The 52,660-nt window shown below is 66.9% G+C and carries 59 protein-coding genes and 1 pseudogene (1 of these 60 only partly in view); 30 read left to right on the top strand and 30 right to left on the bottom strand.

Annotated elements, in window-relative coordinates:
- Both ACSQ3Y_RS28485 and ACSQ3Y_RS28480 read right to left on the bottom strand, forming a co-directional pair.
- Window positions 1-1,008, bottom strand: the 5' portion of a protein-coding gene (locus ACSQ3Y_RS28485) for a translocation/assembly module TamB domain-containing protein (protein WP_436179597.1). The gene continues 3,456 nt to the left of window position 1, outside the view; only the first 1,008 of its 4,464 coding nucleotides appear in the window; it begins with the start codon at window positions 1,006-1,008; the stop codon falls past the left edge of the window.
- Between the two features lie 59 nt (window positions 1,009-1,067).
- The gene (locus ACSQ3Y_RS28480; protein WP_436180184.1) at window positions 1,068-2,960 is read right to left on the bottom strand and encodes an autotransporter assembly complex protein TamA; all 1,893 of its coding nucleotides are present in this window, start codon (window positions 2,958-2,960) and stop codon (window positions 1,068-1,070) included.
- 426 nt (window positions 2,961-3,386) lie between these two features.
- Here ACSQ3Y_RS28480 and ACSQ3Y_RS28475 point away from each other — a divergent pair, with 426 nt between their 5' ends.
- Together ACSQ3Y_RS28475 and ACSQ3Y_RS28470 are read left to right on the top strand one after the other, a co-directional pair.
- A complete protein-coding gene (locus ACSQ3Y_RS28475) occupies window positions 3,387-4,505 on the top strand; it encodes an AAA family ATPase (RefSeq protein WP_436179596.1) in 1,119 nt (372 codons plus the stop codon).
- Window positions 4,502-5,200 (top strand): DUF4276 family protein, encoded by a 699-nt coding sequence (locus ACSQ3Y_RS28470; protein ID WP_436179595.1) that lies wholly within the window; start codon window positions 4,502-4,504, stop codon window positions 5,198-5,200. The genes ACSQ3Y_RS28475 and ACSQ3Y_RS28470 overlap by 4 nt, the downstream gene beginning before the upstream one ends.
- A gap of 52 nt (window positions 5,201-5,252) precedes the next feature.
- On the opposite strand, the gene ACSQ3Y_RS28465 is transcribed toward ACSQ3Y_RS28470, so the two are convergent.
- The gene (locus tag ACSQ3Y_RS28465; protein WP_436179594.1) at window positions 5,253-5,459 is read right to left on the bottom strand and encodes a hypothetical protein; all 207 of its coding nucleotides are present in this window, start codon (window positions 5,457-5,459) and stop codon (window positions 5,253-5,255) included.
- Between the two features lie 146 nt (window positions 5,460-5,605).
- The gene (locus ACSQ3Y_RS28460; protein ID WP_436179593.1) at window positions 5,606-6,142 is read right to left on the bottom strand and encodes a hypothetical protein; all 537 of its coding nucleotides are present in this window, start codon (window positions 6,140-6,142) and stop codon (window positions 5,606-5,608) included.
- A 508-nt stretch (window positions 6,143-6,650) separates the two neighbouring features.
- Here ACSQ3Y_RS28460 and ACSQ3Y_RS28455 point away from each other — a divergent pair.
- Both ACSQ3Y_RS28455 and ACSQ3Y_RS28450 read left to right on the top strand, forming a co-directional pair.
- Window positions 6,651-7,136, top strand: coding sequence for a DUF4279 domain-containing protein (locus ACSQ3Y_RS28455; RefSeq protein WP_436179592.1), 486 nt, complete (start codon window positions 6,651-6,653; stop codon window positions 7,134-7,136).
- A 194-nt stretch (window positions 7,137-7,330) separates the two neighbouring features.
- A complete protein-coding gene (locus ACSQ3Y_RS28450; protein ID WP_436179591.1) occupies window positions 7,331-7,762 on the top strand; it encodes a hypothetical protein in 432 nt (143 codons plus the stop codon).
- Between the two features lie 99 nt (window positions 7,763-7,861).
- On the opposite strand, the gene ACSQ3Y_RS28445 is transcribed toward ACSQ3Y_RS28450, so the two are convergent.
- The 8 genes from ACSQ3Y_RS28445 to ACSQ3Y_RS28410 all read right to left on the bottom strand — a co-directional run bounded on the left by ACSQ3Y_RS28445 (window position 7,862) and on the right by ACSQ3Y_RS28410 (window position 12,403).
- On the bottom strand, window positions 7,862-8,104 hold the full coding sequence (locus ACSQ3Y_RS28445) for a cytoplasmic protein (protein ID WP_436179590.1): 243 nt from the start codon (window positions 8,102-8,104) through the stop codon (window positions 7,862-7,864).
- A gap of 4 nt (window positions 8,105-8,108) precedes the next feature.
- On the bottom strand, window positions 8,109-8,399 hold the full coding sequence (locus ACSQ3Y_RS28440) for a hypothetical protein (RefSeq protein ID WP_436179589.1): 291 nt from the start codon (window positions 8,397-8,399) through the stop codon (window positions 8,109-8,111).
- A 96-nt stretch (window positions 8,400-8,495) separates the two neighbouring features.
- Window positions 8,496-8,738, bottom strand: coding sequence for a hypothetical protein (locus ACSQ3Y_RS28435; RefSeq protein ID WP_436179588.1), 243 nt, complete (start codon window positions 8,736-8,738; stop codon window positions 8,496-8,498).
- Window positions 8,739-8,744: 6 nt separating this feature from the next.
- Window positions 8,745-9,383: a hypothetical protein gene (locus ACSQ3Y_RS28430; RefSeq protein WP_436179587.1), complete on the bottom strand. Its 639-nt coding sequence runs from the start codon at window positions 9,381-9,383 to the stop codon at window positions 8,745-8,747.
- A gap of 26 nt (window positions 9,384-9,409) precedes the next feature.
- Entirely contained in the window at window positions 9,410-10,597 is a 1,188-nt protein-coding gene (locus tag ACSQ3Y_RS28425; RefSeq protein WP_436179586.1) for a vWA domain-containing protein, read from the bottom strand.
- Window positions 10,598-10,624: 27 nt separating this feature from the next.
- The gene (locus ACSQ3Y_RS28420) at window positions 10,625-11,239 is read right to left on the bottom strand and encodes a GNAT family N-acetyltransferase (RefSeq protein WP_436179585.1); all 615 of its coding nucleotides are present in this window, start codon (window positions 11,237-11,239) and stop codon (window positions 10,625-10,627) included.
- Window positions 11,236-11,538 carry a hypothetical protein gene (locus ACSQ3Y_RS28415; RefSeq protein WP_235514419.1) on the bottom strand — a complete coding sequence of 101 codons (303 nt, stop codon included), beginning with the start codon at window positions 11,536-11,538 and terminating at the stop codon, window positions 11,236-11,238. Before ACSQ3Y_RS28415 ends, ACSQ3Y_RS28420 begins: the two co-directional genes overlap by 4 nt.
- A gap of 10 nt (window positions 11,539-11,548) precedes the next feature.
- Window positions 11,549-12,403: an AAA family ATPase gene (locus ACSQ3Y_RS28410; RefSeq protein WP_436179584.1), complete on the bottom strand. Its 855-nt coding sequence runs from the start codon at window positions 12,401-12,403 to the stop codon at window positions 11,549-11,551.
- A 109-nt stretch (window positions 12,404-12,512) separates the two neighbouring features.
- Between ACSQ3Y_RS28410 and ACSQ3Y_RS28405 the strand changes: the two genes are divergently transcribed.
- Window positions 12,513-13,178 (top strand): c-type cytochrome, encoded by a 666-nt coding sequence (locus ACSQ3Y_RS28405; RefSeq protein WP_436179583.1) that lies wholly within the window; start codon window positions 12,513-12,515, stop codon window positions 13,176-13,178.
- A 183-nt stretch (window positions 13,179-13,361) separates the two neighbouring features.
- Here ACSQ3Y_RS28405 and ACSQ3Y_RS28400 read toward each other — a convergent pair whose 3' ends face one another.
- Window positions 13,362-13,796, bottom strand: coding sequence for a DUF1841 family protein (locus ACSQ3Y_RS28400; RefSeq protein WP_057201807.1), 435 nt, complete (start codon window positions 13,794-13,796; stop codon window positions 13,362-13,364).
- Window positions 13,797-13,876: 80 nt separating this feature from the next.
- The gene (locus tag ACSQ3Y_RS28395; RefSeq protein WP_057201808.1) at window positions 13,877-14,167 is read right to left on the bottom strand and encodes a hypothetical protein; all 291 of its coding nucleotides are present in this window, start codon (window positions 14,165-14,167) and stop codon (window positions 13,877-13,879) included.
- Between the two features lie 278 nt (window positions 14,168-14,445).
- Between ACSQ3Y_RS28395 and ACSQ3Y_RS28390 the strand changes: the two genes are divergently transcribed.
- Window positions 14,446-14,676 (top strand): hypothetical protein, encoded by a 231-nt coding sequence (locus ACSQ3Y_RS28390; RefSeq protein WP_057201809.1) that lies wholly within the window; start codon window positions 14,446-14,448, stop codon window positions 14,674-14,676.
- Between the two features lie 12 nt (window positions 14,677-14,688).
- Here the strand turns inward: ACSQ3Y_RS28390 and ACSQ3Y_RS28385 are convergent, their stop codons facing one another.
- Both ACSQ3Y_RS28385 and ACSQ3Y_RS28380 read right to left on the bottom strand, forming a co-directional pair.
- A complete protein-coding gene (locus ACSQ3Y_RS28385; RefSeq protein ID WP_436179582.1) occupies window positions 14,689-17,853 on the bottom strand; it encodes a VIT domain-containing protein in 3,165 nt (1,054 codons plus the stop codon).
- 109 nt (window positions 17,854-17,962) lie between these two features.
- Window positions 17,963-18,763 (bottom strand): IclR family transcriptional regulator, encoded by an 801-nt coding sequence (locus tag ACSQ3Y_RS28380; RefSeq protein ID WP_057201811.1) that lies wholly within the window; start codon window positions 18,761-18,763, stop codon window positions 17,963-17,965.
- 122 nt (window positions 18,764-18,885) lie between these two features.
- Between ACSQ3Y_RS28380 and ACSQ3Y_RS28375 the strand changes: the two genes are divergently transcribed.
- The 6 genes from ACSQ3Y_RS28375 to ACSQ3Y_RS28350 all read left to right on the top strand — a co-directional run bounded on the left by ACSQ3Y_RS28375 (window position 18,886) and on the right by ACSQ3Y_RS28350 (window position 24,510).
- Window positions 18,886-19,581, top strand: coding sequence for a 3-oxoacid CoA-transferase subunit A (locus ACSQ3Y_RS28375; protein WP_057201812.1), 696 nt, complete (start codon window positions 18,886-18,888; stop codon window positions 19,579-19,581).
- Between the two features lie 192 nt (window positions 19,582-19,773).
- Window positions 19,774-20,430, top strand: coding sequence for a 3-oxoacid CoA-transferase subunit B (locus ACSQ3Y_RS28370; RefSeq protein WP_436179581.1), 657 nt, complete (start codon window positions 19,774-19,776; stop codon window positions 20,428-20,430).
- A 51-nt stretch (window positions 20,431-20,481) separates the two neighbouring features.
- The gene (gene pcaF / locus ACSQ3Y_RS28365) at window positions 20,482-21,687 is read left to right on the top strand and encodes a 3-oxoadipyl-CoA thiolase (RefSeq protein WP_436179580.1); all 1,206 of its coding nucleotides are present in this window, start codon (window positions 20,482-20,484) and stop codon (window positions 21,685-21,687) included.
- Window positions 21,688-21,704: 17 nt separating this feature from the next.
- The gene (gene pcaD / locus ACSQ3Y_RS28360) at window positions 21,705-22,505 is read left to right on the top strand and encodes a 3-oxoadipate enol-lactonase (RefSeq protein ID WP_436179579.1); all 801 of its coding nucleotides are present in this window, start codon (window positions 21,705-21,707) and stop codon (window positions 22,503-22,505) included.
- A 105-nt stretch (window positions 22,506-22,610) separates the two neighbouring features.
- Window positions 22,611-23,339: an SDR family oxidoreductase gene (locus ACSQ3Y_RS28355; RefSeq protein WP_322596167.1), complete on the top strand. Its 729-nt coding sequence runs from the start codon at window positions 22,611-22,613 to the stop codon at window positions 23,337-23,339.
- Between the two features lie 169 nt (window positions 23,340-23,508).
- Window positions 23,509-24,510, top strand: coding sequence for a Bug family tripartite tricarboxylate transporter substrate binding protein (locus tag ACSQ3Y_RS28350; RefSeq protein WP_436179578.1), 1,002 nt, complete (start codon window positions 23,509-23,511; stop codon window positions 24,508-24,510).
- A gap of 61 nt (window positions 24,511-24,571) precedes the next feature.
- On the opposite strand, the gene ACSQ3Y_RS28345 is transcribed toward ACSQ3Y_RS28350, so the two are convergent.
- Window positions 24,572-25,183, bottom strand: a complete 612-nt coding sequence (locus tag ACSQ3Y_RS28345; RefSeq protein WP_436179577.1) for a short chain dehydrogenase — start codon at window positions 25,181-25,183, stop codon at window positions 24,572-24,574.
- Between the two features lie 123 nt (window positions 25,184-25,306).
- On the opposite strand from ACSQ3Y_RS28345, the gene ACSQ3Y_RS28340 reads away from it, so the two are divergent.
- Entirely contained in the window at window positions 25,307-26,194 is an 888-nt protein-coding gene (locus ACSQ3Y_RS28340) for a LysR family transcriptional regulator (RefSeq protein ID WP_436179576.1), read from the top strand.
- Here ACSQ3Y_RS28340 and ACSQ3Y_RS28335 read toward each other — a convergent pair.
- From ACSQ3Y_RS28335 to kefC, 8 genes and pseudogenes are all read right to left on the bottom strand, one after another.
- A complete protein-coding gene (locus ACSQ3Y_RS28335) occupies window positions 26,191-26,640 on the bottom strand; it encodes a surface-adhesin E family protein (protein ID WP_436179575.1) in 450 nt (149 codons plus the stop codon). The two genes, ACSQ3Y_RS28340 and ACSQ3Y_RS28335, sit on opposite strands and share 4 nt — an antisense overlap.
- 386 nt (window positions 26,641-27,026) lie before the next feature.
- Entirely contained in the window at window positions 27,027-27,647 is a 621-nt protein-coding gene (locus ACSQ3Y_RS28330) for a Pr6Pr family membrane protein (protein ID WP_436179574.1), read from the bottom strand.
- Between the two features lie 46 nt (window positions 27,648-27,693).
- The gene (locus tag ACSQ3Y_RS28325) at window positions 27,694-28,335 is read right to left on the bottom strand and encodes a trimeric intracellular cation channel family protein (protein WP_436179573.1); all 642 of its coding nucleotides are present in this window, start codon (window positions 28,333-28,335) and stop codon (window positions 27,694-27,696) included.
- 25 nt (window positions 28,336-28,360) lie between these two features.
- Window positions 28,361-28,723 carry a hypothetical protein gene (locus tag ACSQ3Y_RS28320; RefSeq protein WP_436179572.1) on the bottom strand — a complete coding sequence of 121 codons (363 nt, stop codon included), beginning with the start codon at window positions 28,721-28,723 and terminating at the stop codon, window positions 28,361-28,363.
- Entirely contained in the window at window positions 28,720-29,556 is an 837-nt protein-coding gene (locus tag ACSQ3Y_RS28315; protein ID WP_436179571.1) for a hypothetical protein, read from the bottom strand. The genes ACSQ3Y_RS28320 and ACSQ3Y_RS28315 overlap by 4 nt, the downstream gene beginning before the upstream one ends.
- Window positions 29,553-30,686 (bottom strand): PepSY-associated TM helix domain-containing protein, encoded by a 1,134-nt coding sequence (locus ACSQ3Y_RS28310; protein WP_436179570.1) that lies wholly within the window; start codon window positions 30,684-30,686, stop codon window positions 29,553-29,555. Before ACSQ3Y_RS28310 ends, ACSQ3Y_RS28315 begins: the two co-directional genes overlap by 4 nt.
- Window positions 30,687-30,698: 12 nt before the next feature.
- Window positions 30,699-32,855, bottom strand: coding sequence for a TonB-dependent siderophore receptor (locus ACSQ3Y_RS28305; RefSeq protein ID WP_436179569.1), 2,157 nt, complete (start codon window positions 32,853-32,855; stop codon window positions 30,699-30,701).
- Between the two features lie 254 nt (window positions 32,856-33,109).
- A pseudogene (gene kefC / locus ACSQ3Y_RS28300) lies at window positions 33,110-34,983 on the bottom strand (glutathione-regulated potassium-efflux system protein KefC).
- A 176-nt stretch (window positions 34,984-35,159) separates the two neighbouring features.
- Between kefC and ACSQ3Y_RS28295 the strand changes: the two are divergent.
- From ACSQ3Y_RS28295 to ACSQ3Y_RS28280, 4 genes are all read left to right on the top strand, one after another.
- The gene (locus ACSQ3Y_RS28295) at window positions 35,160-35,798 is read left to right on the top strand and encodes a LysE family transporter (RefSeq protein ID WP_428003601.1); all 639 of its coding nucleotides are present in this window, start codon (window positions 35,160-35,162) and stop codon (window positions 35,796-35,798) included.
- Between the two features lie 113 nt (window positions 35,799-35,911).
- Window positions 35,912-36,529 carry a ParA family protein gene (locus ACSQ3Y_RS28290; protein ID WP_057267936.1) on the top strand — a complete coding sequence of 206 codons (618 nt, stop codon included), beginning with the start codon at window positions 35,912-35,914 and terminating at the stop codon, window positions 36,527-36,529.
- 75 nt (window positions 36,530-36,604) lie between these two features.
- The gene (locus ACSQ3Y_RS28285; RefSeq protein ID WP_057202490.1) at window positions 36,605-37,069 is read left to right on the top strand and encodes a MaoC family dehydratase; all 465 of its coding nucleotides are present in this window, start codon (window positions 36,605-36,607) and stop codon (window positions 37,067-37,069) included.
- A 62-nt stretch (window positions 37,070-37,131) separates the two neighbouring features.
- Window positions 37,132-38,073: a LysR family transcriptional regulator gene (locus tag ACSQ3Y_RS28280; RefSeq protein ID WP_436179568.1), complete on the top strand. Its 942-nt coding sequence runs from the start codon at window positions 37,132-37,134 to the stop codon at window positions 38,071-38,073.
- Here the strand turns inward: ACSQ3Y_RS28280 and ACSQ3Y_RS28275 are convergent.
- Together ACSQ3Y_RS28275 and ACSQ3Y_RS28270 are read right to left on the bottom strand one after the other, a co-directional pair.
- Entirely contained in the window at window positions 38,061-38,579 is a 519-nt protein-coding gene (locus tag ACSQ3Y_RS28275) for a tRNA (cytidine(34)-2'-O)-methyltransferase (protein ID WP_057201831.1), read from the bottom strand. The two genes, ACSQ3Y_RS28280 and ACSQ3Y_RS28275, sit on opposite strands and share 13 nt — an antisense overlap.
- Window positions 38,580-38,631: 52 nt before the next feature.
- Window positions 38,632-39,396, bottom strand: a complete 765-nt coding sequence (locus ACSQ3Y_RS28270) for a phosphoribosyltransferase family protein (RefSeq protein ID WP_428003602.1) — start codon at window positions 39,394-39,396, stop codon at window positions 38,632-38,634.
- A gap of 55 nt (window positions 39,397-39,451) precedes the next feature.
- Between ACSQ3Y_RS28270 and ACSQ3Y_RS28265 the strand changes: the two genes are divergently transcribed.
- From ACSQ3Y_RS28265 to ACSQ3Y_RS28230, 8 genes are all read left to right on the top strand, one after another.
- Window positions 39,452-40,360, top strand: a complete 909-nt coding sequence (locus ACSQ3Y_RS28265) for a class I SAM-dependent methyltransferase (RefSeq protein WP_057202492.1) — start codon at window positions 39,452-39,454, stop codon at window positions 40,358-40,360.
- Between the two features lie 149 nt (window positions 40,361-40,509).
- A complete protein-coding gene (locus ACSQ3Y_RS28260) occupies window positions 40,510-40,986 on the top strand; it encodes a DUF2244 domain-containing protein (RefSeq protein ID WP_057201833.1) in 477 nt (158 codons plus the stop codon).
- Between the two features lie 60 nt (window positions 40,987-41,046).
- Window positions 41,047-42,216: a cytochrome c oxidase subunit II gene (gene coxB, locus ACSQ3Y_RS28255; RefSeq protein ID WP_436179567.1), complete on the top strand. Its 1,170-nt coding sequence runs from the start codon at window positions 41,047-41,049 to the stop codon at window positions 42,214-42,216.
- Window positions 42,217-42,246: 30 nt separating this feature from the next.
- Window positions 42,247-43,881 carry a cytochrome c oxidase subunit I gene (gene ctaD / locus ACSQ3Y_RS28250; RefSeq protein WP_305742594.1) on the top strand — a complete coding sequence of 545 codons (1,635 nt, stop codon included), beginning with the start codon at window positions 42,247-42,249 and terminating at the stop codon, window positions 43,879-43,881.
- Between the two features lie 11 nt (window positions 43,882-43,892).
- Window positions 43,893-44,006, top strand: coding sequence for a cytochrome oxidase small assembly protein (locus tag ACSQ3Y_RS28245; protein WP_218885856.1), 114 nt, complete (start codon window positions 43,893-43,895; stop codon window positions 44,004-44,006).
- A 24-nt stretch (window positions 44,007-44,030) separates the two neighbouring features.
- Entirely contained in the window at window positions 44,031-44,663 is a 633-nt protein-coding gene (locus ACSQ3Y_RS28240) for a cytochrome c oxidase assembly protein (RefSeq protein WP_305742595.1), read from the top strand.
- Window positions 44,660-44,899, top strand: coding sequence for a DUF2970 domain-containing protein (locus ACSQ3Y_RS28235; RefSeq protein WP_305742596.1), 240 nt, complete (start codon window positions 44,660-44,662; stop codon window positions 44,897-44,899). The genes ACSQ3Y_RS28240 and ACSQ3Y_RS28235 overlap by 4 nt, the downstream gene beginning before the upstream one ends.
- Before the next feature lie 62 nt (window positions 44,900-44,961).
- The gene (locus ACSQ3Y_RS28230; RefSeq protein ID WP_179683597.1) at window positions 44,962-45,843 is read left to right on the top strand and encodes a cytochrome c oxidase subunit 3; all 882 of its coding nucleotides are present in this window, start codon (window positions 44,962-44,964) and stop codon (window positions 45,841-45,843) included.
- Window positions 45,844-45,907: 64 nt separating this feature from the next.
- On the opposite strand, the gene ACSQ3Y_RS28225 is transcribed toward ACSQ3Y_RS28230, so the two are convergent.
- Window positions 45,908-46,141, bottom strand: coding sequence for a twin transmembrane helix small protein (locus tag ACSQ3Y_RS28225; protein WP_305742597.1), 234 nt, complete (start codon window positions 46,139-46,141; stop codon window positions 45,908-45,910).
- A 15-nt stretch (window positions 46,142-46,156) separates the two neighbouring features.
- On the opposite strand from ACSQ3Y_RS28225, the gene ACSQ3Y_RS28220 reads away from it, so the two are divergent.
- From ACSQ3Y_RS28220 to ACSQ3Y_RS28200, 5 genes are read left to right on the top strand one after another with little or no spacing between them, the layout of a single operon-like run.
- Window positions 46,157-46,924, top strand: coding sequence for an SURF1 family protein (locus ACSQ3Y_RS28220; RefSeq protein WP_436179566.1), 768 nt, complete (start codon window positions 46,157-46,159; stop codon window positions 46,922-46,924).
- Window positions 46,866-47,618 (top strand): hypothetical protein, encoded by a 753-nt coding sequence (locus ACSQ3Y_RS28215; RefSeq protein WP_436179565.1) that lies wholly within the window; start codon window positions 46,866-46,868, stop codon window positions 47,616-47,618. The genes ACSQ3Y_RS28220 and ACSQ3Y_RS28215 overlap by 59 nt, the downstream gene beginning before the upstream one ends.
- On the top strand, window positions 47,615-48,805 hold the full coding sequence (locus tag ACSQ3Y_RS28210; RefSeq protein WP_436179564.1) for a COX15/CtaA family protein: 1,191 nt from the start codon (window positions 47,615-47,617) through the stop codon (window positions 48,803-48,805). Before ACSQ3Y_RS28215 ends, ACSQ3Y_RS28210 begins: the two co-directional genes overlap by 4 nt.
- Window positions 48,802-49,701, top strand: coding sequence for a heme o synthase (gene cyoE, locus ACSQ3Y_RS28205; protein ID WP_436179563.1), 900 nt, complete (start codon window positions 48,802-48,804; stop codon window positions 49,699-49,701). Before ACSQ3Y_RS28210 ends, cyoE begins: the two co-directional genes overlap by 4 nt.
- Window positions 49,702-49,712: 11 nt before the next feature.
- Window positions 49,713-50,321, top strand: a complete 609-nt coding sequence (locus tag ACSQ3Y_RS28200) for an SCO family protein (RefSeq protein ID WP_436179562.1) — start codon at window positions 49,713-49,715, stop codon at window positions 50,319-50,321.
- Between the two features lie 66 nt (window positions 50,322-50,387).
- On the opposite strand, the gene ACSQ3Y_RS28195 is transcribed toward ACSQ3Y_RS28200, so the two are convergent.
- A complete protein-coding gene (locus ACSQ3Y_RS28195; RefSeq protein ID WP_436179561.1) occupies window positions 50,388-51,452 on the bottom strand; it encodes a Bug family tripartite tricarboxylate transporter substrate binding protein in 1,065 nt (354 codons plus the stop codon).
- A gap of 129 nt (window positions 51,453-51,581) precedes the next feature.
- Entirely contained in the window at window positions 51,582-52,523 is a 942-nt protein-coding gene (gene rpoH, locus ACSQ3Y_RS28190) for an RNA polymerase sigma factor RpoH (protein WP_057201846.1), read from the bottom strand.
- Window positions 52,524-52,660 lie beyond the last annotated feature (137 nt).

Here is a 52,660-nt window from a genome sequence, read left to right as displayed (position 1 = left end):
CGGCTGGGGCACCCAGGGGAGGATGGTGGCCTGCACGTCGGCCTGCATGGGTTCGGTGGGGGCGCTTGCCTTGGCGGGAGTTGCGGGCGCGTTCTTGCGCGGTGCAGCGACGGGTGCCGGTGCCGACGAGGCCGCGACCTGGGCCGCCACCGCCACCGGCTGCAGCCGCGCGGCCAGCTCCAACTGCGCCGCCGCCGTGGCCAGCGTGCCCTGCACGGTGGCGTGCGCGCCCACCTGCAGCGGGTTGCCGCCGCCCGGGGGCGTGGTCTGCACCGTGCCGTCCACCGTGGCGTCGATGGCCATGGGGGCCTGGGCCTGCAGCTTCACGCGGGCGCTGTAGCGGCCCTGGGCCAGCTCCACGTTGTCGACCTTCAGGTGGTGTTCGGTGCCGTCGTAGCGGTAGTCGCCGGCCAGGTTCTGGGCCTGCACGGCGGGCTTGCCGGCCAGGCTGGTCTGCTGCTCGGGCGAGCCCGCCCACTCCAGGCTGTCCACCTTGAAGGGCACGGCCACCTGCACCGGCAGCACCAGCTGCTCCAGCGGTTTCAGGGGTTCGGTGCTGCTGGGCGCCGTGGCCTGGGGGGTGATGCGCACGCGCGCGGCATGCACCTCGCCCAGCTCCACCTTGCGGCTGAGCAGCGGGGCCAGTTGCCAGCCGATGCGCGCTCCGTCTACCTCCACCACCATGGCCGGGCTGCTCCAGCGTAGCCAGCCAATGTTGCCGCCCGCGCGCAGCGATCCGCTCACGTCGCGGCTCTCCAGCTTCTGGTCCGCCGGCAAATACTGCGCGGCCCGCGCCAGCGCCATGGCCAGCGATGTGTTGCTGCCCGCCCACCACCATGCGCCCCCGCCCACGGCCAGCACCAGCGCCAGCAGGCCGAGCACTAGCCAGGCCAGCAGCCGTAGCCAGCTGCGGCGCCGGCGCGGCGGTGGCGGCGGAGCCGACGACCCGGCGCTGAAATCGGGCGAGCGGTTGGCAGTGGCAGAGGAAGGCGGGTTGCGTGCGGACATCAATCAATCGGTCAGAGGATCAGGCGGGCGGTGAGGGGTAAAAAAAGACGAGGGTCCGGTCAGAAGCTGAAGCCCAGCCGCAAGTGCAGCCGCAGCTCCTTGGCCTGCACGCCATAGGCCAGGTCGGCCTGCAGCGGGCCCACCGGGCTGCGCCAGCGCACGCCGGCACCCACGCCCACGCGCGGGTCCAGGTCGCCCACCTTGTCGGCCACGGCGCCGGCATCCACGAACAAGGTGCTCTCCCAGTCCGTCATGCTGCCCTTGTAGACGATGGGGCGCTGCCACTCCAGGCTGCCCACGGCCATGTAGCGCCCGCCGTAGAGCTGGCCGTTGTCGGTGCGCGCACCGATCTTGCGGTAGCCATAGCCGCGCACCGTGGTGTCGCCACCGGTCAAAAAGAGCTGCGTCACCGGCAACTGCGCGCCCTCGCGCGCAAACACCGCGCCGCCCTCGGCCCGCACCGCCAGCCGCGCCGTGCGCGCGGCGCCGTCGTCGGCTACCACCCGGCCCGCCGGGATGAAGGTCTGCCAGCGCAGCAGCGTGCGCACAAAGGGGTCGCGCTCGGGCGTGAGCGTGGTGCCCACGCCCAGCTCGGCCGCAATGCCGTGGCCGCGCGTGGGGGCGGTGTTGTTGTTGAAGTAGCGGCCCGTCCACCCGTAGTTCACGCTCAGCGCCGTGCCCGAGGGCGGGGCGTTCAGCCCCTGGCTCTTGGCATAGTCGTACTGCAAAAAGTAATTGCGGTCGATGTTCTTGGTGCTCTTGCTGCGCCCGCCGCGCAGCCGGGCGCTGTTGGTCTCGTAGTCACCCGTGTCCTCGCGCTGCACCTGGCCGCCGGCAAACCAGCGCCAGCCGTTCTCGCCGGGCAGGTCGGTCCACTCGGTGCTGAGCAGCTTGTTCTTGCGGTCAAGCGACAGCTTGCTCACCGCGCGCCAGCCCAGCAAGGGCATCTGGTTGTGGATGTGGTCGATGGTCAGGCGCGGTCCACTGTCGGTCGACAGGCCGGCACCAAACACCACCTTCTGCAACTGCGCCTCGCGCACCTGGGCCACCACGGGCACGGCCAGCGGGTCGGTGCCCTCGGTGTCCAGCGTCAAAAACACCGCGTCGTAGTACCCGCTGCTGGCCAGGCGCAGCTGCGCGTCCAGCAGCTCCGTCTCGTCGTAAATGGCGCCCGTGGGCAGGCGCGCCAGGCGGCGCGCGCCATCGGGGTCGTAGCGCTGGTTGCCGTCCACGCGCAGCGGGCCAAAGCGGTACAGCGGGCCCGTGTCGTAAGCCACGCTCAGGTTGGCCTCGTGCTTGTCGGCATCCACCTCGGCACGGCTGTTGGTGATGCGCGCCGTGGGGTAGCGGCGCACCTGCAGCTGGCGCAGGCCATCGTTCTTGGCACCGTCCCACGCCGACTGGGTGAAGGCCTTGCCCGGCGGCAGCCCCCAGCCGTTCTGCACCCGCCGCAGCTGCCGCGCGCGGCCCTCGCCGTCCTGCGCGTTGCTCACTGCCTCGGCAAAGGTGATGTCGGCCTTGGCAATGTGCGTCTGCGGCCCCGGGTCCACCGTGATCACCACCGTGCGCGGTGCCAGTTTCGCGTCGGGCGTCTCGGTCAGCTCGACCTTGATGGTGGGCGCAAAGTAGCCCAGCGTGCCCAGCAGCTCGCGCGCATTGGCATCGGCCGCGCCCAGCAGGCGCTGCAGCTCGCTGGCCTGCAGGTCGGGCAACTGGCGAAAGCGCTGCAGCTCCAGGTGCCGCTCCAGCGTCTCGCGCACCGAATCCGGCCCGCGCACCTCCACCGCAAACGAAGGGCTGCCGTCCGAGTCCGCCTCGATAGGGCTCGACGCCGCATCGCGCGGCGCCTCTTCACCCCCGCGCCCGGGCAGCAGGCTGCAGCCCTGCAGCAGCAGCGACGAGGCGGCACTGAAAAGCAGCAACGCCGACCATCGGGCCGGCGTTGAACGCATGGAGAACAGGGCAGTGTGCGAGAGGGGGCTACGGGACACGGCAGGCGGCTTTGGTTGGGATGGACGGGGGCATGGTACGGCACGGCGCACACACGGCAGGCACAGGCGGCACCAGGGGTGCGAGCGGTGTGCCAGGGGACCTGCCAGCAATGCCACACTATCGCCGCAAAAAGCGCGTTTCCTTGTAAGACAGATTCCCGCGCGGTATCAGGGTGTGTATCGGAGCGAGGCCGTAAGATACGAGTGAGAGAGTGCCTTTTTTGGGGACATTCCTCCCGCCGAGAGGCATTGATAATCTGTTTCAGACCGGTGCGACCCGAGTGGTCAAATGTGCCCCCAGGCGATACCGAAAGCGACCCACAATGTTCACTCCATCCTTGAATGATGCGCCTGTTGCAGGCTGCAGCGCACCCGACGGATTTCACAATGCCTGAGCTGGACTGGATTACCGTTAAAGGCTTCAAAAGCATCGCTTCCATCGAGAAGCTCAAGCTTGGCGCGATCAACGTTGTCATCGGGGCCAACGGTTCGGGCAAGTCGAATTTCATAGGAGTGTTCTCGTTTCTCCATGCATTGAAAGCGGGCCACCTCGTTGAATACACAGGCCGCGCCGGAGGCGCCAATCGGGTCCTGCATTTCGGTTCCAAGAAGACCAAGATGCTGTCGATCCGCGTATCGTTTGAAAATGAACGCAATCAGTACAGCGTCTCCCTGCTGCCGACGAACACGGACGAGCTTGCTCCTCTCAACGAAACTGTCTACTTTTGGAACAAAAGCTATCCGCAGCCTTACAGCGATTCACTGGCGCGTGTTGGCCCTGAGGCGGGAATCAGCTCAAAAAAATTGACAAAGATTGGCGCGTACGTTCGCAGCCACTTCGACCGTTGGCGGCTTTATCACTTTCATGACACCAGCGGCACATCGCCGATGAAGCAAACGGCTGACCTCAATGACAACGCTTATTTGCGCCCCGATGGTTCCAACCTTGCTCCGTTCCTTTACTACCTAAAGGAAAAGCATGAGGACTCGTATGAGCTGATTCGCAAGAGCGTGCAGCGCGTGGCGCCGTTCTTTGCAGACTTCCAACTGGGCGCGCAAAGGCTGAACCCGGACAAGATTCGCCTTGAATGGCGGCACGTCGGCACCGAGGACTACTTTGACGCCTCCAGTTTCTCGGACGGCACGCTGCGGTTCATCGCGCTGGCAACCCTTTTCCTGCAGCCGCAGGCCTATCGACCATCCGTCATCCTGGTCGATGAGCCAGAGCTTGGCCTTCACCCTTTTGCACTCACCATGCTCGCCGCCCTGGTCAAGCAATCGGCTACGACGACACAAGTCATCCTTTCCACGCAGTCGCCTCTCTTGCTGGATCATTTCGATCCCGCGGATGTGTTGGTCGCAGATCGGGTGGATGGCGGAACGACCTTGTCCAGGCTGGATGTGGACAGGCTCGAAAGCTGGCTCGAGGAGTACAGCCTTGGCCAGCTTTGGGAGAAGAATGAACTTGGTGGCCGGCCATCTTCCGAGCAGGCCCGTGTGCGATGACTCGACTTCTAATCCATGTCGAGGGCGAAACAGAAGAGTCCTTCGTCAATGAGTTACTGGCACCGCATCTTTATGGGCATGGCTTTACCCGCGTAAGTGCCAGGCTCGTGGGAAACGCGCGGATGCGCGAACGCCGTGGAGGCATTCGGGCTTGGCAAGCAGTTAAGAAAGACATAGTGCGCCACTTGCAGGAGGATGCCGGAGCTGCATCTGCCACGTTTGTCGATTTCTATGCTTTGCCTGCAGGAGGTCAAGGGGCTTGGCCGGGCCGCAGCGCCGCAAGCGCCGCTCCATTTGCGGAAAAGTCAGGTCTGGTTGAGCAAAAAATTCTCGAAGACGTGAACGAGGATTTCGGTGTGGGAGTCGCAGGGCGGTTTTTTCCTTATGTCGTCATGCATGAATTCGAAGGTCTGCTGTTCAGCAATCCAAAAGCTTTTTGTGACGGCATCGCAAGGCCAGACCTTGTGTCCCATTTCCAAAATATCAGGGACCAGTTTGGATCTCCCGAGGAGATAAACGATTCACCCGATACAGCACCATCGAAGCGTATCATTGCGGCCGTTCCGGGCTACCAGAAGCCGCTCTATGGCACTCTGGCAGCGCTTGAGATTGGACTCGCTGACATGCGTGGCGCATGCCCTTTGTTCAATTCCTGGGTAACCAAGCTTGAGGCTTGGGGTGGGAGTCAAGCCTAGGGTAAGGCGGCCGTGCCCGGGCTCATTGCGAAGCACCGTCGCTGGACGAAGCTCAGTCGCTCGCAGCAACCAGCTGCGGCGGAATCGTCCTGACAATGGCATCGGGCCCCTCCACATCCCACAGGAAAACGCAGCAGCCACAGCCGTTCATCTCGGACACGAAGCCCAGGTGCGCGCTGTTTTTCTCCAGCCAAGATTCGGCCATTTCGACTTCACCAGGGTTGTCGACCAGGGCGCAAATGCTGGCTCGGCGTGTCATGTGGCGTGTGTCAGGAGAATGTTCGTTCTGTGGCGCAGGGCGCGCTCATGACCTGAACTTGACGCAGGTGTGGTGCGCGACATGGTGGGCATCGTACCCGCAGCGGTTGGCGAGCGCGATCAATGATTGGCAGGCTGGTGGCCCCCTCAAATCACCACCCACAGCGCCACCCCCACCACCGCGCCCACCAGCAAGGCGGGAGCGGCCACCGACCAGTCCTGTGTGGACGGCACACTGGCCCCGAAGGCCGATGCGGCCAGCCAGGCATGCAGCCCGTACGCCACGCCCGACCCGGCCCCCGGCATGAAGGTGGTGGCCCACCAAAAGCTCAGCGGCGCCAGCGCAACCGGTGCCAGCGCAATCGGCAGCGACCGAAAGTACCCCGCCTGGAACCGTACCGACCCCAAGCGCCAGCCCATGGGCGTGCGCTGCGGCACCAGGGTGGGCATGGTGGGCCGGGCCCCCAGCAGCGCCGCGACCACCCAGTGCATGGCCTCATGCAAGGCAGTGCCCGGCAGCACCGCCAGGCAGTACGTCCACATGCCGATGTGCACGCACAGGCGCTGGAAGACGAGGATGCCGGCAAGCACCAGCCAGTCCCTTGAATCCAGGGCCTGGGCGCGCACGGTGGCCCAGGCCAGGGGGTGGGTGATAGCTTCGGTGATCCATGCGGGGTCGTCCATGGGAAATCAATTTTTCATTCGTTGAAAAGGTGGGTGAGAGGGCGCGCCAAGAGCCTGGCACCCATGGCCATTGTCACGATGAAATGGGGGGCGCGTGTCGGAGAGCATGCCTTGTGGGTGCCGAGATTGGTGCCCCGGGGGGCGCGGGCCCGACGCGAGCCCATGCTGCGCGGTGAGCTTCGCGGCGCGCGCGGCCGGGCCGGGCGCCCGCATCGCGGCCCAGCCGGGCACGCGCGTCCTTCCCTGCGCATGCGCACGACCTGTCGGCCCGCGCCCAGATCGCGAGCGTCGCCTGCGACCTGGACTGGCCCCTGCCCCCGTGGCCCTCTACCGCCACCAGGACGTGCCCGACTCGCCCAGCATGGAGACCTTCGTGCGCACGCTCAAGGGGGCTGTGAAGGGAACGGTTTGAGGCGGGGTGAGGTGCCGGTGGGCAGTGCGGTTGCTGATACCCTGGCGGCACTGCCCCCGGGGGCTCGCGCATCACACCCAAGTCAGAAGGAATCAGATGGCCCGTATCTCCACCACGGTCCGGCGGCGCGTGGAACGCGGCGTGCGGCGCCGGGACAAAATTCTTGCCGACCCTGCTTACCGGGGGACACCCCGCCTCTATCGCTTCGATGCATCGCTGCGCATTGCCGGTATCGGCCAGCAACACGATGCCATGCAGCTCAGGACGGGCATCGAGCTCACCCGTGCTGTCCGCAAGGGCGAGCCACGGTTTGCCGGAAAGCGATGGCAAGAGGATATATGGCGCCTGGACTCGCCATTGGGCGGCGTTGCCTCTCTGGACGCACACCTGCAATGGCTCTGGCAGACCATCGCGCCGCACCAGGACTATTTTCGACAGCTCATCGCGCTGTCATCCAGTGCCGAGTTGGTTCTTGGGTGCTTCTCTGAAAGCCCGTATCCGTACCTCACGGTGGAGAGTGATTCCCTGCACCTTCTTCGGGAGTTGAACCTGGGGGTTTCCTTCAACTTCACGTGCGTGTAGGCAGGGCGCAGCACCTGAGCGGCGTGGCGCAGCGCAGTGGGCATGGCCTCACCTAAAAGGTCTGCGTGGGGCCCACCCTGGCCACTGCTACGATGACGGCTACAGCCCGGACGCGGGTATACAAGGGCCTCGCAAGGTTCTCCAGCCGACTGGCATGGGTAGCACTCTCTACAGAACGTCTGGCGTCAAAAAACATGCACTCCTGGCACGATTTTCATATCACTGGCTACGCTGTCGATGGCAAACGCCGCGAGCTGGTCTTTGATCTGGAGTGGCCCTATGACCCAAGCGCCGAACCAAAGCGGGCGAAGCTTGGGTTTTCCGGGGTCGAGTGCTACTTCCTGGAGCACGACCTGGGCGGCAACATCGTGTACTCGTTCGAAGAGCGGCCGCTGCGGGAGTTTTTGACGGAGTGGACTGATCGCTTCGAGGCCGAATGCCAATGGGGCTGGCCCAAATTCTGGCGCCCGGTCCCTCATCCGAAGCGCCCAGTGGAAGTCGAACGAGAAGAATCGCTTCAGACGCTTTCTTCCATGCAGCTAAGGTGCATCGAGTTATCCAGCTCCTATGGATTGAGCGGGTGGATTCTGGCTGAGGGAAGCCACCATTCATCCATGGATGTCTGACCACGCACCGCGCCGGCTCGCATCTCACTTTCAAGATATGGTCTATGGCGATTCAACGGCGAGTGTCTTCCGTGGCTGCGATGGGCCTGAAGCGAAGCTTCACACCGAACCGAAGGCCCTGGCATGGGTGGCTTGCAGCCACGCTGCATCTGGCGGCCCATTGAAGCCCACTACGGCATCGACGCCGCACTGGGGGCAGATGGCCGTCTGGTCCTGGTTGTCGCCATCGCACCATTCCCTGATGGCGCCAGGCGCGAACGTCCCAACGCAGTAGTAGCAAGCAGCCACCTCACTGCCGAGAAGCGCATCGCGGTGCAGCGACGATCCGCACGTTCTGCCCATGGTGTCAACCAATCCAGATGGTGGTGGGCCGGGGCACAAGAGAGATCGTGGCCTGAAGTGCTTCAATGGTCATTTCTATTCGGGTGCTTATGTATTCGTGCACCGGATTTGGCGATGCGGTCGAGACCCAGTTCTGGAGGGCTTGCAATTCATCGCAGACAGCGGGTATGTCATCTTGATCGAGGGGGACTCCCGATGAAAACAATGGGATCCATTGCGCACCGATTTTCTCTGCACCTTGCAGCCAAACTGCATTGAACACATCCTCCGTCGAGAGCGGATATGTTGATGCCACGGTGGCGCCGTCGGTCTCACGCTCGATGATCAGTCATATAGACAAACGAAGGCACCTTCAGTTTGCGGCTGCAGCACGCCTGACTCCGTTGCGGCGCTACCTGAGCAGCTTCACGGCCACCCAGGCCATGCAAGCACCCAGCGCTGCCCAGATGAGGTGGTACACGACAAGGCCGGCGGGCGTGCCCAATGCGGCCCCCAGTGCCTGCGCCATGGCGCCCCGCACCAACGACTGCGTGGGCGGCGGTGCGGCCAGGGTGACGGCCCCCCAGGCGCTGAAGAGGAACACGCCGCCCCCGACAACCAGGAAGAACCACGCCAGCCATCTTGTCTCCCGCATACCTTCTCATTCCTTGGAGTGATGGGCTGCCCATGGGGTGCCATGGGGCACGCCATCGAGAGGCTTTTGCCTTCGGAAAAATATCCCTCGGATGGCGATGAAGGCCCCGAGCAGAACCAGCAGCACCCATGATAGGGCCGGTCCCCAGCCGTTCTGGATGGCCGCGTACCTGCGGGCTTTTTCTTCGTAGCCGAACCAGGTCTTCTCCGCGTTGGTCAGCTCGTAGCACAGGCCGCCGCCGCCCATCGATGCCGGCGCCATCAGCAGCGACTCCTGTTGGCTGCGCAGGTGCTCGGCGTACTGGTCGTTCAATCGGACATCGTTCTCGTCAAGGCAGTTGGATGTGGACGACCAGCCCAGGGCGCAACTGCACCGGTGCACCACCCCGTCCGCGCTGCGTACCCTGGTTGCATACTGCGACCTCTTGCTCGGCCACGTGTCGTAGCGCGCCAGAAGCCGCCCGTCCACCCGGGTGAGCTGGTCCTTGGGGGGAATCTCCACCAAGCTGGACTGCACCCCAAAAACGACAAAAAACATCATCAGCACGAATGGAACGCACTGGATGCCGCCCACAAGGGGGGCCACCAACCAGCCCATCCAGCCCAGAACTTCCCGGGCTCTTATCCTTCTTCTGACCACCTGCACGTGTTGCGGCTCCCTCCACCAATCCCTCACTTCGACAACAACCGCATAGTCTCTTCCAACCCCTTCAACGACAACGGAAACATCCGATTCCCGATCAGCTGCTGCACGATGCTGATGCTCTGGCGGTACTGCCATACGCCCTGGGGCTCGGGGTTGATCCAGGCGAACTTGGGGAAGGCGTGGGTCAGGCGCTGGATCCACTCGGCGCCGGGTTCTTCGTTGTTGTACTCCACGCTGCCGCCGGGCTGCAAAATCTCATACGGGCTCATGGTGGCGTCGCCCACGAAGATGAGTTTGTAGTCCTTGTTGTACTTGCGGATGATGTCCCAGGTGGGGAACTTCTCGGCAAAGCGGCGGCGGTTGTTCTTCCACATGAAGTCGTACACGCAGTTGTGGAAGTAATAAAACTCCAGGTGCTTGAACTCCGTCTTCACGGCGCTGAACAGCTCTTCCACGCGCTGGATGTGTTCGTCCATGGTGCCGCCCACGTCCATCAGCAGCAGCACCTTCACGTTGTTGTGGCGCTCGGGCACCATCTTGATGTCCAGGTAGCCGGCGTTGGCCGCAGTGCTGCGGATGGTGTCGGGCAGGTCCAGCTCCAGGTCGTTGCCCTCGCGCGCAAACTTGCGCAGGCGGCGCAGCGCGACCTTGATGTTGCGCGTGCCCAGTTCCTGCTGGTCGTCGTAGTCCTTGTAGGCGCGCTGCTCCCACACTTTCACGGCGCTCTTGTTCTTGCCGGCGCCGCCAATGCGCACGCCCTGGGGGTTGTAGCCGCCGTGTCCAAAGGGGCTGGTGCCGCCGGTGCCGATCCACTTGTTGCCGCCTTCGTGGCGCTCTTTCTGCTCTTCGAGGCGCTTCTTGAGCGTCTCCATCAGCTCGTCCCAGCCCATCTTTTCGATGGCGGCCTTTTGCTCTGGGGTCAGCTCGTTTTCCAGGATCTTGCGCAGCCAGTCGGCGGGCACTTCCTTGGTGAAGTCGGCCAGCATTTCCACGCCCTTGAAGTAGGCGCCGAAGGCACGGTCGAACTTGTCGTAGTGTTTCTCGTCCTTGACCAGCGTCAGGCGCGAGAGGTTGTAAAAATCGTCCAGGCTCCACGAGTCGTCGGAGCGCGGGCCCACCACGCCGGCCTCCAGTGCCTCCAGCAGGGTGAGGTATTCCTTGACCGACACGGGCAGCTTGGCCGCGCGCAGGGTGTAGAAAAAGTCGATGAGCATGGTGGGGTGCCTCCTCGGGCAACAGGGTCAGGCGGTGGCGTCGCGGCGTGCGCGCAGGTACAGAAGCTGGGCGCGGGCCTCGGGCCACTCGCCGGCGCGCATGCTGTACATCACCGTGTCGCGGATGGTGCCGTCGCGGCGCAGCGCGTGGCCGCGCAGCACGCCGTCCTTGTGCGCACCCAGGCGCTCGATGGCGCGCTGCGATGCGAAGTTGTAGTTGTCGGTGCGCCAGCCCACCACGTTGCAGCCCAGGGTGTCGAAGGCGTGGCCCAGCATCAACAGCTTGCAGGTGGTGTTGACGTGGCTGCGCTGCACGCTCTGGCGGTACCAGGTGTAGCCGATCTCCACGCGCTTCACGGCGGGCAAAATGTCGTGGTAGCTGGTGCTGCCCAGCACGGTGCCGCTGGCATCGTCGACCACGGCAAACGCAAAGCGGTCGCGCGTGGCCAGGGCCGTCTCGATGTAGGCGCGCGTGTCCTGCGGCTCGGGCACCGAGGTCACGCGCAGCGTCCACAGCTGGCCGTCGGCTGCGGCGGCTTGCAGGCCGGCTTCATGGTGCAGGGCCAGAGGCTCCAGGCGCAGGCCCTGGTCGCGCAGGGTGACGGGTTGCACGAATGCGGCGGGCGGGGTGGGGGCGCTCATTTCTTGTTCTTCTTCGTGCTTTTGGCGGGCGCCTGAGGTTGCGGTGCCTGTGCGGTCACTGCTTCCTGCAGTCTTTGGCGCCGCTGCTGCTGCCAGCGCCGTGCGGCATGCAGGCCCAGGCCGCCGCCCAGTCCCACCAGGCCGATGCCGGCCAGCGTGCCCATGCCGTAGCCCGGCGCAAAGATGTCGAAGCCCGCGAGCTGGCCCAGCCAGAAGCCGGCCAGCGCGCCGCCCAGGAAGCCGATGGCGTCGGCAACGCCGTCGAGCAGTGAAGGGGTGGGCGGGGTGGGCTGCGTCATGGCGGTCCGATCAACGGTTGCGTTGATTCATGAAGACCAGCTTCTCGAACAGACTCACGTCCTGCTCGTTCTTGAGCAGCGCGCCCACCAGCGGGGGCACGGCCACCTTGTTGTCGGCGCTTTGCAGGGCGCTCAGCGGGATGTCTTCGGCCACCAGCAGCTTGAGCCAGTCGAGCAGCTCGCTGGTGGAGGGCTTCTTCTTCAGGCCCGGCAGGTTGCGCACGTCGTAGAAGGTCTTCATCGCCACGCTGAGCAGGTCGGCCTTGAGCGTGGGGAAGTGCACCGCCACGATCTGGCGCATGGTGTCGGCTTCAGGGAACTTGATGAAGTGAAAGAAGCAGCGGCGCAAAAAGGCGTCGGGCAGCTCTTTTTCGTTGTTGGAGGTGATGAACACCAGCGGGCGGTGCTTGGCCTTGATGAGCTCGCGCGTCTCGTAGCAGTAGAACTCCATGCGGTCGATTTCGCGCAGCAGGTCGTTCGGGAACTCGATATCGGCCTTGTCGATCTCGTCGATCAACAGCGCCACGGGCCGGTCGGCCGTGAAGGCCTGCCACAGCACGCCCTGGATGATGTAGTTGCGGATGTCCTTCACCCGCTCGCTGCTGTCGCCGTCGTTCAACTGGCTGTCGCGCAGGCGGCTCACCGCGTCGTACTCGTACAGGCCCTGCTGCGCCTTGGTGGTGGACTTGATGTGCCATTGCAGCAGCGGCATGCCCAGCGCCTGGGCCACTTCCTCGGCCAGCATGGTCTTGCCGGTGCCCGGCTCGCCCTTGATGAGCAGCGGGCGTTGCAGGGTGATGGCAGCGTTCACGGCCAGCATCAGGTCTTGGGTCGCAACGTAGTTCTGGGAACCTTGGAATTTCATGGCAGGGAAAACACCGGATCGTTGATGAATGGGCTTGACAGGCGCTGGCTATAATTGCCCGGTTAAGCAGAGCCCTCAGGCTGAACTTCCACGAGATTGTGCGCGCAAAATGAACAAGACGTTGACCACGATATTTGCCCTGGCTGTCGCTTCCGTGACCGCCTTCTCCCACGCTCAGGAAGTCAAGGGCGATGTGAAAGCGGGGGAAAAGAAGATCGCCATGTGCATCGGCTGCCATGGCATTGTGGGCTACCAGGCCAGCTTTCCTGAAATCCACAAGGTGCCCATGATCTCGGGCCAGAGCGGTGCCTACATCTCCTCGGCGCTCGACGCCTACCGCAAGGGCGACCGCAAGCACCCCACCATGCGCGGCATTGCCGACTCGCTGACCGACCAGGACATCGCCGACGTGTCGGCCTACTACGCCCAGCACGGCAAGGCCGGCGCCGCCGAGCTGCCCGCCAAGCCCAAGCGCGAACCCAGCGTGCAGGTGGCCGAGCTGCTCAAGAAGGGCGCCTGCGTCTCTTGCCACGGCGACAACTTTGCCAAGCCCATCGACCCCTCGTACCCGCACATCGCCGGCCAGCACGCCGACTATCTGTTCGTGGCGCTCAAGTCGTACAAGGCCGAGAAGAACCCCAACCTGGGCCGCAGCAACGCCATCATGGCCGGCGTGGCCAAGCAGTTCACCAACTCCGAACTCAAGGCCCTGGCCAACTACGTGGGCAGCCTGGAAGGGGACATGCACACGGTGCCCCAGTCGCGCTTCCGCTGAGAGCGGCTAAAAAAACTCTTCTGGCGTCGTTGCTGCGTCTTGTCGTACTACTCGTACTGCCTGCGACGCAGCGCCTAGCCAGAACCGCTTCGCTGAGTTTTGTTATCCGCTCTGAGTAAGTCACGGATTCCAGAAATGCAAAAGCCCGCAGCTGCGGGCTTTTTCTTTTTGCGCTGGACGGGCTCAGTCCCTGGTCGCGCGCCTCTGCACGGCGGCGATATAGGCGTCGCCATCGGGCGGGCGGCCCGAGCGCTGGCTTTCCCACAGCATCTGGCCCAGGCATTCCATGGTGGCGTGGTGGGCGTCGTGCAGCGAGTCGAGGCGCTTGGCCAGCAGCTCCACCGCCTGGCGGATGCCGCGCGGCTGGTCGATGCTGCACTGCTCGCTGATCGACAGGTGCATCGACAGGTGCAGGAACGGGTTTGTGCGGTCCGGCGTCTCGTCGTAGTTGCGGGCCACCGCGGCATCGGCATCGGCGAAGTCGGCGTGGTATTCGGGGTGCTCGGCGATCCACAGGCTGGCCAGTGTCTCGATGGCCTCCATGGGTGCGCCGGTCTGGGACTTGGCGTGTACGCCGCAGATAAAGCGGCGCACGTCGGCTTGGGACGGGTTGAACATATTGGGGCAGCAGCGTAGCACGCAGCGCGTGCCGGGGTAGGGTGCGGGGGTATGTGCGCGTCGCTGCCAAGGGGGGCTGACTACCGCTGCCTGAAGCGGCCCGGCTCGCACCAGAAACGGGTTTTGACGCCCGGCTGGCCTTCGAACAGGTCGGCCGCATGGTCGCAGTTGGCCAGGTTGTAGGCCTTGCCATCGGCTGCATCGAAGGTGGCGACATGCATCCGCAAGGTGCCGTTGACGGCGCTGTTGCGGTACAGGGTGAACACCACGGAGTTGTCATCCGTGGCGGCGGTGGTGGTTGCCGAAATGGCCGCGCAGCACGCGAACAGTACCGCGAGGCCCAGCCAGCGGGAGCCTGGAGGGAGCGTCATGCTTTCAATTTAGCAGCCTGCCATGACAAGCGGTAGTGCCAAATTACCAGCCCGCTGCGCTCGGGCTTTTGCGCCGACTTGGTGCCAATGCGGCGGAACGTCTTCAGCGCACCCGGCCAGGTGGCTGGTGGGTGGCTGGCGATTTTGCTGCACAGGGCGGGGCGAATCCGTCCTACGCAATCGCCCCAGGCCCGCCCCTACATTGGAGCCGCGGGGGACACAGCTTGTCACCGCCCGATACAACCCAAGACAAACAACCACCATCCAAGGAAACTGCCATGAACAACAACGCAACGCGCATCATCGGGGCCCTGCTGCTCATCGTCGGCCTGGCCGGCTTCTTCACCGGCGGCTTCAGCTTCACCAAGGAAACCACCCAGGCCAAGCTCGGCCCGCTGGAGCTCAAGGTGCAGGAGAAAGAGTCCGTCAACGTGCCCCAGTGGCTGAGCGTGGGCGCCATGGCGCTGGGCGCGGTGGTGCTGGTGCTGGGCTTTCGGCGCCGTAGTTGAGGCGTGTGTGGGTCACGGCCTTGGGCCAATGGTGAAGCGGCCCACGGTGACGGTGTCTCCCTGGCCCGTCAGGCGCAGCACCACGTCTTCGTCCTTCTGCGCGGGCGTGCCGAAGCCGGTGCTCAAGCGCAGCATCAGCGTCGTCGCCGGGGCCACCACCTGCTGGCGGTGGCCGTAGAAGCGGGCGCGCACGGTGTAGGTGCCGGGCTTTGCGTTCTTGAGTGAAAACTCTTCGGGGCCATAGCCGCCCGTGAAGTCGGCCGACATGCGCCCGCCCTGGTAGGTGAGGCGGTTGCCGAAGTAGGCTTCTTCGCCATTGGGGTCCAACACGTACAGGTCGATGTCGGTGTTGTCCGCATCCCATGAGAGCACGGCGCGCAGGTCGAGCGGCAGGTTGCGCAGCATGCGCGGGTCCACGGCGCTGGTGTTCACTGTCTGTCCATTGGCCTGGGCCTGGGCCACGATGGCGTTGAGCTCGGCCAGCGCGATCAGCTCCACGCCGGGGAATCGCCCGGCCCAGGGTTTGGCCACCACCTGCCACAGCTGGTCCGCCGCCGCCTGGGGCTGGCCCGCCTTGGCCAACGCCAGGCCCAGGTCGCGCCATGATTGGGGTTCGTCGGGGCTCAGCGCCAGCACCGTGCGCAGCACGGGCAGGGCCATGGCGGTGTCGCCGGCCTGCAGCAGCCGGTAGGCCAGGATGCGCAGCACATGGCGGTTCTCCAGCTCCATCTCGGCCAGGTTCGACAGCACTCGGCGCGCGAGGGCACCATGGCCACGCTCGTACAGCAGGTCGGCCACGTCGAGGAAGAACGCCGTGCTGTTGGTGTGCGAGGGGCGCTCGTCGAGGTAGATGGCCTCCAGGTCTTGCACCGAGCCTGCCGAGCGCAGGCGGCGCAGGTAGGGCGCGTCGGGCTGCCAAGCGCGCAGCTGGATGGAGGCGGAGGGTGGTGCTGCGGCCCGCCCAGGCGCTGCAGCCATGGCATCGGCACCTGGTGCGAAGGGTGCTTCCCGCGTGAGGCCCCTGGTGCCCGTGGATGCGGTCGAGCGATTGGTGCTGCCGTCCATCTTGGGGAGCACGGCGGGCGATGGCGTAGGCGGTGGCGGCGCTGCCGACATGCCCACCGCACCTCCGCGCGCCTGCTCCTTCAGCCTGGGCGGCGCCTCGTCCTTGGGGAAGTCCTTGTCCCACCAGGCCAGCTTCTCGTCGAACTGGCGCGCGATGCGGTCCAGGTGCTGGGCGCGGGTGGCCGCCTCGCGGCTGGCCGTGTCGGTGCGCAGTTGGGCCCAGCGGGCGCGCAGTGCGGGCGGGGGCTCGATGTCGTGGCGCGCGTAGTCCTGCACGGTGTCGAGCACGATCAGCGAGGTCTCGCGACTGGCGATGCGAAAGGCCTGGCCCAGGCGGCGCACGGCGGCGCGCTGGCGCTCGCCCTCGGACTCGAGCCGCGCCATGCGCAGTGCGGCCCAGCGGTGGGCGGCCACGCCGGGGGCCGGGACGGTGGTGCTGTCCGCTGCGGGCGCTGCGATGCGCAGCGTGCGGGTTTCGCTCTTGCCGCCGGGCTGCGGCCATTGCAGGGTGACCACCGCCCCGGGCCCGGTGAAGCGCCCGGCCAGCGCGATGCGGCCTTGCTCAGGCAGTGCCGAGGCCAGCTCCACATCCTCGGCCCCCTCGCTGGTGGCCACTTCCCCGCGCGGCGCCTGCTGGGCCAGTGCGTCGAGCGCTTGGGTGGTGGACACGGCCAGCAGGTCCAGGTAGCCGCCGCCACTGGCATCGGCCATGCGGCGCAGCCCGGCTGCGTTGCTGCCGGCGCTGGCGGTCACGGCATACGTCGGCACGGGTTGCGCGGGCAGGGCGGCGGCGTCGGGTCCGCTGCCCCAGTTGCCCAGCCCGTCGCTGAACACCAGCGCCATCTGCACGTCTTCGGGGGCGCGCAGCGCGGCGGCCTGGGTGGCGCCGTCGTAGGCCATGCCCTTGAGCCGGTCGCGCAGTGCCGACCAGTTGCCGCCCTGCACGGCAAAGCGCTCGATGGGCCCGGCCACGTCGCGCACGGGTTGCAGCAGCACCTCCACCGTGCCCAGGCGGCGCAGCCAGCCGTCCAGCAGCGCAAGCTCGCGCGCATGGTCGCGGGCTGCGCCCGAGCCCGAGGCGTCCCACACCAGGCCCACGCGCTCGGGCCGTGCGCGCTCGGCGCTGCGCGCGGCTACCGGCACCTCGGCATAGAAGTAGCTGGCGCCGTCAAAGCGCTGCGTGGCCACCAGGGGCTGGGGCCTGGAGAACCAGGTGGATGCCTGCGCCGGCAGCTCCACGCGCAGCTCCTCGCCCCGGCTGTGCTGCGCGCCCACCAGTGCGATGTGCGTGTCGGCTCCCTCGGCGCGGGCCGCCATGCCCAGCGTGCCCAACTGGGCCTTCACGTCACCTGGCGCCACGCCCGCCACGCGCACCGACACATCAAGCCGCGTGGCCGGCGCCTGCAGGCCCAGGGGCAGGCGCCACACGGGCGCGGCGGCGTTGGGCAGCACCTCGCTCAGCTCCAGCACCACGCGCCGGCTGCCCTGGGCGGGCAGTGGGTAGACGCGCAGGCGGTGGTGGTTGCCGCCCACCGATTCGAGCAGGGCCGGGTCCACGCGGGCGCGTGTGATGTCCTCGAAGACCTGGCGGCCCTTGGCTTTTTCGACCGGCACGGCCGGGCGCAGCTCGCCGTCGATGTCGAGCGCAAAGCCGGTCACGCTCTGGCCCTCGGCCAGGGGGAACTGCAGCTGCACCTCCAGCTGGCGCCCATTGGGGTTGAACAGCTCCAGCTCGATGCGCGTGGCCGCCGTGCGCCCGACGATGGTGGCCTGCACGTCGAGGCGGCGCAGCTCGATGGGCGTGGCTGCTGCGGGTGTCTGCCACGTGAGGACGCGTGGAAGTAGTCTCTGCGGTTGCGTCTGCGCGGCTTTCATTCTCGCCAGGACTTCCTGTGCGTGTACCTGTACCTGTGCCACCTCTGCCGGTGTCAGAGCTTGCGGCGTGGGCATCACTCGAAAGCGCTGCGGGGCCTGTGCGGGCGCCTGCGTTTGCTCCGGCTGGGCCTGGGTGGGTATAGCCAAGGGCAGCAGGGCCAGTGCGCACAGAATGCCGAGCAGCGGGCGCTGCCAGGGGCGGCGGTGCGCGGGTGCAGGGGCAAGGTTCTTGGTCATGGTCATCGCGTGCTCTGGAGTGGGCAGAGCCGCACGATAGACGCAGGCCAACGCGCCGCACGCACCACGTCGCCCATGTGGCGCCGGTTTCCGTGACAAATCGGACGAATCAGGTCCGGGGTGCGCCCATCATTCTGGAAATCAATTTGGCCGCCTTGAGCAGCGCCGGCAGCATCGCCTCCTGCATCACCTCGGCACTGGTGCGGTTGGCCTGGCCGCTGATGTTGAGCGCGGCCACGGTCTGGCCGGTGCGGTTGGTGAGCGGCGCAGCGATCGAGATCAATCCCTCCTCCAGCTCCTGGTTCACCAGGCACCAACCCTGTTGGCGTGCCTGGCGGATGCGGGTGAGCAGGGTGGGCACGTCGGTGGCGGTGTGCTCGGTCCAGCGTTGCAAGGGGTGGGCTGCGAGCCTGGCCTGCAGTTCCTCGTCGGGCAGGGCGGCCAGCAGCATGCGGCCCATCGATGTCCAGCATGCGGGCAGGCGCGAGCCCACGCCCAGGTTGGTGCGCATGATCTTGTGCGTGGGCACGCGCAGCACGTAGACGATGTCCAGGCCGTCGAGCACGGCGGCCGATGACGACTCGCGCACCTCTTCCACCAGGTCTTCCATCACCGGCTCGGCCAGGTTCCAGATGGGCAGCGATGACAGGTAGGCAAACCCCAGGTCCAGGATGCGCGGCGTGAGGCGGAACTGCCGGCCATCGGTCTCCACATAACCGAGTGTCTGCAGCGTGAGCAGGATGCGGCGGGCCCCGGCGCGCGTGAGGCCGGTTTGCGCAGCCACCTCGCTCAGCGTCTGCTGTGGTGCAGTGGCGCTGAACGAGCGAATCACCTCCAGCCCGCGCGCAAAGGATTGCACGTAGCTGTCGCTGGGCTTGGGGTCTTTGGCGGGCGCAATTTGGGTGTTCATGGACGGTGTGACTATAATTCTTTTGGCGAACATTTGTTCTTTAGGCGAACAAAATCAAGAAGAAGTTGCAGGTGCGAGACAAACCCGCCGCAGCTTCCCTCCATTCTCAGGAAAGCAGATCGATGATCAACAAGATTGCAGAGTCGGTGGCCCAGGCGCTGGCTGGCGTGAAGGACGGCGCCACGGTGCTGATCGGTGGCTTCGGCACGGCCGGCATCCCTGGCGAGCTGATCGATGGGCTCATCGCCCAGGGCGCGCGCGACCTCACCGTGGTCAACAACAACGCCGGCAATGCCGACCATGGGCTGGCCGCGTTGCTCAAGGCCGGCCAGGTGCGCAAGATCATCTGCAGCTTTCCGCGCCAGGTGGACAGCTACGTTTTTGACGAGCTGTACCGCAGCGGCAAGCTCGAACTCGAACTGGTCCCCCAGGGCAACCTGGCCGAGCGCCTGCGCGCCGCAGGGGCCGGCATCGGCGCCTTCTTCTGCCCCACGGCCCATGGCACCGAACTGGCCGCAGGCAAGGAGACGCGCGAGATCAACGGCAAGCACTACGTGCTCGAGTACCCCATCCACGGCGACGTGGCACTGATCAAGGCCGAGAAGGGCGACCGCTGGGGCAACCTCACCTACCGCATGTCGGCGCGCAACTTTGGCCCGGTGATGGCCACCGCCGCGAAGACCACCATCGCCACGGTGCATGAAGTGGTCGAGCTGGGCGCGCTGGACCCGGAGGCCATCGTCACGCCGGGCATCCACGTCACGCACGTAGTGCGCATCGACCGGGTTGCCACGCAAGCCGGCGGTATCAAAAAATGAGAAGCCCCCCTGAGTCGCTTCGCGCCATCCCCCCAGGGGGACGCCCCCAGCGCAAGGGCTGGATATGCCGCCTTCGCGGCGGGGCGGCCCTTGCACGGGGGCGCTGGCATGGAGCGCGCCAGTTTCAACGTGCGGCAGGTGCCGCACACGCCTCGGACAACTGCAACGACAACCGCGGATGAAGTGCCCAATATGACCACCACCAGCTACCAAAAACGAAGCAAGGACGACCTGGCCCGCCGCGTGGCGCAGGACATCCACGACGGCGCCTACGTGAACCTGGGCATCGGCCAGCCGACCCTGGTCGCCAACCACATCCCCGCAGGGCGCGAAGTCATCCTGCAAAGCGAGAACGGCATTCTGGGCATGGGCCCGGCGCCGGCTGCGGGCAATGAAGACTATGACCTCATCAACGCCGGCAAGCAGCCCGTGACCTTGCTGCCGGGCGGCGCGTATTTTCACCATGCCGACAGCTTTGCCATGATGCGTGGTGGACACCTAGACATCTGTGTGCTGGGTGCCTTCCAGGTCTCGGCCACGGGCGACCTAGCCAACTGGAGCACGGGCGAGCCCGGCGCCATCCCCGCCGTGGGTGGCGCCATGGACCTGGCCATTGGCGCCAAGCAGACCTGGGTGATGATGGACCTGCTGACCAAGCAGGGCGCCAGCAAGGTGGTGGCGCAGTGCAGCTACCCGCTCACCGGTGTCGCCTGCGTCAAGCGCATCTACACCGATCTGTGCACACTGGCCTGCACGCCAGCGGGCCTGCAGGTCATCGACACGGTGGACGGGCTCTCGCACGCCGAGCTCGAACGCCTGGTGGGATTGCCCCTGCTCGCAGCTGCCTGACCCCTTTCGTCCATCACCGCTTTCATCACAACCATCTCAGGAGACAAGACCATGAGCCATCAAGCCTTCATCTGCGACGCGATTCGCACCCCCTTCGGCCGCTACGGCGGCGCGCTGTCCAGCGTGCGCACCGATGACCTGGGTGCCATCCCCCTCAAGGCGCTGATGGCGCGCAACCCCGGTGTGGACTGGGCGGCGGTGACCGATGTGCTGTACGGCTGCGCCAACCAGGCCGGCGAAGACAACCGCAACGTGGCGCACATGGCGAGCCTGCTGGCGGGCCTGCCCATCGAGGTGCCCGGCGCCACCATCAACCGCCTGTGCGGTTCGGGGCTGGACGCCGTGGGCTCGGCCGCGCGCGCCATCAAGGCCGGCGAGGCGGGCCTGATGATTGCCGGCGGCGTGGAGAGCATGAGCCGCGCGCCATTCGTGATGCCCAAGGCAGAGACCGCCTTCAGCCGCAACAACGCGGTGTACGACACCACCATCGGCTGGCGCTTCATCAACAAGCTGATGAAGGAAAAGTACGGCGTGGACTCGATGCCCGAGACGGCCGAGAACGTGGCCACCGAGTTCGGTATCGAGCGCGAGGCGCAGGACCGCATGGCCCTGGCCAGCCAGCTCAACGCCGTGGCCGCGCAAAAGGCCGGCCACCTGGCGCGCGAGATCACGCCCGTGACCATTCCCCAGAAAAAGGGCGATGCCATCGTGGTCGACACGGACGAGCACCCGCGCGAAACCAGCCTGGAAGCGCTGGCCAAGCTCAAGGGCGTGGTGCGGCCTGACGGCAGCGTGACCGCCGGCAACGCCAGCGGCGTGAACGACGGCGCCTGCGCCCTGCTGCTGGCGGACGCGGCCAGCGCCGGCAAGTATGGCTTGAAGCCCCGCGCCCGCGTGGTGGGCATGGCCACGGCCGGCGTGGCGCCGCGCATCATGGGCTTCGGCCCCACGCCCGCCACCTTGAAGGTGCTGGCGCAGACCGGTCTGACCATCGACCACATGGACGTGATCGAGCTCAACGAAGCCTTTGCCGCACAGGGCCTGGCCGTGCTGCGCGCCCTGGGTTTGAAGGACGACGATGCGCGTGTGAACGCCTGGGGCGGCGCCATTGCCCTGGGCCACCCGCTGGGTGCCAGCGGTGCGCGCCTGGTCACCACCGCCGTCAACCGCCTTCACGAGCACGCCGGCCAGTACGCGCTGTGCACCATGTGCATCGGCGTGGGCCAGGGCATCGCCATCATCCTCGAACGCGTCTGACCCCGGGAGCCCAGGCCGTGCCCACGCCCACCCCTACCTTGTTGCAGACCCCCGCCGGGGCCTTTCGCGTCGCCATCGACGGCCCCGAGGGCGCGCCCGTGCTGGTGCTCTCCAACTCCCTGGGCACCACCCTGGAGATGTGGGACGCACAGGCCGCGCGCCTGGCCCGTGACCACCGCGTGGTGCGCTACGACACGCGCGGCCATGGCGGCAGCGTGGTGCCGCCCGGCCCGTACAGCTTCGAACAGGTGGGCGGTGATGTGCTGGCCCTGCTCGACGCCCTGCAGGTTGAGCGCGCCAGCTTTTGCGGCATCTCCATGGGCGGCTTCACCGGCCTGTGGCTGGGCGTGCATGCCGGCCACCGGCTGAACCACCTGGTGGTGGCCAACAGCGCCGCCCGCATCGGCACCGAAGAGGGCTGGCGCACGCGCGCCGCAATGGTGCGCGAGAAGGGGGCTGCTGCCATGGCCGAGCTGGCCGCATCGTCGCCCGGCCGCTGGTTCACAGAGGCCTTCGTGGGCGCGCAACCGCAGGTGGTGGCCCGCGCCCAGGGCTGGATCGCCGGCATCGCCCCCGAGGGCTATGCCGCCTGCTGCGAGGCCCTGGCCCAGGCTGACCTGCGCAGCAGCATCGCGCGCATCGCCGTGCCCACCCTGCTGATTGCCGGCGCGGCCGACCCTGTGACCACAGTGGCCGACGCCCAGGCCATGCAGGCCGCGATCCCCGGCGCGCAACTGGTGCAGTTGCCGGCATCGCACCTGTCCAACCTGGAAGCCCCGGCCGAATTCGACGCCGCACTGGCCGCCTTCGTGGCCTGAGCACCGGAACACGCCGCCCCCGCCACCGCGCCGAATGGCGCATGTGGCGCCTGCTGGCTGGGCGCAACCCTGGCCGCCCCTTGAATCTGTGAAGGAAGAATCCCCATGACCCACCCCAGCACCCAGCGCGAGCGCGTCCTCATCACCGGCGGTGGTGCCGGCATCGGCGCGGCCACGGCCGAGCGCTGCCGGGCCGACGGCTATGAGCCCGTGGTCATCGACCGCGTGGTCGACCACGTGCCCGGCGGCATACAGGCCGACCTGTCGAACACGGCCGACACGGCGCGCGCGCTGCAGCAGGCGCTGGCCGGCGGCCCCATCACGCGGCTGGTGAACAACGTGGGCGTGGTGGTGCCGGCCGATGCCGAGCACCAGACGCTGGACGAGTTCGATCTGGCCGTGGCGCTGAACCTGCGCTGCAGCCTGCAGTGCATGCAGGCCCTGCTGCCCGGCATGAAAGAGGCGGGGTTCGGGCGCATCGTCAACATGTCCTCGCGCGCCGCGCTGGGCAAGGAGCTGCGCACCGCGTACTCGGCCACCAAGGCCGGCCTGATCGGCATGACGCGCGTGTGGGCGCTGGAGCTGGGGCGCCACGGCGTCACCGCCAATGCCATCGGCCCCGGCCCCATCCGCACAGAGCTGTTCGACCGCGCCAACCCGCCCGACGCGCCGCGCACGCGCGCCATCATCGAATCCGTGCCCGTCAAGCGCGTGGGCACGCCGGACGACGTGGCGCATGCCGTGTCCTACCTGCTCGATGCGCGCAGCGGCTTTGTCACGGGTCAGGTGCTGTACGTATGTGGCGGCATGACCGTCGGCGTCGCCGGCGTCTGACGCAGATTTGCCTTCAACCGGCTAACGTCGTTGGGGAGCCTTGCCGTGCAACAGCACTGTCTGCGGCTCCCCGCCTAGTTATCCGGCTGAATGCAAATCTGCAGGGCGTGCTTTGTGAAGCCGCCATCCCTCTATCCCTTTTCCATGCAACCGTTGTTCTAGGAGACACATGAACCCCATCCGCTTTCCCTCCACCCGCCGCACCCTGCTGGCTGCATTGGCCACCGCCGCTGTCGGCGCTGCGATCCCTGCCGGTGCCCTGGCACAAGCCGCCTACCCCACCAAGCCCGTGACCATCGTCGTGCCGTTTGCGGCGGGCGGCACCACGGACATCCTGGCGCGCATCATCGGCCAGGCCCTGACGACCGAACTCGGCCAGCCGGTCGTCGTGGACAACCGCGCAGGCGCGGGCGGCAACATCGGCGGCGCGCTGGCTGCCAAGGCCCCGGCCGACGGCTACACCCTGTTCATGGGCACGGTGGGCACGCACGCCATCAACGCCAGCCTGTACAAGAAGATGCCCTTCGACCCGGTCAAGGACTTTGCGCCCCTCACGCGCGTGGCCAACGTGCCCAACCTGCTGGTGGCCAACCCGGCCCAGCCCTACAAGAGCGTGAAGGAACTGATTGCCTACGCCAAGGCCAACCCCGGCAAGGTGAACTTCGGCTCGTCGGGCAACGGCAGCTCCATCCACCTGTCGGGCGAGCTGTTCAAATCGCTGGCCAAGGTCGACATGGTGCACGTGCCCTACAAGGGCAGCGCCCCCGCTGTGACCGACCTGCTGGGCAACCAGATCGGCATCATGTTCGACAACATGCCCTCGGCCATCCAGCACGTGCGCTCGGGCAAGCTCGTGCCCATCGCCGTGACCACCGCCAAGCGCTCGCCCGAGCTGCCCAACGTGCCCACCATCGCCGAAGCCGGCGTGCCCGGCTACGAGGCCACCTCGTGGTTCGGCATGTTCGCCCCGGCCGGCACGCCCGCGCCGGTGCTCGCCAAGCTCAACACCGCCCTGGTCAAGGTGCTCAACCAGGCCGATGTGAAGAAGAAGATCAACGAGCAGGGTGCCGAGACGACCAGCGAAACGCCCGAGCAGTTCGCCGCCTTCATCAAGGCGGAAAGCGTGAAGTGGGGCAAGGTCGTCCAGGAGTCCGGCGCGAGTCTGGACTGAGGGAGAAAAAAAGCCCTCGCTGGCAGGGGCCGGCCAGCGGGGCTTTGCACATGCCGCGTGCTCACTGCACGCGGTACACCCGCCCGGTCTGCCCGCCTTCCACGCTGCGCTGGTAGGCCAGGGCCGCACGCGCGGCGGGCACGGTTTCGAAGCCCGGGAAGAAGGGGCCGTAGCTGCCCACCGATTCGGTCAGTATGGTGGGGCTCACGGCATTGATGCGAACCCCGCGCGGCAGCTCGATGGCGGCAGCCGCCACGAAGCCGTCGATGGCCGCGTTCACCGCCGTGGCGTTGGCCCCGTTGCGGATGGGCTCGATCCCCGCGATGCCGCTGGTCAGCGTGATCGAGCCGCCGTCGTTCAGGTAATGCTGGCCCAGCAGCGCCAGCTGCACCTGGCCCAGCAGCTTGTCCTGCAGGCCCAGGTTGAACTGCTCGGCCGTCATCTCGGCCAGCGGGCCGAAGTGCAGGTTGCCAGCGGTGCTGACGATGGCATCCACCTTGCCGACCGCCTTGAACAAGGCCGCCACCGATCCTGGTTGCGAGAAGTCCGCACGGTGCGTGCCGCTGGTGCGGCCCACGGTGATGACCTCGTGGCGTGCCGAAAGATTGGCCAGAACGGCCTGGCCGATGGTGCCGCTGGCGCCGATGAGAAGAATCTTGCTGGTGGTGGACATGGCTTGTTCCTTTTTGCGGGTGTTGCCCGAAAGCGTTGAAGAAGCCTGGATTGTTTTGTGAATCAATCGGCGCATAAAGTAAAGTGAAGTTATTCTTGAACTAACCTGGGGTTCGTAATCGCCATGGACAAGCTGCGCAACATGGAGGTCATGGTGGCGGTGGTCGAGGCCGGCAGCTTTGCCGCTGCGGCGCGCCAGCAGGACATTTCGGCCGTGATGGTGGGCAAGCACATCCGCCAGCTGGAGGAGCACCTGGGTGCGCGCCTGTTTCAGCGCAGCACGCGCCAGAACAGCCTGACCGAGGTGGGCGCGGCCTTTTACGAGGACTGCCGGCGCGTGCTCGAACAGGTGCGCTGGGCCGAGTCAGCCGTGGAGCGCAACCGCGCCGTGCCCCAGGGCCTGCTGCGCGTGAGCGCGCCCTTCACGCTGGGCAACCAGGTGATTGCGCCGCTGGTGGCCGACTTTCTGCTCGCCCACCCGCAGGTGCGGGTGGAGCTGCAGCTGACCGACAGCGTGGTCGACATGGCAGGTGAGGGCTTCGACGCGGCCGTGCGCATCGGCGCCATTGCCGACGAGGGCCTGGTGGCCCGGCCGCTCAAACCCTACCGCATGGTGATCGCCGCCACGCCCGGCTACCTGGCACGCCACGGCCGCCCCGAGCGCGTGGCCGACCTGGCGCAGCACCAGTGCCTGAGCCATTCGGTCTGGCAGCGGCGCGTGGAGTGGACGCTGTTCGACGGCGGCAAGGCCTTCCAGTGGCCAGAGCTGGCCCGCTTCACCTGCAACCAGGGCGACGGCCTGCGCCAGGCCGCGCTGCGTGGCCTGGGCCTCATCATGCAGCCCGAGGTGCTGCTGGCCGAGGAGATCCGCGAGGGGCGGCTGGTGCCGGTGCTCACCCGCTGCGTGCCTGCAGCGCGCCCGGTGCACATCGTCTACGCGCCAGACCGGCGCCAACTGCCCAAGCTGGCGCGCTTCGTTGAGTTCGTGGTGCGGGCCATGGGGGAGCCCTAGAGATTGCGCACCTTGCACGCCGCCGAAATCATGCGCCGCGACCATTCGCCCGACATGTCCTTGAACAGCACCGGCGCCTCGCCTTCCTTGTACTCCTCGCGCCCGACGATGGGGCCTGCCCACTCGGGCTGTGCGTAGTACGAGAGCCAGAGGTACCAGGCCTTGCGGGAGGGGCAGTCGACCACGACCTTGGCGTAGTAGGAGCGGTATTTCTGGCCCCGGAACGAGGTGCGCTGCTGGTCGCGCGATACGCGCAGGTCAAGCACCACGCGCTGGTCCACCCCGATGGGCTCGGGCAGGATCTCGATCAGGTTTTTGCCGGCCTCGGCGCGGTCACCGCTCAGCGTGAACCAGCCGTCCGAGGAAACGGGCCGCTGCTGCGGTTGCGCTGGTGGTTGCTGGCCCCCAACCAGGGCTGCGATACATAGAACAACGGCGCAGAGCATGGGAGGCTTGGGGGTGTCCAGGGACGGGTGGCAATCGGAAAATCATTATCACTGAGGCTGGTGCTCAGTTTCTACCTGTTACAACAGGGCGCGCGCCGGGCCGTGGCGGGCCCACCCGTTCAGGTGATGCGCCAATCCGATGTTTCTGCCAACAGCCAATCAGCTGTATTTGTTGGGCACGTCCGAGGCAAAGGGTTTGATCAAACGCCCTACCGTAATGTCCGCCGAGACCACCATCCGGCTGCAGGGGCTGGCGTTCGGGGCGTGCATCCTGGTGGTGCCGGGGATGATGGCGGTGTCGTGACGGGCCATTGCGGATTTTGATCGCTGTCGGGCACTCAACTTCGCAGAGATGGGGTTTTGGACAGGATTCGACCTGTCCCACACTACGTTTGTACTCTTTCACGCCGGCGTGCCCAGGCCAGCAGCGCCCACCCTGCGACCACGACGACGACCGCGATTCCCACTGCATACACCGCCACGCCGCCGTACCCGCCCACCTTTGCTGGATTCAGGAAGGGGTAGGGATACCACCCAACGGCAGCGCCGCGCACCATTGAATACGCGAGGTACAAGCCCGCAAACGCCACCACCCAGCGCAGCGGCCGTACGCCCACGGCCGGGCGCGGCGGCCACAGCAGCCAGTCGAGCAGCACCACGACGGGCATCACATGGTGCAGCACCGAGTTCACCCAAGGCCTCAGCGCGCCCAGATCCACGTCGCGCAGCAGCAGCGCGAACACCACGCCGACCACCAGCATGCAGGTTGCGGCCACGGCGCGCAGCGATTCGAAAGCGGCCGAGGGCCGCGCGTGCGTCCATTGGCGGCATGCACCAGCGATCAAGACGCCAGCGGCCAACAGGTTCGACAGGTTGGTGAAGTAGCTGAAGAAGTTGAGCGCGCTGTAGCCCAGCCCCACATGCAGCCAAAGTTGCCAGCCGATGGCGGCGAGTGCGAGCAGGGCGAAGGCCAGGCGGAGGACGGCGGTGAGGGGCGTTAGGGTCATGGTGGATCGTCGTTGATGGCGATGGAGCTGCCGCGTGGCCGGAGCATCACACCCGCCACGCCGGCAGCTCCCAATTGCGCCACAGCGCCAGGCCGCGCAGCCCGGCGGTGGCCACCACGCAGGCCAGCAGCGGCGCCCAGCCCGGCGCATCCATCTGGCGCAGAGCCACGTCGATCCAGCCGCCGGCAAACGCGCACAGGGCATACGGCCGGTGGTCGCTGAAGGCCTGGGGCACCTCGTTGCACAGCACGTCGCGCAGCACGCCGCCGAAGACGCCGGTGGTCACGCCCATCATCACGGCGATGATGGGCGGCATGCCGATGGCGGTGGCGATGTCCACCCCCACGGCGGCGAACAGGCCCAGGCCGATGGCGTCGGGCAGCAGCATGGCGCGCTCGGTGGGCTGAAAATGCCGCTGGCGCATGAACAGCATGGCGCACACGCACAGCGCGATGAGCCCCCAGATGAAGCCGGTGTGGCGCACCCAGAAGAAGGGCCGCTGGTCCAGCAGCAGGTCGCGCAGCGTGCCGCCGCCAAACGCTGCCACGAAGGCCACCACGCACACGCCCACCACGTCCATGCGCTTGCGCGCCGCGGCGATGATGCCCGATAGCGCGAAGGCGATGGTGGCCGCGACTTCGAGAAAAAAGCGCAGCGTCTGAATCCAGGGGGCGTCGAGCAGGTCCATGGCGGCGATTGTGCCGCGCGACCTGTCACCAGGCCAGTGCCTGCATAAGCACGCCCAGCGCGCAACCGCCCCAGCCCGCAACGCCAATGCGGCGCGCCCAGCGCAGGCTGCCCTCTGGCCACTGGTTCATGGCCAGCACCAGGCCCCAGCCCAGCACCATCCACGATGCGAGCGCGATGGCGATGCCTGCGGCCGGGCCGGCGGCCATCGTGGCGGCAGTGGCCTGCAGCGCCAGCGTGGCCAGCGCCAGGCCCCAGGCCTTGCGCTGCGTTGGCGGGCCGGCGAGGACATCGCCCCAGGCGCGCGTAGCAGTGGCCTGGGCCCAGTGCACCAGGGCCAGCAGGCAGGCGGCGGCCGCGCAGGCCAGGGCGAGCGTGTCGCCCATCATGCGGCGGACTCCGCGCGCTGCCCAGGCCGTGTGGCGTGCACGGAGGAGGCTGCGCGGTGCTTCCATTGGCGGTGCAGCACCGCGATGCCCATGGCCAGGCACAGGGCCGCAGCCCCGCCCCACACTGCCATGCCTGATCGCCATGCCAGCCCCGCCAGGGCCGCTGCGGCCAGCGCTGCCAGCACTGCTGCGGCGCGTGGCCACCAGGCCTGCAGCGTGGCGGCCGGCAGCACCAGGAAGAAGGCCACCAGCAGACCCAGCATGCCGGCCGAGCGCGCGGGCTCCACCGCCACGATATGGGCGATGCGGAACGACTCAATGGCCAGCAGGCCCGCCAGCCAGAACGAAAGGGCCTGCGTGGAGGGAATGGCGGGCCAGCGCCATCCCGCGCGCGCAGCGCGGCGCGGTGGGTGGTTGCCGTTGTCGCGGCGGCGGTTCGCCTGCACCCGCGCCGGGGCGATGAACGCGGCCAGGCCCGCCAACACAGCGCCCAGCGCCACCAGGCTGGCCAGCATGGGCCACTGCAGCGGCGCGCCGAGCACCAGTCCCGCAGCGCCGGCCAGCCCCAGCAGCACGCCGGCACTGCCCAGCGACACGCGCCACAGCGCCAGGTGGTGCAGCGCCCAGGCAGCCAGCAGCGAGGCGGCCAGCCAGGTGCCGATCAGCGTCCACACGGCCCACACCGGCCGCTGCGCCAGCGGCGGCAGGCTGGCGGGCGGCCACAGGTGCAAGAGCACAGCCACCAGCACCGCAGCGGGCACGGTGGCGTGCAGCGCGAGGAAGCAGCGCGCCACGAAGGAGGTGGGTGCGCCCGAGGCTGCGTGCCTGGTCATGACCGCAGCCCCGGCGGTACGCTGGCCTGTTGTTGCGATTCACGCCGCCGCTGCTGGCGCGAGTCGAGCCAGATCAGCGTGCCCGAGATGGAGAGAAACGCCGGCGTCATGCCCAAAATGAAGTACAGCCACTTCAATGCCAGCCCACCGAAGTCGCCGAAGTGCAGCGGCTCCATGAGCCCGTTGACCAGCGACCAGAAGCCGGCCGTGCGCGGGTCCAGCGGTTTCTTCGGCGCACCCGTGGCGGCGTTCATGTCCACCCTCGCCGTGCTGGCCAGGTGGCCGGCAAGTGCGCCGGTGAAGCTGGCCTCGGCAGCGCTGGTGCCCCAGCGGCGCAGCGACACATAGCGTGCCTCCAGCCCCGGCACGGCCTGCTGCGCGCTGCGGTACAGGGTGTCGAGGGACTGCATAGGGGCAGGTTCGGCGGCGGGCGGCTTGCGCGCGGCACTGGCGGCAGGCGCGCCCGCGCTCACGTATTGGTATCCCTGCTCGAACAGCGGCGCCAGGCCCAGCCAGGCCCCCGTGGCCGCGATCAGGATGTGAAAGCCCAGCCCCCAGATGCCGGCGGACTTGTGCAGGTCCGACATCACCACCCGAAAGCTGCGGCCCCAGCGCTGAGTGAACAGCTCGGCCAGGATCTTGCGGTGGATGACGATGCCGGTGGCGATCAGCACCAGCATGGTCACGCCGAGAAAGCCCACGATCCAGCGCGGCCCGAAGAACAGAAACACGTGCAGCATGCGCAGGTACTGGCCGAGTTGGCTGTCCACCGGACCCACCACGGCGCCCGTGTCCGAGCGCAGGGCCACCTTGGTGCGCTGGCTGGCGGGCGCGCCGCGCTCGCGCACGTGGGCGAAGTAGCTGGGGTTGGTGGCGTCGGGCAGGGCGATGGTCTCCACCGTGGCGCCCGGGTAGCGCGCCTGCAGCTGCGCCAGCACGGTGGCCAGCGGCGCGGGCGGCTCGGTGCGCGGCAGCCCCGCCAGCGACGGGTTGGCCCACAGGTCGATTTCGTTCTTGAACACCACCACCGCGCCCGAGAAGCAGACGATGAACATCAAGAGCCCCGTGACGATGCCCGACCACGAGTGCAGGACGAACAGGCGGTTCAGAGTGCGCTGGCTGGTGGGCATGGTGGCGCCGGGTCAGAAGAAGTACGTCAGCCCCAGGCTGAAGTTGCGCGGCAGCGCGGGCGAAACCACGTTGGCGTTGATCGCGCCGTCGTAATACGCCTTGTTGAACAGGTTCTTCACCCCGGCCGTCAGGCGGTAGTTCTCGCCCGCGTAGCTGATGGAGGCATCGGCCACCACGTACGAGGGCAGTGTGAACGGGTACGAGCCGATCTGCTCGCTCACATAGCGCCCGCCCAGGCCCAGCGTGACGCGCTGGTACTGCGGCAGCTTGTAGGTGGCCCAGGCCGTGAGCGTGTGGCGCGGCGTGAGGTTGAGCGGCAGGCCCACGATGGCGGCGTTGTTGTCGCGCGTGACCTTGGTCTGCGTATAGGTGTAGGCGCTGGTCAGCTTCCAGCCGTTCTTCATGTCGGCGCCCAGCTCCACCTCCAGGCCGCGCGCCCGCTGCTGGCCGGTCTGCACGCTGAAGCCGGTGTTTACCGGGTCGGCCGTGGTCACGTTCTCGCGCACCAGGTCGAACAGGGCCAGTGCACCCGTGAGCTGGCCGCCCGGGGCCTCGTACTTCAGGCCGGCTTCCCACTGCTTGCCGGTCTCGGGCACAAAGGGCGTGCCGTTGAACGCCAGGCCCGAGGTCGGCAAAAAGGACTCGCCGTAGCTGCCGTAAGCGGCCCAGCCGGGTGTGAACTCGTACACCAGGCCGGCCGACAGCGTGGTGGCACTGTCCTTTTGCTGCGTCTGCACGCGCGTGACGCGGTTGTCGATGTCGTTGGTGGACCAGTCGCGGCGCAGGCCCACCAGGGCCGTCCAGCCCTGGCCGAACTTGATCTGGTCCTGCGCATACAGGCCCGCCACCGTGAGCTTGCCGGGCGCGTCGCTGGTCAGCGCCGCAGGGCAGTTGGCCTGCACGCCGTAGGCCGGCGCGAACAGGTCCAGCGCGGCAATGGAGCAGGTGCGGCTGGCCAGCAGGCTGTGGCCGCTGCGCACATCCAGGCCCGTGACCAACTGGTGCTTTGCGCCCAGTGCCTCGAAGCGCGTGAGCAGCGAGGTGTCGGTGGCCAGCAGGTCATAGTCCATGTACTGGCGCGAGGCGCTGCGGTTCTGCAGCCGCTGGTTGGCCTGCAGCGCCTGGTTCGAGACGAAGTTGCCCGTGCCCTTCTCGGTCTCGTAGCGCACGTTCTGGCGGAAAGTCATCGCAGGCGAGACCTGGTGCTCCAGCGCGTAGCCCAGCGTGGTGCTCTCCACGTCGTACACGCCAAACGCGGGCTCGCCGGTGAACAGCGTGCGTGACAGTGTGCCGTTGCGGTTGGGCAGCAGCGTGCCATAGGGTGTGATGCCCTGCTGGCGCATCCACTCGCTGCGGCTGTAGGTGGCGAAGAGCACCAAGTCGGTCTGCGCCCCCAGGTCGATGGAGAGGGACGGCGCGAACCAGCGGTCCTTGCGGTAGATGAACTGCGTCGGGTCGTCGGCATCCGTCACCTGCGCATTGATGCGCAGCGCTGTCTTGCCCGATTCGGACAGCGGCCGGTTCACGTCGGCCTGCAGCGTGCGCTGGCCGAAGCTGCCCACCTCGATGCCCACCTCGTTCAGCGGCTCCTTGCGCGGGCGCTTGCTCACGGCGTTGACGATGCCGCCCGGCTGCACCTGGCCATACAGCACCGAGGCCGAGCCCTTGAGCACCTCGAAGCGCTCGTAGCCATAGGGCTGCAGCTTGGCCCACATGCCGGGGCTCTGCACCAGGCCGTCGACCAGGATCGATTCGGTGGAGCGAAAGCCGCGGATGTTGAGGTCGTCAAAGCCCCGGCGCCCGAAGTTCACAGGGCTCACCCCCGCCACCGTCTGCAGCGCCTGCTGCACGTTGGTGATCTGGCGCGACTCCATCTGCTCGCGCGTCACCACGCTGACGGACTGCGGGGTTTCCAACCGCCGCATGGGCGCCTTGCCGGCAGTCTGGGCCTCCACAGGCGCAAAGCCCATGTCCTTTTCGGTGCTGGCGTTGATGCGCACTTCCTGCAGCTGGGGGGCTGTGGTGACTGACGTGTCAGCGGCCTGGGCGAAGGCGGATTGCGCCAGGCACAGCGCCAGCGGCGTCAGGGCGAACAGGCCGGCGGTGCGGGCGGGCGAAAGGGCAGGCGTGCGCAGGCGCAGCGCAGCGCGTTGGGGCAGGGGGTGCATGGAAAGGGTCCGAGACAGGAGGAGCAGCGGGCGCTGGCGGGCATCCTGACGGGACACTTGGCTTGCGTGAGGGTATGGATTGTAATGCGAATGAATCGCGTTTGCGAAGATTTGCAAAGACGGGTGGGTTCGTCCTCTCGCGTACTGCTTTCAGTGTGTCGGCCGGGGCTCGCTGGATTTCATCGGCCCATTTCGGCGGGACCCATTCCATCCCTGCAAGTGCCGATCCACCGCGGCGTCTTTGGTCGCTTGTCTCAGCGCTCTTCACCGCCCGCAGGGGCGTTGGTGTCTGGCCCCGCATACCCGGGGTATGCCCCGTCCTCCCCCGCCGCCGCAGCCTCCTGCCGCTCCCGCGCCATCTGCTCTGCCAACTGGCTGCGCCCTTCGCGCGCTACGGCGATCATCTTGGCGCGGTCGCGGTGGTGCGGGTACATGCGGTCGGACAGGGCGATGTTGTGTTCCCTGAAGCGCCGGGTCATCTCATGGGCCTCTTCTGGCGGCAGGCCCATGAGCTCGAGCACCGTGCGGGCGCTGTGCATGCTCGACTCGAACAGCTCGCGCTGCACCAGGGTTACGCCGGCGTCGCGCAGGTTGTTCCAGTGCGTGAGGTCGCGCGCGCGGGCCACCACCTGCAGGTGCGGGAAGTGCTTGCGCGCCAGCACGGCGATCTTGACGGACTGCTCGGGGTCGTCCACGGCGATCACCAGGATGCGAGCCTGGCCGGCACCGGCGATGCGCAGCAGGTCGAGCCGGGTGGCGTCGCCATAGTGCACGCGGTAGCCGAAGGTGCGCGCCACCTCCAGCATTTCCACGCTGTGGTCGAGCACGGTGGTGCGTATGCCCTGCATCAGCATCACGCGCGCCACGATCTGGCCGTAGCGGCCGAAGCCTGCGATCACGACGGGCGCCTCCTGCGGCTCCGAGATCTCGTCGGCCTCGGGCGCCTTGACGTGCGCGTAGCGGCGCAGCAGCACGCGGTCCAGCACCACCAGCAGCAAGGGGCTGGCCAGCATCGACAGCGCCACGGCGCCGATGAGCAGCGAGGCAGTCTCTGCGGGGACACCTGGGCGCCGGCGGCGGCCTGGAATACCACGAAGGCGAACTCGCCGCCCTGGGCCAGCAGCAGCGTGAACACGGGGCGCTCCTGGTAGGGGATGCCCACCGCGCGCGCCAGCGCATAGATCACCACCGCCTTGCAGGCCAGGAAGCCGAACAAGATTCCGGCCATGAGCCAGGGCGAGCGCATCAGCACGCCGAAGTCGATGCTCATGCCCACGGCAATGAAGAACAGGCCCAGCAGCAGGCCTTTGAAGGGCTCGATGTCGGCCTCCAGCTCGCGCCGGTACTCGCTGTCGGCCAGCAGCACGCCGGCCAGAAAGGCGCCGAGCGCCATCGACAGCCCCACCATCACCATCAGCATGGCGATGCCCACCACCAGCAGCAGCGCGGCGGCGGTGAAGACCTCGGGCGTCTTGCTCTTGGCGATCCAGCGCAGCACGGGCCGCAGCAGCAGGCGCCCGCCGAGGATGATGGCGGCGATCACGCCGACGATCTTGGCCACTTCGAATGCCACCTCGCCCGGCGAGTGGCTCGCGCCCGCGCCGGCCGCTGCGCCCAGCAGCGGCAGCAGCGCCAGGATGGGAATGGCCGCCACGTCCTGGAACAGCAAAATCGAAAAGCCTGCCTGCCCGCTGCTGGTACGCATCAGGTTGCGCTCGGCCAGGCTTTGCAGGGCGATGGCGGTGGACGACAACGCCAGCCCCAGTGCCCCCACCAAGCCCACGCGCCAGGGCAGGCCCACCAGGCTGGCCAGCACGAAAAGCACCGCCGCGCAGCCCAGCACCTGTGCGCTGCCCATGCCGAAGATGGGGCGGCGCAGCGCCCACAGCCGGCTGGGCTGCAGCTCCAGTCCGACGAGAAAGAGCATCAGCACCACGCCGAACTCCGCGAAGTGCAGTATGTCCTGCACATTGCTGACCAGTGCGAGGCCCCAGGGTCCGATGGCGATGCCGGCCGCCAGGTAGCCGATGATGGCGCCCAGGCCCAGGGCCTTGGCGATGGGCACGGCCAATACGGCGGCCGTGAGGTAGAGAAAACCGTAGGTGAGCCAGGTGGGTGCGTGTTCCATGGAGCGGGTCGGGCCGGGGGTGGTTTGTTGTGTGGAGGATGTGCGTGTCCCCGGCCTTCACATTCTGTCACCCCTGTGCTGTGCTCTGTTTTTGGTAGCGCAATGGGCCCGCATGCTGTGCGGGCCGACCATGGTTGATAAGATACGCGCCCTTGCTTTTGTGTGGTGCTTGCTCCATGGATTTCCAGACCTGGTTGGCTTTTTTCGCGGCCTCGTGCCTGATTGCGGTGTCCCCCGGTTCGGGCGCGGTGCTGTCGATGAGCCATGGCCTGTCGTTCGGCGTGCGCAAGACGGGCGCCACCATCCTCGGGCTGCAACTGGGCCTGCTGCTGATCCTGCTGGTGGCGGGGGCGGGCGTGGGCTCGCTGCTGCTGGCGTCCGAGCTGGCCTTCAGCGTGGTCAAGGTGCTGGGCGCCGGCTACCTGATCTATGTGGGCTTTTGCCAGTGGCGCTCGGGCGATGCCTCGCCGCTGCAGGGCGACGACGAGGTGCCTGCGGGCACATGGCAAAAGCGCTGCCTCACCGGCTTTCTGACCAATGCCACCAACCCCAAGGGCATCATCTTCATGGTGGCCGTGCTGCCGCAGTTCATGACCGACACGCGCCCGCTGTGGACGCAGCTGCTGGTGATGGCCGCCACCACGGTGGCCGTGGACGTGACCGTGATGCACGGCTACGCCGCCGGCGCCAGCGCCATGCGCCGCCTGATGCGCAGCGCCCGGGCCCTGCGTGTGCAGAATCGGGTCTTCGGCGGGCTGTTGATGGCCGTGGGCGCCGGGCTCTTCTTCGTCAAGCGCGGCGGCCAGCACGCATGACGGGCTTGCGTCTTGCTATCGATTGGGTAGCATGACCGGGCGAGTCGGAGCCAGCGCCTGCCTTTGTCTTTCCAGCCGATTTCATTGCCAGACCCAACGCAAGGAGTTTCGTGATGCCAGTGATCGTCGTTGCCAACCCGAAGGGGGGCGTGGGCAAGTCCACGCTGTCGACCAATGTGGCGGGCTACTACGCCAGCCACGGCCACCCCGTGCTGTTGGGCGATACCGACCGCCAGCAATCTGCGCGCCTGTGGCTGGGCCTGCGCCCGCCGGCAGCGCGGCCCATCGGCGTGTGGGACGTCAACTCCGACGTGATCAGCAAGCCGCCCAAGGGCACGACGCATGCGGTGCTCGACACCTCGGCCGGCCTGCACGGCTGGCGCCTGAACGACGTGCTCAAGGTGGCCGACAAGATCATCGTGCCGCTGCAGCCCAGCGTATTCGACATCTTCGCCACGCGCGAATTTCTGGACCAGTTGGCCGAGCACAAGCGCTCCGCCGGGGTACAGGTGGGCATTGTGGGCATGCGCGTGGATGCGCGCACGCGTGCTGCCGACCAACTGCACCAGTTCGTGGACAACCTCGGGTTTCCGGTGCTGGGCTACCTGCGCGACACGCAGAACTACATTCACCTGGCGGCGCACGGGCTCACGCTGTTCGACGTGGCACCGGGCCGCGTGGCGCGCGACCTGGAGCAGTGGCAGGGCATCTGCGAGTGGCTCGACGCATGAGCGCTGCTCGCCTGAGGGTTATTACCTGTCACCCGGCCGACAAGGCGGGCTGTGGCGCAGCGCTACATTGGTGCCATGAAAATCTTCCGCTCCTACTCCGAAGTCAGCGCCTGCGTGGGCCAGGAGGTCGCCGTGACCGACTGGATCACCATCACGCAGGAACAGGTCAACCTGTTTGCCGAAGCCACGGGCGACCACCAGTGGATCCATGTGGATCCCGAGCGTGCCAAGGCTGGGCCCTTCGGCGCGCCGATTGCGCATGGCTTTCTCACGCTGTCGCTGATTCCGCGCTTCTTCGAGTCGGGCATTGCCATCGAGGGCGCGCGCATGGGCGTCAACTATGGCCTGAACAAGGTGCGCTTCACCTCGCCGGTGCCGGTGGGCAGCCGCGTGCGGGCACGCCTGACCCTGCAGGCCGCAGAGCCGCTGGCGCCGGACGGCATGCAGATGACCTGGCTGGTGACCGTGGAGCGCGAGGGTGGCGACAAGCCCGTGTGCGTGGCCGAGTCGCTGGCCCGCAACTACGGCGCCAAGCCTTGAGGGCAGGGCGCCCGGCGCCCTTTCACCCGGCGCTCTTTCACATTTGGCAGGAGGGCTGAACGATGGACCGCCTGCAAGCCATGAAAGTCTTCGACCGCGTGGTCGACGAGGGCGGCTTTGCCGCCGCCGCCCGCGCGCTCGACATGTCGCCCCCCGTGGTCACGCGCATGGTGGCCGAGCTGGAGCAGCACCTGGGCACGCGGCTGCTGCAGCGCACCACGCGCAAGGTGGCGCTCACCGATGCCGGCGAGGTCTACCTGCAGCGGGTGCGCAGCATCCTCAACGAGATCGACGATGCCGAAGCCGAGGCCGTGGCCAGCACGCGCGACCTGCGCGGCACCATCCGCATCGTGGCGCCGCCGGTGCTCACCACCAACTTCCTCGCGCCGCTGACGGCGCTGTGGCATGCGCGCTACCCCAAGCTGATGCTGGACATCAGCGTGGATTCGCTGGCCCTGCGCCGCATCGACGAGTTCGACGTGACCATCATGGTGGCGGGCGAGGACTTCGACGCCAACATCGTGGCCCGCGCCCTCCTGCATGGCGAGGCCATCGTCGTGGCGTCGCCCGAGTACCTGGCGCGCAAGGGCGTGCCCCAGGTGCCGATGGACCTGCTGCAGCACGAGTACCTGCGCGATACGGGCGCACCCGCACGCTCGGAAATGGGCGGCGGGCGCAAGCTGCGCCTGTACCCGGCCACGGGCGATGCGCCCTCGCAGGAGGTGGATGCGCCGCCGGTGCTGCAGTCGGACAGCAATGGCGTGCTGCTGCGCGCGGCCATCGATGGCGCGGGCGTGGCGGTCACCGCGCGCCTGTTGATCGAGGAGCAATTGGCCAGCGGCGAGCTGGTGCATGTGCTGCCCGAGTGGATCGTTTCGCGCTACACGGTGTATGCCGCGCTGCCCTCGGGTCGCATGCTGCCCGCGCGCACCAAGGTGTACCTGGACTTCATGTCCGAGCAAGGGCCCCAGGCCATTGCGGACCAAAGGTATCACCCCGGCTGAAGCTGCGCCAGTTCGCTTGGAGAGGGGGCGGCTACAGCGCCAGCGGCGCCGAAGCTGTTCTGGCGCCAGGCCTCGAACACCGACACCGCCACCGCGTTCGACAGGTTCAGGCTGCGCTGCCCGGCGATCATGGGCAGGCGCAGCCGCTGTGCGGGAGGGAAGGTCTCGCGCAGTTCGGGCGGCAGGCCGCGCGTCTCGGCGCCGAACACCAGCCAGTCGCCCGGCAGAAAGCAGTTGTCGAACAGGTCCTGCGATCCATGCGTGGTCATGGCGAACATGCGCGCCGGGTCGGGCTGCGCATCGCGCAGGAAGGCCGTCCAGCCCGCATGGCGCAGCACGGCCGTGTACTCGTGGTAGTCCAGCCCGGCGCGGCGCATCAGCCGGTCTTCCATGGAAAAGCCCAGCGGCTCGATGAGGTGCAGGGTGCACCCCGTGTTGGCCGCCAGCCGGATCACATTGCCGGTGTTGGGCGGAATCTCGGGCTCGACCAGGACGATATGGAACATGGGCGGTATTTTGCTGCGAACCTGGTCCTTTGCGGCTGGGTTTTGTAACAAATCATGGGAGGCTTGCGGTGTGGTCCCGGTGCGGTTCCGTGCGGGCGAACACCAGGGCGCTGATGGATGCCACGCCCGCCTCGCGCAACGTGGTGGCGGCGGCATGCAAGGTGGCGCCGGTGGTCATCACATCGTCGATGAGCACGATGCGCTGGCCCCGCAGGCCGGCGGCCCGGGCGGGCTCCACGGCAAAGGCGCCGCGCAGGTTGCGCAGCCGCTCGGCGCGCGTCAGTTGCGCCTGGTGTACCTTGGTATCGCCCGCCTGCAGCCGCAGCAGCATGGCGGGGTGTGCCTTGTGGGGTGACAACTGCCGGGCCAGCAGCAGGGCCTGGTTGAAGCCCCGCTCCCGCAACCGCTCGGGCGACAAGGGAATGGGCAGCACCAGGTCGGCCGCGTCGAGTGCCTGCGCCAGCCCAGGGCTGCCGCGCATCAGCGCTGCCAGTGTGGCGGCCCAGCCGGGGTCGGCGCGGAACTTGAAATCGGCCAGCACGCCGGACCAGGGGTAGGCGTAGTCCACGGCGGCGAGGCAGCGCTCGAAGACCGGTGGCGCGCGCAGGCAGGCGCCGCACACCGTGACACCCTCGGGCACACGCAGGGCACAGTGGGTGCAGCGCGACACCGGCTGGGCGAAGCGGGCCGTACAGGCCTTGCACACGCGCGTGGCAGGCCAGGCATGACAGACGGCGCACTGGCTGGGCAGGGCGCCGGCCAGCGCCCTGAGCCTGCGCCCCACCCCCGATAGCCCTGTGAACGCCTTGAACTGCATGAGTCAATATACTCGTTGGGCCCCCGGTTCCTGCGTGGGGCCCGGTTCCTACGACATGCCCACAGAGCGCCCCCCCACGATCGATCCCCTTGCTGCTGCCCGCTGGCATGCCGCCGCGCCTGCCATGGCCCCCTGGCTCCACGAAGAGGTGGCCCGCCGCATGGAGGACCGCCTGCAGTGGATACGCCAGGCCCCCGCGTCCTGGTGCCACTGGGATCCTGTGCGCGGCGGCCTGCAGGGCCATGCGCTGGTGAGTGCCCGCTATCCCAAGGCCGCCTGCCAGGTGGCCGAGACCGCTGCGCACTGCGTGCCGGTGGCCGAGCAGGCGCTGGCCCGGCCCTGGTGGAGCCCGGCACGCTGGAGCGGCCCGGCGCCGCAGTTCGGCCTGCCGCCCGATGCCAGCGTGCAGATGCTCTGGGCCAACATGGCGCTGCACACGGCGGCCGACCCGCAGGCCCTCATCGGCCAGTGGCACCGCGCGCTGGCGACCGACGGCTACCTGATGTTCTCCTGCCTGGGGCCCGACACCGCGCGCGAGCTGCACGGCGTGTATGCCGCGATGGGCTGGCCGCCGGCCGGCCATGCCTTCACCGACATGCACGACTGGGGCGACATGCTGGTGCACGCCGGCTTTGCCGAGCCGGTGATGGACATGGAGCGCATCACGCTCACCTTCGCCACGCCCGAGCGCCTGCTGCAGGAGCTGCGTGAGCTTGGCTGCAACCTGCACCCTGACCGCTTTGGCGCCTTGCGCGGGCGCTGCTGGCGCGAGCGCCTGCATGCTGCGCTGGTGGAGCACCTGGCCGACCCTGCGCAGAACGGACAGTTGGCACTGACTTTCGAGATCATCTACGGCCATGCCTTCAAACCTGCGCCGCGCCTGAAAATGAGCGCCAGCAGTGCCGTTTCGCTGCAGGACATGCGGGCCATGCTGGCCACCGGTACAGGTAGAAGTACCGGGTAGGCTCGTGTCAATGACATGGAACAAGGCACGCTACAATTCAGGGTTATTGGGATTTCGGGCATCTTCCCGCGCAACGTAGCGGGCTGCGCATGCCGCGCCAGTGGCTTTTCTGGTGTGGTCTGCAGCCGGCAGTCTTGTGGGCACCTCCGGTGACAGGCTTGGTTTTTCGTTTTGCCACTGTCTCGGGTCAGCGCATCGATTGGCGCCTGGCCCGCAACTGCTCGGTCACCCCCGCGCAGATGGGCTGGATGTACCTGTCGCTGTGTTCGGTTTCACTGGGCATTGCAACGTTCTTCTGGATGCTCGGGGCCCGTCTGGTCATGCCCTTCGCATGGCTGGAGATGGTGGTGGTTGGGTTGGCATTCGCCATGTACGGACGTCATGCGGCCGATGGCGAGAGGATTTCACTGCAGGGCTCGCGCCTGGTGGTGGAGTTGGAGACAGCAGGCAAGCTCGAGCGCGCCGAATTCGACCGGAGCTGGGTTCGCGTGGAACCCAAGACCGGCGACCGGTCGTTGATCACCTTGTCTGCACAGGGCCGATCGGTGGAAGTGGGGCGCTACGTGCGCCCCGAGCTTCGGCCGGCCCTGGCATCGGAGATACGCATGGCCTTGCGCGCAGCCTGACCCCACGCAGGCGCGCCAGCAGGGATTGGTTAATTTGAGGCTTAGAAGTAAATGAGAACTATGAAGAGCATTTCCAACAAGCTGGCTTCTCTGCTCCTGATCGCCGGTGCATGGGTGGGCGGCGTGGCCCATGCCGTTCAAGACCTGCCTGGCGGTCCCGCAGTCAACCAGCTCAATCTGCACCCCCCTGTCACCAGGATTGCAGAGGAGCAGCATTTCCTGCACTGGATGATGCTGGTCATCTGCACGGTGATCTTCGTAGCCGTCTTCGCCGTGATGTTCTATTCCATCTGGAAGCATCGCAAGTCCAAAGGCGCCAAGGCGGCCAATTTCCATGAGTCCGTGACCGTGGAAGTGGTCTGGACCATCATCCCCTTCATCATCGTGATCCTCATGGCTCTGCCCGCCACCAAGGTGCTGGTGGCCCAGAAGGACACGACCAATGCCGACCTGACCATCAAGACCACGGGCTACCAGTGGAAGTGGGGCTACGACTACATCACCGGCGAGGGTGAGGGCCTGGCCTTCATCTCCACGCTGGACAGCAGCCACCGCGTGATGTCCGACAGCGGCAACGTCAAGGACGCGCCCGCCGACTACCTGCTCAAGGTGGACAACCCGATGGTGGTGCCGGTCAACAAGAAGATCCGCATCATCACCACCGCCAACGACGTGATCCACGCCTTCATGGTGCCGGCCTTCGGCATCAAGCAGGACGCGATCCCCGGCTTCGTGCGCGACACCTGGTTCCGCGCCGAGAAGATTGGCGACTTCTACGGCCAGTGCGCCGAGCTGTGCGGCAAGGAGCACGCCTACATGCCCATCCACGTGAAGGTCGTGTCTGCAGAGGACTACACCGTCTGGGTGGCCGAGCAACGCAAGAAGGCCGCCGCCAAGCTCGACGACCCGACCAAGGTCTGGACGCTGGAAGACATCACCAAGCGCGGCGAGAAGGTCTACGCGGCCAACTGCGCCGCCTGCCACCAGGCCAACGGCAAGGGTGCAGGCCCCATCAAGCCACTGGACGGCTCGGCCATCGTGCTCGACACCGACCATGCCAAGCAGATCCAGATCCTGCTCAAGGGCGCGGCCAATGGCGCCATGCCATCGTGGGCGCAGCTGAGCGATACGGACCTCGCGGCCGTGGCCAGCTACACCAAGAACACCTGGTCCAACAAGACCGGCCAACTGGTGCAGCCCGCTGAAGTCCTGGCCCAGCGTGGCAAGTAATCACCGCCCCATCGCATTGAGGAATACAAAATGAGCGCAGTTCTCGACGACAAGCATGGGCACGCAGGCGACCACGCACACGACGACCATGGCCACCACGGCCCCACCGGCTGGCGCCGCTGGGTGTACGCCACCAACCACAAGGACATCGGTACCCTGTACCTGCTGTTCGCCTTCACCATGCTCATGGTCGGCGGCGTGCTGGCCCTCTTGATCCGCGCCGAGCTGTTCCAGCCCGGCCTGCAGCTGGTGAACCCCGAGCTGTTCAACCAGCTGACCACCATGCACGGCCTGATCATGGTGTTCGGCGCCATCATGCCGGCCTTCGTTGGCTTTGCGAACTGGATGATCCCGCTGCAGATCGGCGCATCCGACATGGCCTTCGCACGCATGAACAACTTCAGCTTCTGGCTGATGATTCCTGCCGCAGCGATGCTGGTGGGCTCGTTCTTCATGCCCGGTGGCGCACCCGCTGCCGGCTGGACGCTGTACGCGCCGCTGACCCTGCAGATGGGCCCCTCCATGGATGCCGGCATCTTCGCCATGCACATCCTGGGCGCTTCGTCCATCATGGGCTCGATCAACATCATCGTGACCATCCTCAACATGCGCGCCCCCGGCATGACGCTGATGAAGATGCCCATGTTCGCCTGGACCTGGCTGATCACCGCTTACCTGCTGATCGCCGTGATGCCCGTGCTGGCCGGCGCCATCACCATGACGCTGACGGACCGCCACTTCGGCACCAGCTTCTTCAACCCCGCCGGCGGCGGTGACCCGGTGATGTACCAGCACATCTTCTGGTTCTTCGGCCACCCCGAGGTGTACATCATGATCTTGCCGGCCTTCGGCATCGTCAGCCAGATCGTGCCCGCCTTCGCGCGCAAGAAGCTGTTCGGCTACGCCTCCATGGTGTATGCCACCTCGTCCATCGCCATCCTGTCGTTCATCGTGTGGGCCCACCACATGTTCACAACCGGCATGCCCGTGACCGGCCAGCTGTTCTTCATGTACGCCACCATGCTGATCTCCGTGCCCACGGCCGTGAAGATCTTCAACTGGATCGCCACCATGTGGCGCGGCTCCATGACGTTCGAGACCCCCATGCTGTTCGCAGTGGGCTTCATCTTCGTGTTCACCATGGGTGGTTTCACCGGCCTGATCCTGGCCATGGCCCCCATCGACATCCAGCTGCAGGACACCTACTACGTGGTGGCCCACTTCCACTACGTGCTGGTGGCCGGCTCGCTGTTCTCCATGTTCGCCGGCGTCTACTACTGGCTGCCCAAGTGGACTGGCGTGATGTACTCCGAAACGCGCGGCCAGATCCACTTCTGGGGCTCGCTGATCACCTTCAACATCACCTTCTTCCCCATGCACTTCCTGGGCCTTGCTGGCATGCCCCGCCGCTATGCCGACTACCCCATGCAGTTCGCGGACTTCAACGCCATCGCTTCGGTGGGTGCCTTCGGCTTTGGTCTGATGCAGGTGTATTTCTTCCTGGCCGTCGTGCTGCCCGCGATGATGGGCAAGGGCGAGAAGGCCCCCGCCAAGCCTTGGGAAGGCGCCGAGGGCCTGGAATGGGAAGTGCCATCGCCCGCACCGTTCCACACCTTCGAGACCCCGCCCAAGCTGGACGCCACCGCGACCCGCGTGATCGGCTGATCACCATGCCCATGACCCCCGAACAGAAGAAGAGCAACCTGCGCCTGGGCTTGATCCTGGCGTCCGTGGCTGCGGTGTTCTTCATCGGGTTCATGGTCAAGATGGTCCTCCTGTCGTCCCGCTGAAGAGAAGACACAGGGCCCCATGCCATGAACCTGCGCCGCGAGAACGCCAAGATGGTGGGCAAGCTGGTCGTGATCGCGGCCGGCATGTTCGCCTTCGGCTACGTGCTGATCCCGATCTACAAGCACATCTGCGAGATGACGGGGATCAACATCCTGTCGCTGTCAGAGCGCCAGGTGCCCGGCAACGGCGTGGCCGGCAAGGACGTGAAGGTGCCCGCCAACACGCAGGTGGACAAAAGCCGCACCATCACCGTCGAGTTCGACGCCAATGCACGCGGCCCCTGGGACTTCAAGCCCGCCCAGCGCTCGGTGCAGGTGCACCCTGGCGAGCTGACGACGGTGATGTACGAGTTCCAGAACGTGCAGAACCGCCGCATGGCCGCCCAGGCCATCCCCAGCTACGCACCCCGCCAGGCGGCAGCGCACTTCAACAAGCTGGAGTGCTTCTGCTTCAACCAGTACATTCTGGAGCCCGGCGAGAAGAAGCAATGGCCCGTGGCCTTCGTGATCGACCCGCGCCTGTCTAAGGACGTCACGACGATCACGCTGTCCTACACCTTCTTCGAGGTGGGTGGCAAGACGCCCGCAGCGCCGGAGTCCACGGCTGCAGCGCCTGCGCTGCAGCACCCTGCCGCCGTCGAAGGAGCCGGATCATGACTGACAAGCCTGTCCCGCATCCCGCTGCGCCCGTGGCACCCTCGCCGGTGCAGCGCAAGGGTTCGCTGCTGCGCACCATCCGCGCGGTGGCCTGGTCGTTCATCGGCCTGCGCAAGGGCAGCGAATATGCACAGGACGTCGAGAAGCTCAACCCGGTGCACATCATCGTGGTCGGGCTGGTGGCGGTGTTCCTGCTGGTGATTTCATTGATCACGCTGGTGAACGTCATCGTCTGACGCCGCCAGCCCAGTGTTCCCGCGATTACGATAACAAAAGATTTTGAGATTCAGGAGCTGAAATGAGTGCATCGACCCACGGAACGACCCCGTACTACTACGTGCCCGCCGAGTCGCGCCACCCGGTGATGGCGGCCATCGGCCTGTTCTTCGTGATCCTGGGCGCGGGCCAGTGGATCAATGGCCACGACTGGGGCAAGTACTCCCTGCTGCTGGGCATGGTCTGGTGGCTGTTCGTGCTGTACCAGTGGTTCGGCGACGCCATCCGCGAGAGCCAGGGTGGCCTGTACGGTCACAAGATCGACCTCTCGTACCGCTGGAGCATGAGCTGGTTCATCTTCTCCGAAGTGATGTTCTTCGGCGCCTTCTTCTCGGCCCTGTGGTGGGCGCGCGCGCACTCCGTGCCGGCCCTCGGTAGCCTGGACAACGCGCTGCTGTGGCCCGACTTCAAGGCCGTGTGGCCCAGCCTGGCCGCTGGCGTGACGGCATCGCCCGCCGGCATCGTCGAGCCCTTCCAGACCGTGGGCCCCTTCTGGCTGCCCACCATCAACACCGCGCTGCTGCTGACCTCGGGCGTGACGCTGACCATCGCCCACCATGCTCTGCGCGAAAACCACCGCGGCAAGACCATCGCCTTCATGTGGGCCACGGTACTGCTGGGTTTCGTCTTCCTGTGCGTGCAGGGTTATGAGTACTACCACCTGTACACCGACCTGAACCTGAAGCTCAACTCGGGCGTGTTCGGCTCCACCTTCTTCATGCTGACCGGCTTTCACGGCTTCCACGTGTTCCTGGGCATGTTGATGCTGCTGTTCATCACGCTGCGCCTGCAAAAGGGCCACTTCACCCCCGAAAAGCACTTCGGCTTTGAAGGCGCTGCCTGGTACTGGCACTTCGTGGACGTGGTCTGGCTCGGCCTGTACGTCCTGGTCTACTGGATGTAATGTCCGGCACCAACGAAAAAAAGCGCCGCGAGGCGCTTTTTTTGTGCCGGCTGCGCTGATCGGATCAGCGTGTGCTGGCAGGCAGCCCGGTGGGCTGGATGTAGCCCAGTTGCCAGGCCACCAGAATGCACAGGAACAGTACGATGGACAGCCCCACCCGCAGGGCCAGCGCCCACGCCATGCGGTTGCCTTTGGCCTTGTCGGCGCCGGCATCCTCGCCGCCGCGCATCATGAAGAACAGGGCCGAGGCCAGGCTGGCCAGAATGGCGATGAAGGCCAGCACAACGAGGTATTTCATGGAGCACATTATCCTGTGACAAGCACGCGACGCGCCCTGGGCCCGCTTTTCTGGCTGATTCTGATCGCGGCCCTGGCCTCCATGCTGGCCACGGCCTCGCTCGGGCGCTGGCAGCTGTCGCGCGCCGCCGAGAAGGAGGCGCTGCAGGCCCGCATCGACGAGCGCACGCGCCAGCCGGCCATCGACGGCCGCACCCTGCTGGCCTCGGCCGGGCCCGAGGCCGAGCAGTCGCTGGTGCACCGCTCCGTGGTGCTGCAGGGCCGGTGGCTGCCCCAGCACACGGTGTACCTGGACAACCGGCAGATGCAGGGGCGGCCCGGTTTCTTCGTGCTCACGCCCCTGCAACTGGCCGATTCCAATGCCGTGGTGCTGGTGCAGCGCGGCTGGGCGCCACGCAATTTCCAGGACCGCATGCAGCTTCCACCGGTGCAGACGCCTGCTGGCACAGTGCAGGTCACCGGCCGCGTGGCGCTTCCACCGTCGCGCCTGTACGAGTTCGAGGGCGGCGATAGTGCCAAGGGGTCTTCCCGCATCCGGCAAAATCTCGACCTGGCTGCCTTTCGGGCAGAGACGGGTCTGACACTGGCGCCCCTCACGGTCTTGCAGACCGGGGATGCCGGTGAGGGGCTGTCGCGCGACTGGCCCGCCATCGGCGCGGGCGTCGACAAACATTACGGTTACGCATTTCAATGGTTCGGGCTCTGCGGCCTGATTGCACTTCTCTATGTCTGGTTCCAAATCGTCCGACGCTTCATTCGCCCACGCAGCCAGCCAGGCACCTGAGCAGCACAGCAACGGCGGGGCCCACCCGCTGGGCCTTACGGTGCACAGCCTGCCCGAGGCGGGCGATGCCGTGGCCGGCAGCCAGCGCACCCGCCATGGCCGCCTGAAGATGCTGGGCGTGCTGCTCATCTGCGCGGCGCCCGTGGTCGCCTCGTACTTTACCTACTACGTGATCCGGCCCGAGGGCCGCCGTGTCTACGGCGAACTGGTCAACCCCCAGCGCCCCATGCCCGACCTGGTAGGCACCGCGCTGGACGGCAAGCAAATGCCCCTGGCCTCGCTCAAGGGCCAGTGGCTGCTGGTGAGCGTGGCCGGCGGCGACTGCAACGACGCCTGCCAGAAGCACCTGTACCTGCAGCGCCAGCTGCGCGAAACCCTGGGCCGAGAGAAGGACCGCGTGGAGTGGATCTGGCTCGTCAACGATGCCGCCCTGCCGCCCCCCCTGCTGGCCCCGGCCCTGCAGCAGGCCACCGTGCTGCGCCTGCCCCCCGAGGGCGTGGCCGCCTGGCTAACCCCCGCCGAAGGCCATGCGCTGGCGGACCACCTCTACGTGGTCGACCCCATGGGCAACTGGATGATGCGCTTTCCCGCCGCGATGGACCGCAGCGGCGCGGCCAAGGCCAAGCGCGACCTGGATCGCCTGCTGCGTGCGTCCTCCTCGTGGGACGAGGCCGGCCGGCCCGCCAAGCCATGACCGACGCCCAGCCCCTGTACGACCTGGCACCGTTGGCCCGGCTCATGCTGCTGGGCGTGCTGATCGCGCTCGGCCCGCTGGTCTGGGTCTGGCTGCGCAACCGCAACAGCACGCCCCTCAAGCGCCTGCAGGCGCTCACCGTGCTCACACTGTTCCTCACCTTCGACCTGGTGCTGTTCGGCGCCTTCACGCGGCTCACCGATTCGGGCCTGGGCTGCCCCGACTGGCCGGGTTGCTACGGCAGCGCCAGCCCGGTGGGCGCGCACGCCGACATCGCGGCCGCGCAGAGCGCCATGCCCACGGGCCCGGTCACCCACGGCAAGGCCTGGGTGGAGATGGTGCACCGCTACCTGGCCACGGGCGTGGGCGTGCTCATCATCGTGATCACCGTCTCCTCCTGGGTGCAGCGCCGCCGTGCCAGGCGCCAGGGCGTGGCCGAGCCACCCATCAGCCCCTGGTGGCCCACCTTCACGCTGTTCTGGGTGTGCCTGCAGGGCGCGTTCGGGGCGCTCACGGTCACCATGAAGCTCTTCCCGGCCATCGTCACGCTGCACCTCATCGGCGGCCTGGTGCTGCTGGCCCTGCTGTGCGTGCAGGCCGTGCGCCATGCCCACTGGGCGCAGGGCAGAGTGGCGGAGCGCATCGCGCCCGCACTGCGCCAGGGCCTGGTGTGGGCCACCGTGCTGGTGGCCGTGCAGATTGTGCTGGGCGGCTGGGTGAGCACCAACTACGCGGTGCTGGCCTGCACCAGCTTCCCCACCTGCCAGGACAGCTGGTGGCCGGCCATGGACTTTGCCCAGGGCTTCCAGGTCTGGCGCAAGCTGGGCCTGCTGCAGGACGGCAGCCACATCAGCTTTGCCGGTCTCACCGCCATCCACTACGTACACCGGCTGATGGCCTATGTGGTGCTGGCCGCGCTGCTGGCGCTGGTGTGGCGCCTGCGCAAGGCCGCAGTGCTGCCGGTACAGGCGGGCTGGCTGCTGGCGCTGGCGCTGGGGCAACTGGCCACCGGCCTGTCCAATGTCGTGCTCGGCTGGCCCCTGCTGGCCGCCGTGCTGCACACCGGCGGTGCAGCCGCCATGGTGGTGGTGCTGACCTGGGCGCTGGCAGCCAGCCGCGCGGCCACCGCACCGCAAGACGAAGAATCCCCAGCGCCTTCGCGCGCATCGAGAAGAGTGTCCGCATGAGTGTCGCCCCCGCCCTTTCCTCGCCGCCCTCGCGCGTGGCCCAGTTCTATGCCCTCACCAAGCCGCGCGTGGTGCAGCTCATCGTGTTCTGCGCGCTCATCGGCATGGTGCTGGCCGTGCCCGGCATGCCCACCGGGCCGCAGTTCGGCCTGATGGTGATCGCCTGCGTGGGCGTGTGGCTGGTGGCCGGTGCTGCGGCCGCATTCAACTGCATCGTCGAGCAAGGCATCGACGCCAAGATGAAGCGCACGGCCTGGCGTCCCACCGCCAAGGGCGAGTTGTCCAATTCGCAGACCCTGCTGTTCTCGGCCGTGCTGTGCGGCGCCGGCTCGGCCCTGCTGTACTTTGCCGTGAACCCGCTGACCATGTGGCTCACCTTCGCCACCTTCGTCGGCTACGCCGTGGTCTACACCGTCATCCTCAAGCCGCTCACGCCACAGAACATCGTGATCGGCGGCGCCTCGGGCGCCATGCCACCGGTGCTGGGCTGGTCGTCGATGACGGGCGACGTGGGCCCCGAGGCGCTGATCCTGTTCCTCATCATCTTTTTGTGGACGCCGCCGCACTTCTGGGCGCTGGCGCTGTACCGGGTCGAGGACTACCGCAAGTCCGGCCTGCCCATGCTGCCCGTGACGCACGGCAACGAGTTCACGCGGCTGCAGGTCTTCCTGTACACGCTGATCCTCTTCGCCGGCTGCCTGATGCCCTTTATCTACGGCATGAGCTCGTGGATCTACCTGGTGGCGGCGGTGGTGCTCTCTGCGGGCTTCTGCGGCTATGGCTTTGCGCTGTGGCGCAACTACTCGGATGCGCTGGCGCGCAAGACCTTCCGCTTCTCCCTCATCCACCTGAGCGTGCTGTTCGCCGCGCTGCTGGTGGACCACTACGTGCTTTGAACGGCCACACCATGCACAAACGACATGCTCTCCGAATGATCGCCATGGGCGCAGCCGCGCTCGCCGGCAGTGCGCTGCTGGTTGCCTGCTCCGAAAAGAAGCTGGAGTTCCGTGGCGTGGACGTCACCGGCGCCGACTACGCCCGCGACCTGCCGCTGACCGACCACAACGGCCAGGCGCGCAGCCTCAAGGACTTTGCGGGCAAGGTGGTGGTGGTGTTCTTCGGTTTCACCCAGTGCCCCGACGTCTGTCCGACCTCCATGCAAGAGCTGGCCGAGGTCAAGAAAGCCCTGGGCAAGGACGGCGAGCGCCTGCAGGGCATTTTCGTCACCGTGGACCCGGACCGCGACACCCCCGAGGTGCTCAAGGCCTACATGGCCAACTTCGACCCCACCTTCCTCGCGCTGCGCGGCACGCCCGAACAACTGGCCGCCGTGGCCAAGGACTTCAAGATCTACTACAAGAAGGTCGAGGGCAAGACCCCCACCAGCTACAGCATGGACCATTCGGCCGGCAGCTACATCTACGACCCGGCCGGGCGCCTGCGCATCTACAGCCGCTATGGCAGCGGCGCCCAGGCCCTGACCGAGGATGTGCGCGCGCTGCTGAGCGCCGCCTGAACGCACCCACAAAAAAGCCCTCCGTCGCTGTTGCAGGCGTGGGGAGGGCCGTTGGGGCCGGTGGGCTTATTCCGCCTTGATCCCGCGCATGGCGATCACGCCGCCCAGCAGGTTGGTGTCCGCCTTGATGCGGTTGGCCAGGCCCTCGGGCGAGGTGCCCACCACCTGCCAGCCCTGCTGGAACAGCTTGCTGCGCACGTCGGGGCTGCGGGCGATGTCGCTGATGAGGGCGGCGACTTTGGCCTGGATGGGCTTGGGCATGGTGACCGGGGCGGCGAAGGCGTTCCAGATCTCGAGGTTGTAGTTGGTGATGCCGGCCTCTGCCAGGCTGGGCACGTCGGGCACCAGCGGGCTGCGGCCGGCGGAGGTGACGCCAATGGCGCGCAGCTTGCCCGCCTTGATCTGGGCCTGGGCCAGGGCCGGCGGCAGCAGCGCCATCTGCAGCTGGCCACCCAGCATGGCCGTGGCCACCTGGGGGTAGCCAGGGTAGGGCACGTGCACGGGGTTGATGTTGCTGCGCGACTTGAGCAGTTCGGTGCCGATGTGGCCCACGGTGCCCACGCCGGGGGTGCCATAGCTCCACTTGTCGCCGCCGTTGCGCGCGGCCACGAAGAACTCGCGCGCATCGGCCGTGGCCGATACGCCTGGCTGGCTCACGGGCGCGGTCAGCACCAGGGGCGAGGTGCCGATCAGGCTCAACGGTGCCAGGTCCTTGATGGGGTCGTAGGGCACGGCGGGGTTGAGCATCTTGGCGATGGTCATGTTGCCGTTGATCATCAGGCCGATGGTGTGGTCGTCGCGCGCCTTGGCCACGGCGTCGGCGCCGATGTTGCCACCCGCACCCACCTTGTTCTCGACGATCACCGGTTGGCCCAGCGCCTTGGACAGGGGCTCGGCGATGGTGCGCGCCGTGAGGTCGGGCGACGAGCCGGCCGGGAAGCCGACGATGATGCGCACCGGCTTGGTCGGCCAGGCCAGGGGGGCTGCCGCTGCTGCTGGCGCGGCGCCGACAGGTTTGGCTGCCGGGGCTTTTTGCGGGGTCTGTTGGGCAATGGCCCAGGGCGACGACAGGGCAGCGAGCGCGAGCGCAAGCGCGGCACGGCGGGGAACAACAGGGCGTGACAAGAGCATCTCCTTGGAATTTATCGTCCGGAGGCGGAAGGGCAAAAGAAAAGGGCCCCGACGGGGCCCTTTCTCGAAGGTACTTCAGCCGCGAAGCAGCGATGTTAACGCGGCCTCTGTGCCAAAGCGTGGCGCTGCTTATGCGTATTCGGCCAGCGTCTTCTTCATCTTCTTCATCGCGGCGACCTCGATCTGGCGGATGCGCTCGGCGCTCACGCCGTACACGGCTGCCAGTTCGTGCAGCGTCATGCCGCCCGAACCATCGTCGTTCACCTTGAGCCAGCGCTCTTCCACGATGCGGCGGCTGCGCTCGTCCAGGCTGGACAGGGCGGTGGCGATGCCATCGGTGGCCAGGGAATCGCGCTGGCGCGACTCGATCATGGCCGTGGGTTCGTGCGCGGCATCGGCCAGGTAGGCGATGGGGCCGAAGGCCTGCTCGCCGTCATCCGAAGGGGCCGGGTCGAGCAGCACGTCGCCGCCCGACATGCGGGTTTCCATCTCGATGACTTCCTCGCGCTTGACGTTCAGCTGCTGCGCCACCGAGTCGATTTCGCTCTCGGAGAGGGTGTCGCGGTGCGTCGCAGCGTCGGCGGCTGCCGCGTCGGCCTTGAAACCCTGCTTCATGGACCGCAGATTGAAGAACAGCTTGCGCTGGGCCTTGGTGGTCGCCACCTTGACCATGCGCCAGTTCTTGAGGATGTACTCGTGGATCTCGGCCTTGATCCAGTGCATGGCGTAGCTCACCAGCCGCACGCCCTGGTCGGGATCGAAGCGCTTGACGGCTTTCATCAGGCCCACGTTGCCTTCCTGGATCAGGTCGCCGTGCGGCAGGCCATAGCCCAGATACTGGCGCGAGATGGAAACCACCAGGCGCAGGTGCGACATCACCAGCCGGCCGGCGGCGTCCAGATCGTTGTTGTCCTTGAGCGCGCGTGCATACGACTGCTCTTCCTCGTGGGTGAGCAGCGGCAGGCGGTTGACGGCCGAAATATAGGCGTCCAGGTTGCCCAGTGGGGGCACCAGCGCCCACGGGTTTGCAGGCGCCAAAGTCGTCGTAGCGGTTCCAGATTGAATGTTCATTCCGGGAATCCTTTCCTCTAGGGCATGATATTAGCACTCTCTTGGAGTGAGTGCTAAGGCCGAAGTTCCCCCTGCTTTTTCTGGGTGCTTTGGCAGGGATTCCGATGCCCTGACCGTCTCTGGGCTGGGGTCAGGTA

Origin of the sequence: Acidovorax sp. LjRoot66 (assembly GCF_964253305.1) — a bacterium.
In the GTDB taxonomy this organism is placed as follows: domain Bacteria; phylum Pseudomonadota; class Gammaproteobacteria; order Burkholderiales; family Burkholderiaceae_C; genus Acidovorax.
This window is presented reverse-complemented; position numbering and strand designations above follow the sequence as displayed.

Excerpts from the sequence above, each read along its gene's own strand:
- ACSQ3Y_RS28215 (WP_436179565.1), top strand. The coding sequence starts at position 46,866 with ATGTCTGGTTCCAAATCGTCCGACGCTTCATTCGCCCACGCAGCCAGC.
- ACSQ3Y_RS28350 (WP_436179578.1), top strand. The coding sequence starts at position 23,509 with ATGAACCCCATCCGCTTTCCCTCCACCCGCCGCACCCTGCTGGCTGCA.
- ACSQ3Y_RS28235 (WP_305742596.1), top strand. The coding sequence starts at position 44,660 with ATGACTGACAAGCCTGTCCCGCATCCCGCTGCGCCCGTGGCACCCTCG.
- ACSQ3Y_RS28245 (WP_218885856.1), top strand. The coding sequence starts at position 43,893 with ATGACCCCCGAACAGAAGAAGAGCAACCTGCGCCTGGGCTTGATCCTG.
- ACSQ3Y_RS28265 (WP_057202492.1), top strand. The coding sequence starts at position 39,452 with ATGCCCACAGAGCGCCCCCCCACGATCGATCCCCTTGCTGCTGCCCGC.
- ACSQ3Y_RS28285 (WP_057202490.1), top strand. The coding sequence starts at position 36,605 with ATGAAAATCTTCCGCTCCTACTCCGAAGTCAGCGCCTGCGTGGGCCAG.
- ACSQ3Y_RS28475 (WP_436179596.1), top strand. The coding sequence starts at position 3,387 with ATGCCTGAGCTGGACTGGATTACCGTTAAAGGCTTCAAAAGCATCGCT.
- ACSQ3Y_RS28290 (WP_057267936.1), top strand. The coding sequence starts at position 35,912 with ATGCCAGTGATCGTCGTTGCCAACCCGAAGGGGGGCGTGGGCAAGTCC.
- ACSQ3Y_RS28420 (WP_436179585.1), bottom strand. The coding sequence starts at position 11,239 with ATGAGCGCCCCCACCCCGCCCGCCGCATTCGTGCAACCCGTCACCCTG.
- ACSQ3Y_RS28270 (WP_428003602.1), bottom strand. The coding sequence starts at position 39,396 with ATGCAGTTCAAGGCGTTCACAGGGCTATCGGGGGTGGGGCGCAGGCTC.
- ACSQ3Y_RS28450 (WP_436179591.1), top strand. The coding sequence starts at position 7,331 with ATGCACTCCTGGCACGATTTTCATATCACTGGCTACGCTGTCGATGGC.
- ACSQ3Y_RS28375 (WP_057201812.1), top strand. The coding sequence starts at position 18,886 with ATGATCAACAAGATTGCAGAGTCGGTGGCCCAGGCGCTGGCTGGCGTG.
- pcaF (WP_436179580.1), top strand. The coding sequence starts at position 20,482 with ATGAGCCATCAAGCCTTCATCTGCGACGCGATTCGCACCCCCTTCGGC.
- ACSQ3Y_RS28445 (WP_436179590.1), bottom strand. The coding sequence starts at position 8,104 with ATGGGCAGAACGTGCGGATCGTCGCTGCACCGCGATGCGCTTCTCGGC.
- ACSQ3Y_RS28340 (WP_436179576.1), top strand. The coding sequence starts at position 25,307 with ATGGACAAGCTGCGCAACATGGAGGTCATGGTGGCGGTGGTCGAGGCC.
- ACSQ3Y_RS28240 (WP_305742595.1), top strand. The coding sequence starts at position 44,031 with ATGAACCTGCGCCGCGAGAACGCCAAGATGGTGGGCAAGCTGGTCGTG.
- ACSQ3Y_RS28225 (WP_305742597.1), bottom strand. The coding sequence starts at position 46,141 with ATGAAATACCTCGTTGTGCTGGCCTTCATCGCCATTCTGGCCAGCCTG.
- ACSQ3Y_RS28335 (WP_436179575.1), bottom strand. The coding sequence starts at position 26,640 with ATGCTCTGCGCCGTTGTTCTATGTATCGCAGCCCTGGTTGGGGGCCAG.
- ACSQ3Y_RS28345 (WP_436179577.1), bottom strand. The coding sequence starts at position 25,183 with ATGTCCACCACCAGCAAGATTCTTCTCATCGGCGCCAGCGGCACCATC.
- ACSQ3Y_RS28275 (WP_057201831.1), bottom strand. The coding sequence starts at position 38,579 with ATGTTCCATATCGTCCTGGTCGAGCCCGAGATTCCGCCCAACACCGGC.
- ACSQ3Y_RS28305 (WP_436179569.1), bottom strand. The coding sequence starts at position 32,855 with ATGCACCCCCTGCCCCAACGCGCTGCGCTGCGCCTGCGCACGCCTGCC.
- ACSQ3Y_RS28465 (WP_436179594.1), bottom strand. The coding sequence starts at position 5,459 with ATGACACGCCGAGCCAGCATTTGCGCCCTGGTCGACAACCCTGGTGAA.
- ACSQ3Y_RS28435 (WP_436179588.1), bottom strand. The coding sequence starts at position 8,738 with ATGCGGGAGACAAGATGGCTGGCGTGGTTCTTCCTGGTTGTCGGGGGC.
- ACSQ3Y_RS28385 (WP_436179582.1), bottom strand. The coding sequence starts at position 17,853 with ATGACCAAGAACCTTGCCCCTGCACCCGCGCACCGCCGCCCCTGGCAG.
- cyoE (WP_436179563.1), top strand. The coding sequence starts at position 48,802 with ATGAGTGTCGCCCCCGCCCTTTCCTCGCCGCCCTCGCGCGTGGCCCAG.
- ACSQ3Y_RS28480 (WP_436180184.1), bottom strand. The coding sequence starts at position 2,960 with ATGCGTTCAACGCCGGCCCGATGGTCGGCGTTGCTGCTTTTCAGTGCC.
- ACSQ3Y_RS28390 (WP_057201809.1), top strand. The coding sequence starts at position 14,446 with ATGAACAACAACGCAACGCGCATCATCGGGGCCCTGCTGCTCATCGTC.
- ACSQ3Y_RS28330 (WP_436179574.1), bottom strand. The coding sequence starts at position 27,647 with ATGACCCTAACGCCCCTCACCGCCGTCCTCCGCCTGGCCTTCGCCCTG.
- ACSQ3Y_RS28395 (WP_057201808.1), bottom strand. The coding sequence starts at position 14,167 with ATGACGCTCCCTCCAGGCTCCCGCTGGCTGGGCCTCGCGGTACTGTTC.
- ACSQ3Y_RS28410 (WP_436179584.1), bottom strand. The coding sequence starts at position 12,403 with ATGAAATTCCAAGGTTCCCAGAACTACGTTGCGACCCAAGACCTGATG.
- ACSQ3Y_RS28425 (WP_436179586.1), bottom strand. The coding sequence starts at position 10,597 with ATGCTCATCGACTTTTTCTACACCCTGCGCGCGGCCAAGCTGCCCGTG.
- ACSQ3Y_RS28195 (WP_436179561.1), bottom strand. The coding sequence starts at position 51,452 with ATGCTCTTGTCACGCCCTGTTGTTCCCCGCCGTGCCGCGCTTGCGCTC.
- ACSQ3Y_RS28400 (WP_057201807.1), bottom strand. The coding sequence starts at position 13,796 with ATGTTCAACCCGTCCCAAGCCGACGTGCGCCGCTTTATCTGCGGCGTA.
- ACSQ3Y_RS28415 (WP_235514419.1), bottom strand. The coding sequence starts at position 11,538 with ATGACGCAGCCCACCCCGCCCACCCCTTCACTGCTCGACGGCGTTGCC.
- ctaD (WP_305742594.1), top strand. The coding sequence starts at position 42,247 with ATGAGCGCAGTTCTCGACGACAAGCATGGGCACGCAGGCGACCACGCA.
- ACSQ3Y_RS28315 (WP_436179571.1), bottom strand. The coding sequence starts at position 29,556 with ATGACCAGGCACGCAGCCTCGGGCGCACCCACCTCCTTCGTGGCGCGC.
- ACSQ3Y_RS28460 (WP_436179593.1), bottom strand. The coding sequence starts at position 6,142 with ATGGACGACCCCGCATGGATCACCGAAGCTATCACCCACCCCCTGGCC.
- ACSQ3Y_RS28295 (WP_428003601.1), top strand. The coding sequence starts at position 35,160 with ATGGATTTCCAGACCTGGTTGGCTTTTTTCGCGGCCTCGTGCCTGATT.
- rpoH (WP_057201846.1), bottom strand. The coding sequence starts at position 52,523 with ATGAACATTCAATCTGGAACCGCTACGACGACTTTGGCGCCTGCAAAC.
- ACSQ3Y_RS28380 (WP_057201811.1), bottom strand. The coding sequence starts at position 18,763 with ATGAACACCCAAATTGCGCCCGCCAAAGACCCCAAGCCCAGCGACAGC.
- ACSQ3Y_RS28470 (WP_436179595.1), top strand. The coding sequence starts at position 4,502 with ATGACTCGACTTCTAATCCATGTCGAGGGCGAAACAGAAGAGTCCTTC.
- ACSQ3Y_RS28210 (WP_436179564.1), top strand. The coding sequence starts at position 47,615 with ATGACCGACGCCCAGCCCCTGTACGACCTGGCACCGTTGGCCCGGCTC.
- ACSQ3Y_RS28325 (WP_436179573.1), bottom strand. The coding sequence starts at position 28,335 with ATGGACCTGCTCGACGCCCCCTGGATTCAGACGCTGCGCTTTTTTCTC.
- ACSQ3Y_RS28310 (WP_436179570.1), bottom strand. The coding sequence starts at position 30,686 with ATGCCCACCAGCCAGCGCACTCTGAACCGCCTGTTCGTCCTGCACTCG.
- ACSQ3Y_RS28455 (WP_436179592.1), top strand. The coding sequence starts at position 6,651 with ATGGCCCGTATCTCCACCACGGTCCGGCGGCGCGTGGAACGCGGCGTG.
- ACSQ3Y_RS28200 (WP_436179562.1), top strand. The coding sequence starts at position 49,713 with ATGCACAAACGACATGCTCTCCGAATGATCGCCATGGGCGCAGCCGCG.
- ACSQ3Y_RS28370 (WP_436179581.1), top strand. The coding sequence starts at position 19,774 with ATGACCACCACCAGCTACCAAAAACGAAGCAAGGACGACCTGGCCCGC.
- ACSQ3Y_RS28280 (WP_436179568.1), top strand. The coding sequence starts at position 37,132 with ATGGACCGCCTGCAAGCCATGAAAGTCTTCGACCGCGTGGTCGACGAG.
- ACSQ3Y_RS28320 (WP_436179572.1), bottom strand. The coding sequence starts at position 28,723 with ATGATGGGCGACACGCTCGCCCTGGCCTGCGCGGCCGCCGCCTGCCTG.
- ACSQ3Y_RS28230 (WP_179683597.1), top strand. The coding sequence starts at position 44,962 with ATGAGTGCATCGACCCACGGAACGACCCCGTACTACTACGTGCCCGCC.
- coxB (WP_436179567.1), top strand. The coding sequence starts at position 41,047 with ATGAAGAGCATTTCCAACAAGCTGGCTTCTCTGCTCCTGATCGCCGGT.
- ACSQ3Y_RS28405 (WP_436179583.1), top strand. The coding sequence starts at position 12,513 with ATGAACAAGACGTTGACCACGATATTTGCCCTGGCTGTCGCTTCCGTG.
- ACSQ3Y_RS28355 (WP_322596167.1), top strand. The coding sequence starts at position 22,611 with ATGACCCACCCCAGCACCCAGCGCGAGCGCGTCCTCATCACCGGCGGT.